Here is a 47,570-nt window from a genome sequence, read left to right as displayed (position 1 = left end):
TTCTATTTACAGGGGAGCTGACAGTAGCTGCACGCTAAGAGGCTCTTTTTATGTATTATGAGGTAATCATTCTACCCAAAATACCAAAAGTCATTACGCCCCATATCTCCATCTAAATTTTCATTGATAAGTTGCTTTAGGAAGCCATTGATAGCCTTTTTTATTCTTTTACCTCAAGCGATAAAAAATTAAACACTTGTAAGAAATAGATAAAAGTTAACCCTACACCAAGGTACCCTCTCAATTAGAAAATAGAACACATATTGCATCTCGAAAGTGGACCAGAAACAATAGTAAAGCTTATGTTTCCATATTAGCAACTGGTGGAGATAGAATAGAGAGCTTCAACTATGAGTTTTCCTAGTACTGTCACTTGGACAACTTTTATAGGGCTACCATAGTTGAAACTCATTCATTTATAGTCAGGCATAATTTTTACAACATGTATCCATAGTTCGATACTATAAAATTCAGTTTCTATTACCTTTCTCACCTACTGCACCTCTGGTTTCATAATAATAAACGTAACAATACCCCACACCTGCATACCCATCGCTTCAGTTACCTCTATAGCAGGATAGGCGGCATTGGCTGGTTCTAAGTATAACTTGCCCTCGCGTTTGCGGATAGTCTTTACAGTGAAGCTGTTGTCGAGGTAGCAGGCAGCGATGCTACCGTCTTCGGGTTCCAACAAGCGATCTATAATCAGTATAGCACCGTCTTTTATATTGGCGTCTTTCATAGACTCTCCGCGCACGCGCAACATAAAAGTTGACGTAGGATTCTTCACGAGAAATTCGTTTAGGTTAATGCGTTCGTCCAGGTAATCATCAGCCAGCGACGGAAAGCCAGCGGAGATACAGGAGGCATAGTAAGGCACCTGCATCTCATTGAAATTCTCAATTTTATAAAGTTCATGACCTTCACTTCTGTTGATACTAATAATTGGTGTTTGTTTCATAGATTAATAATTGCAAAATATTTTAGTACACAATACTAATAAATACTAATTATATTAGCAATATATTTGTCATATGAACCTTATATGATAAACTAATATCATTCAACTTACCTTATGGCTATGTTAGACAAATTTCTAGACAAGATACCAACCGATAAAATTTATGAAGAACTACTGCAACCTAGCTTTAAAAACGTTGGTGAGGCATTGGGAACTTTGTTTAGCTTGGGAAACCTGATTCTGCTCCCTCTAAAGTTCCAGGACCAGAAAGCCAGGTTACGTTTCGATGCCAACCTGAAGCGCTATGCTAAAAAGCTGGAAGAAAGTCAGGCAGAGGATATTTGTGAGGTACCTCCCTATGTTGGTTTGCCGATTATTGAGAAGTTGACGTATCTGGATCAGCAGGAGCTATCAGAGGCCTTTATCAACCTCCTGACAAAAGCCTCTACCAAAAACACGGTAAACCTGGCGCACCCTTCGTTCATCATGACGCTAAACAACCTATGCGCCGACGAAGCAAAAATTCTTTTCCACTATAAAAACACCGAAAGCATACCTCGCCTGGATCTGTATGTCCAAAAGTTAGAAGTAAAGGATACCTCTCCTATAGCTGAGTCCAGCAAAGACAATCTGGTTCCTATGTGGAACACACTTACTCCTGTAGAACAAGTTCAGACCAGAATCGCCTGGAACCTGACAGGTGTAGAGGCCTTTGTGAAATTGGATTTTCCTGAAAATGTGGACGTTTATATTGAGAACCTGGAGAAGCTTGGTATTGTGGCTCTTGAAAAGGAGGTCATTCTAAAAAAAGATTTAGAAACCTTTGAACAGCTGGAGCATAAAATCTATAAACAAAACATAGCAAAAACGGAGAAATGGGTAGATGAGCTAAACGAAAAGCACCCGGACACTAAGCACCGCCTCTTTAATAAAAAGTCATATTACTACTTTACTGAATACGGCAAAATGTTTTTGAAAGCTTGTATAAAGGAGATTGGCGAAACAAACCCTGAAGTATAATCCAGCTAGCCAACAGATGAGAGCTTCTACGGCAACAGTCTGTACTAAGATGGTACTGTTTTGGCAGGCACATCATTAAACTTTTGCGTACTCACTAATTATTGATCCAATTTTAGATTTCAACTACTTGCCTCAGCACCTAATAGTAACACAAAAGCCTGCAAGTATTAACTCACAGGCTTCTGCATATACTACACTCTTCACAAGTAACCAGAGGTTAGTTCTTAACAAACTTGAATGTATAACTACCAAGATGGCTGTTAATTTTCAGGTAATACAAGCCAGACGTTAGGCAAATGTTTCTGACATCTATGGTAAGAATGCCATTTTTGATAGTAAGCATCCGTTTAGAAAGTTCTTTGCCAAACTTGTCGTATATGATAATCTGAGCTTCAAAGTCGCTAAAATATTTTAGATATTCTGACTCCAAGTTCAGATAGTCAATCACCGGATTTGGGTAAACCTGAATAGAAAACAAGATAGGATCTTCGTCAGGAACCGCATTTCCATCACTGGCACAGCTTCCTAAAGTTGCTCCTTTTGACAGATGTGTCTCCACCGCATTTGCTGGCACACAAAGTGCTTTCTCCTTACCTGCCTTACCGGATGGGTTATAACAAAGAAGTACTTTGTTGCTTCCACAACTCACATCCACCACACTCACCTCGACTTCATCTGTAAAGGTTCTGCCTTCCGAATCGGTAACCGTTAGAGTATATACTGTGGTTATATCAGGACACACCTGGATAGATACTCCTGTTTCGCCTGTACTCCAACTGTAGGTATAGCCAGGAGTGCCACCGGAAGCAGTACTGGCCGTAAGTGTAGCACAGGCTGCTGGCTGATACCCATGGTACACCGTCTGGTCAAGTCCGGCACTTACTGTAAGTGGATCTGGTTTTGATTGGGACTCAGAGCTTCCTAATTTGGCAAAGAACCCATCTACAACACCCTCCCACACCGGTCCTGTGGTTAATGTTGTGTCACCAAAGGTTATGTAGCCTTCTTCAGTAGAAGAGCTGTTACTATATATCTGTCCTGTTATATAACTGGAACCAGCGTTATCGACTGCAAACGCTGTTGGAGAAACGGTGGAAGTCCCTCCAGCTTTTTGAATATACTCTAGTTGCCCTTGAGCATCGTATCTGGAAATAGCTAGTTGTCTATAATCATCTACTTCATAATCAAGAAACTCTTCAATATAAGGACCACCTATATAAATGTTTCTATCTTTATCTAAACCAATACCGACTCCAATATGGCTTATTTCTCTGCCCCATATCACCTGACCTGAAGCATTAAACTTAGCGATAAAATTACTTGGTATTATTTCTGTATTCCCTAAAGTGCCCGAAGCAAACGCACGGCCTACCACAAAACTATTCCCTTCACTATCTACAGTAACACTATAGGCATAATCAGCTCTTGCTGAGCCTATAATCTTTTGAGCCCAATCCACCTGACCATTCGCATTCAGTTTAACAATAAAGGCATCGTACCCCCCATTGCTAGTTAGAGTAGTACTACCAAAAGTGGCTGTATCTACAAACATTCCCACAATATAAACGTTGCCAGCCTCATCAACTGCAACATTATCTTTATAATTCGCAAAAGTTATTGAGTTTGCCGAGCCTGTAATGTTGGCCGTCCAAACCTCCTGGCCAGACGCATCATATTTCGTTATACGATTTAAGTTTGCATCACTTGACACATAACTATTCCCTTGGTTATCAACTACAAGCCTATTACTACCAGTATTGATGCTTTTTACCCAGACCCTCTGGCCCATAGGATCGAATTTTGAGAGAGCTGCTCCTGTAAGCATATAGCTATTACCTGCTTCATCTACATCAATAGCAGTCACTCTGCCTATACTGGCATCTTTTCCCCATATCATTTGCCCTGAGGCATTATATTTTACAACAGTATATTGCCCAAGATATCCCGCTAAATAGCTATTACCCTCATTATCTACTGCTATGCTTGTGCCAAGTCCATCATCTAATTTATGTGCCCACTCCCATTCCGGGGAAGGTACTTTATCTGAATCAGGTTGCGACGAAACCACTCCTCCTAACTTGGCAAAAAAAGCATCAGCAGCAGCTGGTGCCGACGACAACACAACATTATCAAAAGCTATTTCACCGGCTGCACCAAAAGTACCCGTAAATTCTCCTGTTGCATAGCTATTTCCAGCCTTGTCAACCGTAAAGGCATAAACATCTTTATCACTTTCTCCCTCTGCTTCTTGTATATAAACTAAGGTACCTGTTGGATCATACTTTACAATCAGGAGGGGGGAACTATCTCCGTAAGTACTGCCACTTGTGTTTCCGGCAAGGTAGAAGTTTCCAGTACTATCTGTCCCGATACCATCCCCTGTACTTAGGCCGTTAACAGACATAAGCAATCCTCCGGAAGCATCATATTTAATAACAAAATTTCCGCTTCCTAAGTTATTATCAACACTTGAAGCACCAAGAGAGCCTGTAATATAGATGTTGTCATTTTTGTGAATAGCAACACCTTTTGCATAATCATAATCAGGACTACCTATTTGTCGTATCCAAACCGGATTACCAGAAGTATCATATTTAGCAACAAACGCATCGGTTTCTCCTTTGCTAGTTAAAACTGAATTAGCAAAAGTAAGGGTCTTTGAGAAGCCTCCAACCAGGTAACTATTACCTGCATCATCAACAACAAGATTATTATAGCCATAAAAAGTGCTTTGAAGTCGTAGACTACGAGCCCATACTGCTTGCCCAGAATTATTATATTTTGCTATAAAATCGCTTTTTGTTGGGAAATAAGTATCGCCAATTGTAGTGCCTGCTCCTACAGAGCCTACAATGTAAATATTTCCGCTTTCATCCACAGCTATACTGTTTCCATCTCCACTGCTTACTCTTTGTGCCCATATCACTTCGCCCGCAGAGTTATACTTAGAAATGAACATACCTCCACCACTTAAAGTATAATTCCCTAATGTAGTTATACCACTAAAGTCTCCTAACAGGTAGCTGTTACCAGCTTCATCTACTACAACACCTCTGCCTATATCTCCGGCTGTATGTCCCCACAGCAACAAGCCCGAAGCATCATACTTGGCAATTGTTTTTCCGTCAAATACACCAGCCATAAAGCTGTTTCCTTCGTTATCTACGGCTACACCAAGGCCTGCGCCTTCGCCAGCATTTCTTGCCCAGGCCCAATTAGGTGCATTTCCTAAGCTTTGAGAAGAAGCATCAGCAGCATAATCTGACACAACAACTGTAGCTTTAAGTGACTTATTATTTCTTCCCCCAGAAGAATCATCACTAGGTTTACCAGAAGATGATTGAGCAAAAACAACTGGTGATGAAAAAAATAGAAGAAACAGGGAATAGATTTTCAGTAGCCTCCTGCAAGGCTGTTGAACTTTCGAGGGGTAAAATTTTCTCATTTTTATATTTGTTGGTTATGTGTTCTTTGTGCAGCAGCTATGTAATAAGAGAGATAACGAAATCTAATCTATCTATCTATGTATTTTAATACTCCTATAAGTACTAAAATAGTCATAGATAAGATTCAAAAAATTAAAATTAATTTGCAATTAAAGCACACAAAACATAAAATATTAAAGCCTAACTAATAAACTCCTCTTTGCTATGTTTAAAAAGATCATGAAGGATTGGCTGATTTTTACTTGCTTTTGAAGAAAAAACATGTTCATGTTACCAAAACAAGGCTTTAATAACTATGTTGGCTTAAAAAATCAATAAGTTACCACATCAGAAACAGGACATTGATGACCTGCCAGACACCAAACTAGTAAACAAGATTGTACCGAAGCGCCTGCACCACTAACAGCATGATTATATTTGTAAGAGTGGTCGTTTTAAAGTTCCACCAAGGCTGCATCGCCAGAAACCTGTTCAAACCATCCTTTGGCTGCTCGTGTACAGTGCAACGCTTAAATAACCTTATATTTGATTGGAAGAAGTATTTGGTTGCTTCCACCGTTCGTATAGTTCGGAAGTTGATTTTGTGGCTTTCCTGGCTACACATTTCTATCATTGTAAATTTTTTCGCCAAAAATGAAAAAAATCATCTTGCCTATTCTGGCAATTGCCATAGGTCTTGCAACTCCTGCTCTCGCACAACAGACATCCTTAACGGAAACTGCACCTGAGAGCAAGCCCATCAATGAGTTGAAGTATAACCTTACTCCAGATGGCTCTAAATATATAAAAGCCACTTTCCTGAACCAGGTGTGGCTCCGCTGGAACCAGAGTAACCGTGGAACAACTGTAAACGGTGACCTACAGGATAACACGATTGACATTGGCCTACGTCGTACCCGCATGCAACTCTTTGGACAACTGACGGATCATATATTCTTTTACACTCAGTTCGGAATGAACAACTTTAACGCTATGTCTCAGAATGCTGGTAACCGTAAGTTTCAGGTCTTCTTCCATGATGCTCTGGGTGAGTATAAAGTATTTAAAGATAATGATAAACTAAAAATAGGCGCTGGCTTAACGATAACCAGCGGATTAAGCCGATTTTCTCAGCCAAGTATAGGCACAATTATGACCACCGATGTTCCTGTGTTTTTACAGGCCACTGTAGATCAGACAGACCAGTTTGGTCGTAAGCTGAGTCTATACGCCAGAGGTCAGCTTGGCAAAGTCGACTACCGTATAGCTATGTCAGATCCGTTCCCTGTTCAGACAAACGGACAAACTGCACCTACTCTTGGAGAAAACGCCACTTTTAATACCTTCGGCCACACCAAGCAATATCAAGTTTTTTTTATATATAACTTACTGGATAAAGAACCGCACACTACTCCGTACATGGCAGGCACATATTTAGGTGAGAAGAACATCCTGAACATGGAAGGTGGATTAATATACCAAAAAGATGCTACTGCACACACTAACAATGGTGTAGACCCTATTTATGATGATATGATGTTATGGTCAGTGGCTGCTTTTGCTGATATGCCACTACAGGACAATAAATATGCCTTGTCAGCCTATACAGGTTATTTCAACACTGATTATGGCAAAAATTATATCCGCAACAACGGTATTATGAACCCTGCCAACGGCAACATTGACCCGACAAACTTTAGTGGCCCAGGAAATGCCTACCCAATGTTTGGAACTGGTGAATCAATCTACATACAAGTTGGACTTCGTTTACCTAACAATATGCTTGGCAACCAGGGTACTTTAATGCCATATGCTTCTTACCGCCGATCCAGCTATGATCGCTTAGATGATGCTGTTAATGTTTATGACGCAGGTATCAACTGGCTAATTAACAAGCATCAGTCAAAAATTTCGTTAAACTACCAGTTAAGACCAGAATTTGTTCAAACAGCTAATGGCGATGTAGTAAGTGACAAAAAGCTTAGTTCAGCCTGGATTCAGTACCAGATATACTTCTAGTAGCTTCTTCTCTTCTTTTAAAAGCCAATTATGTAACCAGAGAAGTAAACGCTTTATTTAACAAAAGGCTGGTAGCAACAAGTACTATTGGCTTTTTCACAACAAAAACAAGCTTTTCTTAAATTCATTCTTTGCGCTACAGTCAATTCACTGAGGAACCTGACACTTATTCTTTGCTATACAACACCGCTATGTAATTCCAAAGCCACTTTATCGGAACAATTTAAGCTTGCGGATACAAAGCTAAAATAAGCTCTTAACCACATAGCACAACAGCCGGTAAAGTTTCTTATATCTTTATTGACAAAGATTTGCTAATTTTGCAGATAATAATTATTTACTATTAAAAGATAGACTGTTATGGCAATGTATCCTGAATATATGGTTGCTCCAATTCGTGAAGATCTTACTTCAGCCGGATTTGAGCAGCTAATGACACCTGAAGAAGTAGAACAGGCAATTGCTTCAGAAGGAACTGTATTAGTAGCTGTAAACTCTGTATGTGGTTGCGCCGCTGCAAAAGCCCGCCCAGCCCTTAAAATGGCTGTCGCTGCCTCTGATAAGAAGCCAGCAAAACTGGTTACTGTTTTCGCAGGCATGGAGCAGGATGCGGTTGCAAAAGCTCGTGAGCACATGCTGCCTTATCCTCCATCGTCGCCTTCTATTGCTTTGTTTAAAAATGGAGAACTGGTACACATGATCGAGCGTTACCATATTGAGGGTAGTGAACTGAATCGTATTGTAGATAACCTGCAAGGCGCTTTTGAAGAATACTGCTAATTAAACAGCTCATACTTACAAACAGTAAAGGCCGGTAATTCACCGGCCTTTACTGTTTGTAAACTTTGTATAAGTAATTAGACTCCTACGTTTTTTAGGTCGAAGCCTATGTCGTGGCGATAGTATCGGTCTTGCCAGGTTATGGCTTCAGCAGCTGCATTTGCCTTAGCCAAGGCCTCATCCATTGTCTCACCAAGGGCTGTTACAGCAATCACACGCCCTCCGTTATTTACTAGCTTACCATTTACTATCTTTGTGCCAGCATGGAACACCAGCGTGTCCGGGTCTACGTTTTCAATACCAGTTATTTCTTTTCCTTTCTCAAAACCTTCCGGGTAACCTCCTGAAACAAGAAATACGGTAGTAGCAGTACGAGGATCAATCTCCAGCTTAAACTCACCCAACTTATGCTCATGTAACGCTCTGAAAAGCTCAAAAAGATCTGATTTAATACGCGGCAGGATAGCTTCTGTCTCAGGATCTCCAAGACGCACATTATACTCGATTACATATGGGTCTCCGTTAACGTTCATCAGGCCAATAAACAGGAATCCTGAATAATCTATTGCCTCTGCCTGCAAGCCTTGTAAGGTGGGTTCAATAACCTGGCTTTTTACCTTCTGCATGAATAAATCATCCACAAAAGGCACTGGCGAAACAGCCCCCATACCACCGGTATTCAGGCCGCTGTCCCCCTCTCCTATGCGCTTGTAGTCTTTAGCCTCTGGCAGCAGTACGTATTCTTTACCATCGGTTAATATAAACACAGAAACCTCTATTCCATCCAGATATTCCTCTATTACAACTTTGCTGCTAGCATTGCCAAAGCGCTTGTTGTGCAGCATATCGTCCAACGTGTCTATAGCTTCCTCAAAAGTTGGCGCAATAATAACTCCTTTCCCTGCTGCCAGGCCATCCGCCTTAATTACGGCCGGATAACTATGGTTTCGCAGGTACTCCACCGCATCCAGGTACGTTTCTTCCGTAAAAGCTTGGTAACGTGCAGTAGGTATGTTATACTTCTGCAGAAAAGCCTTACAGAAACCTTTGCTGCCTTCCAACATAGCACCTGCCTTTTTAGGACCGATAACCAATATATGTTTCAGGTACTCCGATTGCTGAAAATAGTCATGTATGCCTGCAACTAATGAATTCTCCTGCCCCACCACAATCATCATGACATTAAAATCAGCAGCAAACTTGCCGAGTTCTTCAAAGTTATGGATGTCAATGCAGGCGTCTGTTCCAAACATTTCTGTTCCGGCATTACCCGGTGCCACAAAAATCTGTTCACAGTATTCACTTTGGCTTAGCTTTAAGGCAATAGCGTGTTCACGTGCACCAGATCCTATTATGAGTACGTTCATATTCTACAGTTATCAGAGAAAAAATATCGGTTTCCAGACTTATAACAGATGTTAATATTTGTCAGCATTCGTTATGTTGCGAATTTACTATTTTTCGCGGATGCTTTATTTATACTTGCTGATTTTTCGTAATGAACAAGAGAGGCTGGCACTTTAACAGCACCAGCCTCTCTTGTTCATTACGAAATAACTTTACTTTAACCATTGCCCCTGCTAGTTTGCGTACTCAGACAGGAACTTGATGCGCATTAGGCGTATATCCTCCTCGGTATAATCATCTGTCCCCAACTCCTTTAAGGCAACACTAATATTATCGGTGTTAGAATTCATGAAATAATCGTACACCTCTTCCTGACGATCCTGATCCAGAATACTGTTAATATAATAGTTCAGGTTAAGCTTGGTACCTGAGTAGCAGATATGCTCAATTTCTGAAATTAACTCCTGTATTGTAAGGTCTTTAGAAGAGGCTATTTCCTCCAGGTCGACCTTCTTATCAATCTGCTGAATAATATATATCTTAATTTTAGATTTATTGACAGTTGTTTTTACGACAACATCAGCTGCCGTAACAATATCATTCTCATCTACATATTTAGTGATCAGGTCCAGGAATGGCTTTCCGAACTTCTGTACTTTACCCATACCTACACCAGCAATATGCGCGAGGTCTTCTTTGGTAGTAGGGTAAACAGTAGCCATTTCCTTTAAAGAAGGGTCCTGAAACAACACGTATGGAGGCAGGCCTTTTTCTTTTGCCAGCTTTTTACGCAAGTTCTTCAGTAAGTCGAACAATACTTCGTCATGACCTGCTGAGGCTTGATTTTCTTCTTTTTCCTCGTCCTCTTTTACTTCCTGCTCATAGTTATGATCTTTGGTTAGCTGAACGTCATAAGGGTTTTCTATAAAGTCACGTCCTTTCTGGGTTAGCCTTACCACGCCAATATTCTCAATATCTTTCTCTAAGAACTCCGAAAGCATAATTTGCCGAACTACAGAGCTCCAGAACTGTGCATCATGCTCTTTACCGGCTCCAAAAGTATCCAGCTTATCATGATCATAACTTGAGATATATTGGTTCTTTAAACCAGTAAGTAAGGCAGTAATATGATCAATGCCAAAACGCTCATCGGTCTGTTGAACGGCTTTAAGAGCTAACACAACTTCTTCTTTCGCCTCAAAACGCTCTTTAGGGTGCAGGCAGTTATCGCAGAAACCACAGTCTTTCTCGTAAATCTCTCCGAAATAGTGCAGCAACTGCTTACGGCGGCAAACAGCTGAATCGGCATAGGCAGCCATTTCCTGCAGTAACAGCTTAGAATTATCGCGTTCGGTTACAGGCTTGTCTTTGTTAAATTTCTCCAGCTTTAGAATATCATCGTAGCTGTAGAACATAAGGCAATTGCCTTCCATACCATCACGACCGGCACGACCGGTTTCCTGATAGTAACCTTCTATAGACTTAGGTGTATCGTAGTGAATCACGAAGCGCACATCTGGCTTATCGATTCCCATGCCAAAGGCAATAGTGGCCACAATTACATCTGCTTCTTCATTCAGGAAAGCATCCTGATTAGCCATACGTACGCTGGCATCCAGACCTGCATGGTAAGGCAGTGCTTTTACATCGTTTACCCTCAGCAGCTCAGCTATCTCTTCTACCTTCTTGCGGCTCAGGCAATATATAATACCACTCTTACCTTTGTTTTTCTTTACATACTGAATTACCTGCTTCTTGGTGTTGTGCTTAGGGCGCACTTCGTAGTACAGATTCGTACGGTTAAAAGACGACTTAAACACAGAGGCTTCATCCATCTGCAGGTTACGCTGAATATCCAGTTGTACCTTAGGCGTAGCTGTAGCTGTAAGCGCAATAATAGGGAGGTTTCCGATCTGATCTATAATACCCCGGATGCGACGGTACTCAGGGCGGAAATCATGCCCCCACTCTGAAATACAGTGGGCTTCATCTATCGCCACAAAAGAAATGTCTGAGTTTCTCAAAAACTCTACTGTTTCCTCTTTTGTAAGCGACTCAGGTGCCACATAAAGTAGCTTCACTTCCCCGGCCAGTGTTTCTTTCTTTACTTTATTTATTTCAGCTTTAGACAACGTAGAGTTCAGAAAGTGTGCATTTACACCGAAAGCGTTAAGCTGGTCAACCTGGTTCTTCATGAGGGCAATAAGCGGCGAAATAACAATAGCCGTGCCCGGAAGCGAAAGAGCAGGTAATTGGTAACATAAAGACTTGCCCGCACCTGTTGGCATAATCACAAAAGTATTCTTGCCATTGATAATGTTGTTTATTATCAACTCCTGATTACCTCTAAATTGATTATACCCAAAAACTTCCTTTAATTTGTTTTTGAGATTTACCTCTTGTTTAAGTGACATGTAATTCTTGCAAAAATTAGTCTTGTTGCAACGTACGTTTCACAGTACATTAATACAAATTTACTTTGAATCTAGTTAATAATATAATACAAACTGCAAAAAAAGTCTTGAAAGATGAAGCTGATGCTATCGCCAGACTTGCTGATTTTATCGACGAAAGTTTTAAAAGCTGCGTTGAATCTATTTTGCAGATTAAGGGGCGTGTAGTGGTTACAGGCGTTGGAAAGAGTGCGAACATAGCTACAAAAATAGTGGCCACCCTTAACTCTACCGGTACTCCTGCACTGTTCATGCACGCTGCCGATGCTATTCATGGCGACTTAGGCATGATTCAGCCTGAAGATTTTGTGGTTTGTATTTCTAAAAGTGGTAATACTCCGGAAGTAAAAGTGCTGGTTCCACTACTTAAGCGCAAAGGCACAAGGCTAGCTGCTCTTGTATCCAACACAGATTCCTACTTAGCCCAACACGCGGATTTTGTTCTGAACGCTTTTGTAGAGCGCGAAGCTTGCCCCAATAATCTTGCTCCTACTACCAGCACTACTGCTGCACTGGCTCTTGGTGATGCCTTGGCTGTGTGCCTGCTCGAAGCCCGGGGCTTTAGCAGTTCAGACTTTGCCGTTTTACACCCGGGGGGCTCTCTGGGCAAGCGGCTTTATCTGAAAGTTGATGATATTTATGGCCAGAATGAAGCTCCTTGTGTCAATAAAAGCGCTACTTTGAAAGAAATTATAATTGAAATTTCTTCTAAAAGACTGGGAGCCACAGCTGTAGTAAGTGACGACTCAAAGGATTTGATAGGTATTATAACTGATGGTGATTTACGCCGTATGCTGAACAAATATGACTCAACAGAAGGCATACAAGCGTTAAATATTATGACTCCTTCTCCTTTGACTATTGAAACGGACGAATATGCCGTAGAAGCGCTGGCACTTATGCAGGAAAGAAGCATTACACAGCTCATAGTCACAAAGTCTGGCAGGTACAAAGGTTTTGTACACCTGCATGATTTACTTAAAGAAGGACTTGTATAAGCATTTGATTAACGCTATATTGCTCTAGATTAAATACTACTTATATAAGCTTTGAACAAGCACTATGGATCAAAACACCTATGTGGTGATAATGGCCGGTGGAATTGGTAGCCGATTCTGGCCATTTAGCCGAACAAATTACCCTAAACAGTTCCACGATGTATTGGGAATAGGCGAAAGCATGCTGCAAATGACGGCAAACCGCTTTAAGAACATTTGCCCTCCCGAAAACATCTTTGTGGTTACAAATAAGGACTATGAAAGTCTGGTAAAAGAGCAGCTCCCACAGCTTAAAGACAATCAAATTTTACTAGAGCCTATCGGGCGTAATACTGCTCCTTGTATTGCTTACGCCTCTTATAAAATATCACAGCTTAACCCGGATGCTAATTTAGTGGTTACACCTTCTGACCATGTGGTTCTGAAAGAAGATGTTTTTACTAATGTTATAACAGAAGCCGTTGAAGCTGCTGCAAAAGACGATGTCCTGATTACGTTAGGTATTACGCCTAGCCGTCCTGATACTGGTTATGGATATATTCAATATATTGATGACCCGTCACAAAACTTAAAGAAAGTTAAGACTTTTACAGAAAAGCCTAACCTTGAACTGGCACAAATGTTCCTGGATAGCGGGGAATTTGTCTGGAACTCAGGTATTTTTATATGGAACGCACAAAGTATTATCAGAGCTTTCAGACAGTACTTACCTGAAATATCTGAAGTATTTGAAGAAGGGAGTACCAGCTTTAACACACTCTCCGAAAAAGACTTCATCTCTAATGCCTACTCTCATTGTGGTAACATTTCCATCGACTATGGCATTATGGAAAAAGTTGATAACGTGTATGTACTCCTGAGCGATATAGGATGGTCTGACCTTGGCACCTGGAAGTCTCTTTACACAATAAGCCAGAAAGATGAGAACCAAAATGTGGTGGATGGACAGGCCATTTTGTACGATACTAAAGACTGTATTATTAAAACCCCGAAAAACAGGCTTGTTGTTGCCCAAGGCTTAGAAGACTATATCATAGCTGAATATGATAATGTGTTGATGATCTGTAAGAAAGACGAAGAGCAGAAAGTAAAGGAATTTATGGCTGATGCTAAAGCATCAAAAGGAGCAAATTACATTTAAGCGACTAAATTATAACTACTAAAAGGACAAGAGAAGAAAATTCTATAAGTAAAGTTTCTTCTCTTGTCCTTTATTTTTTTCTACCTAGTAACAACAGCTTTATTGACTAAGCTATATAGAGACGAGTGCTAACTAGCAGCATTTTCTTCACGTAAACGTTGGCTCATGGCCTCATAAAGAATAATACCTGTAGCAACAGATACATTCAAAGAACCGATCTGCCCCATAAGCGGAATGCGTAAACGTGCATCTGCACGCTTCAGGTATTCCGGTGAAATACCATCTTCTTCACTGCCCATAACTATAGCCGTAGGACCTACCATATCCACTTTGTTATCTATCAGGTTCTGATCTGTTTTCTCCGTACAGGCAACAATTTGTATACCGGAGTTTTTCAGATAATCTACAGTATCCTTTAAATTAGGTTCACGACACACAGGCACCAGGTGTAAGGCTCCGGCCGATGTTTTAATGGCATCGGCATTGATTTGTGCTCCGCCACGGCTTGGTATAACGATAGCATCAACACCCAAACATTCCGCGTTACGGGCTATAGAACCAAAGTTCCGGACATCGGTTACTCTGTCTAGTATAAGTAACAACGGGTTTTTACCTTTTTCAAAAATAGACGTTACAATTTCTTCTAAAGGAGAATAGGTTATAGCAGAAATGAAAGCAACTGCACCCTGGTGGTTCTTACGTGTCAGCTTATTCAGCTTTTCTACAGGAACGGTTGCCACAGGCACATCAGCTTTCTTTGCTAGGTCCAACAGCTCGTCTACTGTGGGGTTCCGAGCCGTCTTCTGCAGAAAAACTTTCTCCAGCACTTTTCCGGCTAACATGGCCTCTATAATAGGCCTTAAGCCGAAAATCATTTCCAGGTTATCTTCCTTGGGTTTTCTTGGTCCGCTATAGCGGTTACCTACATGTCTGTTATTCCTGCTCTCCATTTTGCAACTGTGCTGTACCAATTCTCCTCATATTCTCGGCGACGGACCAGCTCATAGTGATTTTCAGTAAAGTTATTCTCTTTTTTTGTAAAAACGAACTTGACATACGGCGATGTCTCCGACTCACGATAAATCCAAGCTTCATTGGGCCCTACCCGGCTGATATCATTTGGCCTGCCATAGATGATGTAGATCATACCTTTATCGGTAGCCCAGCCTGCTTTATGAGAAGTAAACTGCCTGTTTGCTGTTTCCACACGGCTGTAAAAAGTCCGGATAATGCCTCTTGCTATACTCTCATTATCAGCAATTTTAAGCCAGAAATTATCTATGGCCTCCTTTGTATCTTTAGCATTATATAATGCTTCACGCTCCGCTGAAGTTGTCAGGTAAATAAGCGGTTGTAGCATTTCGTCCGACATGGTAACTAAAGGGTAAGACCATTTCTTAACTAATATGCTTTTTGAGTAACTGGCGTTAGGGTCAATCAGGTACACACCCTCTCTGTCAAAGGTTATTGTATCGTTAGACGGGAAGCTAAGGATGTCGGAAACAGCAAGCGTTCGTGGTCCAGGTTCCTGACGCATAGACATAGGAGGCAGCGCCGGAGCAAAATCAGTATCAAAGAAATGAACTGTCAGGCTTTCCTGTACAGAATCTGATTGCGCACCATAGTGCCGCACCAACAGTTTATCGTTTACTGTGACATAGTTATTAATAAGAGGCTGTTCGCTATCAGCCATCACTACTAAATAATCTTTCTCAAGCATGGCAGATGTAAGCAGCAGGTTAAATTTTGTGCCCATTCGCTCCTGCCCTGCAAAGCGCTGCCATATGCGCATAGAGATCATGTTGGGCTCCTGAACTACCTGTTTTGGTAAAGCCAAGTTCACAAACAACCCGCCATCTGCCCCTCTTGCAGCCCAATTTGTTACTCCTAACGAATCACTCCATACAGGTGTAGCACTGGCTGCACTACCAGGCTTAACATCGTATTCCAAAGCAAAGGCTGTTTGCTGTACGTCTACGACCTTTTGCACGTCTTCAAACTTTAAAATCAGGTATAGACTATCTCCTGATGCGTAGAAACTATACTGCATCGTTATTTCAGGAGTAACTGGCCGCACTACCACCGGCCTCCGATTAGCTCTTCTTGAGTATGATGGCACATTACTTCCGCCTCCACCACAGGAAGTCAATAGCAAAAGCAGGGCAAAGCCCAGAATGATGTAACGACTCATTAGCAACAGGAATACATTTACAACAAGTTAACAAGAGCAATAGAAAAACAAAAGAGCTGAACTGCTTTCCAAAGCGATTCAGCTCTTTTACTAAGTATTTCCAGAATAGGTTTAGCGGCGCATGCGTTGCAGGTACTGCATAAACTGCTGTTGCAGCTGCATTGCCCTTTCCTGCTTCCCTATTGCTTCCGCCTCACTTATTAACTGCTGCAGCATTACCATGTTTGTCTGTATCTCCATATCAAACAAGGAGCCTTTTGTAAAGTAATAGTCTAAGGCTTGCTGCGATTCTTTTGCTATGTCTTCCAGTAATTCATTTGCACGCTGCTGTTCTCCTACTGCAGCAAAAAGTGAAACATACTGTGGAGAGTAATAATCGTAAGGCACTGTACTTGCCGGAAAAACATTAAAGCTACGCTCAATTATCTCTTTTGCTCTGGCAATGTCTCCTTCCTTTAAATATGCTGACGCCAGCTGAGCAAACTTATCACGTGCATTAGCTGAGAAACGATAATAGTTCTCGTCATAGAAAATATCAGGATTATCGAAGTTTCGGAAGCTGAACTTATTCATCATGTTCTCATACATCAGCTCCTTATTTACATAACCCTGCGCATTTTCATCAGCGGTTTTAACAGGCACAACTCGGTAAGCCAGTCCTTCTAACTGAAAGTAATTAGAAAGACCTATAAAATCTGCACTGTTTACGGTAGAAGAGAAGTATATCGGACGGTTCCAATTATTGGTGCTTAACAAGTCTAGCATAATCAGGTGCTTCTTCTCCAGTATAGACTTGTTTATCGTCCACTGCATGCGGTTAGTTATGTCGCCTTGCTTTTCTGCAGGCACAAACCCTAACTGCTGCACTTTATTTTTATCGACATTGAGGAAGAAGTTTTTAGTAGGGAAAGTAATAAGAGTTGTACCAGCGCCATACTGCACCTGAAGGGCAGGATGATTCTGTTCTACAAGGCTTATGAACTGCTTCAGGTCTATACCTGCTGCTACCTGTGCTCTCTCTACATATGGCAGGTAATCATTCTTACCTTGACGGTAATCTTCATTCTCTAATATTAATGGCCAAGGCTCAGACTTATAGGACTGGCGCTTCATCTGATCAATATACCAATCGGTGTTCAGATAGCTGAGTACAGCCACCCGTACATCTGTTCTGTAGCCTTCCACTTCCTGAGCATACCATAAAGGGAAAGTATCGTTATCTCCGTTTGTAAACAAAATAGCATTAGGTGCGCAGGAGTCCAGCAGGTTCTTAGCTGAGTCTACAGATTGATAACGATCAGACCGGTCATGGTCGTCCCAGCCTTCTGCAGCCATAATAGTCGGAGCAGCTAAGCATATAACTGTAGCCAAAGCCGCACGGGCAGTACCATTCTTCAGTGCTTTTCCTAACAAATCTGCCAAGCCTAATACACCAAGACCAATCCAGATACTGAAGGCATAGAATGAACCGGCAAAGGTATAGTCCCGTTCCCGTGGCTCAACCGGAGGTTGGTTCAGGTATAGAGCAATGGCTATTCCTGTAAAGAAGAACAACAGCCCGATTACGAAAGCATCGCGCTCATTTTTCCTGACCTGATAAATCAGACCCAGAATACCTATCACAAGAGGCAATAAGTAAAAACAGTTGCGGGCCTGGCTTTCCGCCACACGATCCGGAAGACTTGTTTCTCCTTTACCGAACCACAACACACCAGCATTTTGCACGTCACTTTCACGACCTGCAAAATTCCACAGAAAGTAGCGCCAGTACATGTGCCCTAGCTGATAACGTAACAAGAAGCTGAGATTTTGCCCGAAGGTAGGCATTTGCCCTTCCTGCAGATCTACCCATTTCTTATATTCCTGTATGTGCTGTGGCTGATCGCTATAAATACGAGGCAGCAATGTTTTGTCTTTGCTATCATAAATTGGCTCTACTTTAGGAGAGGTAGCAATGTATTTATCCTTGCCTTTTATATAACGGGGAGATCCTTCTTCCTGGTCAACTGGCTGCGCATTATACTGCGGCCCGTACAGCAAAGGTCGATCACCATACTGTTCCCGCTTCAGATACGCCACAAAGCTTAGAATATCATCCGGGTCATTCTCATCTATTGTCGGGTCGTAGGAAGACCGAATCGGTATCATCATGTAAGATGAGTATCCAATCAGAACAAATATAAAGCAAAGTAAGGCTGTATTCAGTATCTGGTTATTATGCTTGATAGAATATTGAATACCAACCACTATTGCTGCTACCAACAGCACAACAAACACAATAATACCTGAGCCGAAGGGCAGGCCAAGAGAGTTCACAAAAAACACCTCTACATTACCGGCCAAAGATGGCAAGCCTGGTATAACACCCCAAAGTATAGCCATTACAATAATGGCACTAATTATAAATGCTATCACCCCACCCCAGAAAGTAGGTTTATACAGGCGGAAAAAATAAATAAAAGCAATGGCAGGTATAGCAACAAGGTTCAGCAAGTGAACACCTATAGATAAACCAATTAAATATGCAATCAGGATAAGCCACTTATCAGAGTAAGCATGCCCAACTTTAGATTCCCATCTTAATATTGCCCAGAAAACAATGGCCGTAAAAAAAGAAGACATAGCATATACTTCAGCCTCTACTGCAGAAAACCATGCGGAATCGGAGAAAGTATAAGCCAATGCTCCAACCACACCGCTACCCATAATCAACAGGGTTCTGCCTTCTGTAGGCTCCTCTCCTGCCTTTACCAGCAGCCTACGGGCCAGTATGGTTATAGTCCAGAAAAGGAACAGCACTGTTAATGCGCTGCAAAGGGCAGATAATACGTTTACCCACCAGGCAACCTGGGTTACATCACCCGAAAAAAGAGAAAATATGCGCCCAATAATAAGATAAAGAGGGGCTCCGGGCGGGTGCGGCACTAAAAGCTTGTATGAACAGGCTATAAACTCTCCTGCATCCCAAAAACTGGCAGTTGGTTCCAACGTGAGCACATACACTGCAGTCGCAATTATGAACACGACCCAACCCACGATATTATTTATCTTCCGATAATCCGTCATAACTATTATTGATTCAGCCCCGAAAATAATAAATAATGTAAAGCGGCTGTCTAATTTTATGAGATAATAATAAAAAAGCCGACCATTAGGCCGGCTTTTCACTTTAAATTAAATAAAAAGTTTACTTCTGAAGTACAAGTCGTTTGGTCTCAACTGTTTTATCATTCACCAAAAGGCTATAGAAATATATTCCTGACGGTAAGCTTCGCATATCCAAATCGACAGCAGTAGACTCATAGTTAGATACCTCTTGCGTATAAACTACTCTACCTATCGTATTAGACACACGAATCTTATAATTATCATTGCCCGGAAGCTTTAACGACAACTTGGTTATACCACGCGATGGATTAGGATAAGCATTTATAGAAGGTGACTTTATCTCGTTACCAGGGGCAAAAGCCGCCATAGAAACTGTCGTATACATACTTTTGCCAGTACTGCTGCTCTCCTTTACATGGAAAACCTGGCTTACAGCAGACGCATAAATTTTAGAACAGGTATGTTCTGCGTCGTTCGCAACAAAAGCAGGACGTGAATTTTGAGCAGATAAAGACAGTGGTGAATTATTATCCAACATTAATTTCCATAATGTTGATCCACCTTTATATACAGGAGCGACACCCTTTTTATCTTCACGGTTAATTTTGTTGCTATGAACATCAGCAGCAAAACCAAGAAATTGCGAACATAAGAGCGTAGCAACTAAAAACAGCTTTGTAAAATTTTTCATATTTAGTGCCTCTTTTCTAAGCTAAACTACACTTTTTTCATCTATCAAAGATAGACAAAAAGCAGTAATTGTAAATATTATTTATATAAAATTAATATTTTTTGCGTTATAGCTGTTCGGTAACTACTCACTTACCTACTAAGTAAAGTTATTCAAGGCTTTCAATAGCAATTTCTGTGCCGTATACACCCGCTTATAAAAGATATTTTATAAACTTTATATTTAGAGAATTTCAAGCATGATGCACTTCACGGCTACTTTGTTCAATTAAACCCTTTTTAAACTTCCTTTTAAGCAAAAGCACTTTAAAAACACCTCCAGATATTAAGCTTAGACCCTATATAGCATACAAACAGTTGTGTTTGCACTGAAAAAGATTAAAAAATGATTTATTATTGATCATCCGGTTACAAGAGGAATTATACTTTATTAAGAATTATCAGTGTAAAAGTAAATATAGAAGATAATGTGTTTAAAGTACAACCCCATACAAGTAAACATTTTCAACACACTTTCACTAAAGAATAAACGACAGGCTTACTTACAGACTATCCAAATTTCTTAAACAAAATACAGCTTATAGTTTCATGAATGGGGAAACAGCCACAAGCAGAGCTAAATAATATAAGCTATTTCCTTAAAAGAAAAATACCGTAGTCCCTTATTTATCTCTAAGGCTAAGCGCCCGTCTTCGGCAACACCCAAAATTTGCCCTTGCACTTTATGACCATCAACCATAAAAAAATGCTGTTCCTGGTAACGGAAAAGCACCTGTAGGTACTCATACTTCAACTTCGCAACTTTACCGCTTCGTAACTCCAGGTAACGTTTTTCCAGCAACTCAAGCAGCCTTTTTATAAGTACATCCACATCAAGGTTATGCCCCAGGGCAAGAGCCAAAGAAGTAGCTGTATTATTTTTAAACACTAACTGGTTCACATTTAAACCAATACCAACAATACTGTGTTGTAAAGAATAGCTATTTATGGTATTTTCTATCAGAATTCCTCCAAGTTTCTTATCTTCAAAGTACAAATCGTTTGGCCACTTTACTTGTGCCTGTTTTAAGCCCTGCTCATGTAGTAAGTCTAGAACACCCAGGGAAACAGCCATATTGAGATGAAACTGGTATCTGACAGGCAGGAATGATGGTGACAGAATAACAGATAGCGTAATATTTTTTCCCGGTTCAGCCTCCCAGGAGTTGCCTCGCTGGCCTCTCCCGCGGGTTTGTTTAGCCGTTACTATGGTACAACCCTCTGTGGCCTCATTTTTGTTAAGTAGCTGTTGAGCCTCAGAGTTAGTGGATTCACAAACTGGCAGAAAAATTTGCTGCTGGCCCATAAACAGCGTATCAGGCATCATATAATTTAAACAGAATTAGTACTTTTGTACATCAAAATTAAGTAACACAAATGAAAGAAACTAAGGTTGAAGCTAACTCAGACATATTGGCAGATTACGTTATAAAAGGTATGCAGGAGAGGAAAGCCACTGATATTGTCGTTATTAACCTTAAATCGCTTAAAAACGCCGTATCTGATTACTTCGTAATAGCGTCTGCAAACTCCGACACACAACTTGACGCCATCGCAACTTCCATTGAGGAAGAAGTGTTCAAGGCAACACAGCAAAATCCGTGGCAAAGTGAAGGCCGCACCAATAAGGAGTGGGTTTTGTTAGATTATGTAGACGTAGTAGCGCATATCTTTTTGAAAGACAAACGTGAGTTTTATGCATTGGAAGAACTTTGGGGCGATGCCAGCATAAAACACATAGAATCTGTCTAACTTAATTTCGGTTTCCCGTAAACTTAGGGGCACCGCTATTTCATATATCTTGTAATTAAACATTCATGGCAGAAAAGAATAATAAAGGGAATAAGAAGAGAAAGCCTATGATCCCGAACACGCCTCCACGCCCAACGATGCAGCTGTGGATGCTGGCCGTCTTGATCTTACTTATCTTCGGACTAACCTATTTAAACAAAAGCAACTCCTCTGTAGAAACTACACAGCAGGATTTTGAGGAGATGCTGATCAGCGGAGATGTAAGAAAGCTGACAATTGTAAATGACAAACTGGTTGAAGTGTATCTAAAAGAAGAGGCGCTTCAAAACGAAAAGTACAAAGCAGAACTATCTGATCGTGGTGCTTTTTCTATGGATCAAGGTCCGCATTACCACTTCCAGATTATTTCACCGGAAATATTCAAAGAAGACTTAGATCAGCTTCAGGCTGACGTACCACGCGACCAACGTGTACCTTATGATGTAACTACCCGTACAGGTCTGGCTGATTTCTTCCTGCAATGGGGATTCCTGATACTGTTACTGTTCGGTTTCTGGTTCCTGATGCGCCGTATGACATCCGGAGGAACAGGTGGTCAGATTTTCAATATCGGAAAGTCTAAAGCAGCTCTCTTTGACGCAGAAAACAAGGTTAAAATTACATTTAAAGATGTAGCAGGCCTTGAAGAAGCAAAAGAAGAAGTTCAGGAGGTAGTAGAATTCCTGAAAAACCCAGGTAAGTTCACCATTCTAGGAGGTAAAATACCTAAAGGTGCGCTACTGGTAGGCCCTCCTGGAACAGGTAAAACTTTGTTGGCAAAAGCCGTAGCCGGAGAAGCAGATGTTCCTTTCTTCTCGCTTTCTGGCTCAGACTTCGTAGAGATGTTCGTTGGTGTTGGTGCTGCCCGTGTGCGTGACCTGTTTAAACAGGCAAAAGCCAAAGCACCGTGTATCATCTTTATAGATGAGATTGATGCCATTGGCCGTCACCGTAGTCGTGGTCAGACACCTGGAGGTAACGATGAGCGTGAGAATACATTGAACTCACTTTTAGTAGAAATGGATGGTTTCGGGACTGATTCAGGTGTAATTATACTGGCAGCTACTAACCGCCCTGACACGCTGGACTCTGCGTTACTACGCCCGGGACGTTTCGACCGTCAGATTAGCATTGATAAGCCAGACATTAATGGCCGTACAGAAATATTTAAAGTACACTTAGGCCCTATTACACTGGCTCCAGACGTAGATGCTAAAAAGTTAGCAGCTCAGACTCCTGGTTTTGCCGGTGCAGAGATAGCCAACGTTTGTAACGAAGCAGCTCTTATAGCAGCCCGACGTAACAAAAAGGCAGTGGATCAGCAGGACTTTAACGACGCTGTTGACCGTGTGATAGGAGGCTTGGAGAAAAAGAACAAGATCATATCTCCTGATGAGAAGAAGATTGTTGCTTATCATGAGGCTGGCCATGCCATTGCAGGCTGGTTCCTGGAGCACGCTGACCCGTTGGTGAAGGTAAGTATAGTTCCACGTGGTGTTGCTGCGCTGGGTTATGCACAGTATCTACCAAAAGAGCAGTTCCTATATACCACAGAGCAGTTGATTGACGAAATGTGTATGGCACTTGGTGGCCGTGCTGCTGAAGAGATTGTTTTCGGAAAAATTTCCACCGGTGCTCTGAGTGACCTGGAGCGAATTACCAAAATGGCTTACAGCATTGTAACCATGTATGGTATGAACGCAAAAATAGGGAATGTATCGTTCTACGACTCGAAGCAGAACTCGGAATACTCGTTCAATAAGCCATACTCTGAAGCAACTGCTGAAACAATAGACATTGAAGTAAGAAGTATTATTGACGCTGCTTACAACAGAACAAAACAACTGTTATTAGATAAAAACAGAGAATTGGAGGTTGTAGCTCAGGAGCTGCTTGAAAAAGAAATCTTGTTCCAGAGCGACTTAGAGAGGTTGGTTGGTAAGCGTCCGTTTGATAAGCAAACAACATACCAGGCCCACACCTCTGGCACCGATCGCAGCCAGACAAAAAGCGAGGTTGGGCAGCAACATCCACAAGAACGTGGGTTAACAAACCATCCGGAGCAGAACGAAGGTAGTGTACCTGGTACGCCATTAGATAACGGAACTCCGTCTCAACAAAATGATTCGCCCAATTCTAGAATAGCTTGATAAAAAACAGGCATGTACGAAGCTAAATCAAAAGAAATAGTTTTAAGAAGAGTTAGAGAGGCGCTGGCTAAGTCAGCGCCTTTTCTGCCTCCTACCCCTGATTTTACCTCACCACTTCACCCACCGATAGATATAGAAGACTTATCTGTTATTTTTGCAGAAGCTTTTGTTCGCAACAGTGGTACTTTTCTTTATTGTGAGAACGAGGAAGACTTTTTTGACCAACTTTACGCTTTCAAAAAAGAACAAAACATCCAGCACTTTTTTGTATGGGAGCCTAACTTGCAGACTATTCTGTATCATGCAGGTATAGACTTTGCTGGAGGCGAAGAAAACTTCGTTCAAAATGCAGAGGCAGCTTTAACCACCTGTGAAGCACTTATTACCCGTACAGGCAGTATTTTAGTTAGTTCCGCCAATGCCGGAGGGCGCAGGCTTAGTGTTTATCCTGCTGTACATTTAGTGGTAGCAAAAGCCAGCCAGTTAGTGCCAGACATCAAAGATGGGCTCCAGAAAGTCCGTAACAGGTATAAAGAAAATTTCCCTTCTATGGTTTCGCTCGTTAGTGGGCCAAGTCGCACCGCCGACATAGAAAAAACATTAGTAATGGGTGCCCATGGGCCAAAACAGTTAGTACTTTTTCTGATTGATGACCTTCCACATTAACGAATTAAAGCCGGGTAAGAAAGTATATTTTGCCTCCGATTTCCATTTAGGTGCACCAAATCCTGCAAGCAGTAAAAACCGTGAACTGAAAATTGTGCGGTGGCTTGACCAAGTAAAACAAGATGCTGCGGCAATTCTGATAGTAGGTGATATATTTGATTTCTGGTTTGAGTATAAACATGCCATCCCGAAAGGTTATATTAGACTTTTAGGCAAGCTGGCAGAAATAACAGATGCAGGTATCTCTGTGCTTTTTTTCACGGGAAACCATGACATGTGGATGTTCGATTACTTCCCTAAAGAACTCAATATTCCTATTCAACGTCATCCTATCTCCACAAAAATTGGCGACAAGACTCTCTATATTGGGCATGGGGATGGCCTTGGCCCCGGGGACCATACTTATAAGGTATTAAAACGTGTGTTCAACAATAAGCTATGTCAGTGGCTCTTTGCACGGGTGCATCCTAACTTAGGAATCGGTATTGCCAATAGATGGTCACAAAAAAGCCGCATTAGTAACATTAAAAAGGATGAGCAGTTTTTAGGTGATGATGAATGGCTGTATCAGTACTGTAAAGAAGTTGAGGCAAGCCAACACCACGACTATTATGTATTTGGCCACCGACACCTTCCACTAGACCTTCCGGTTGGAGATAAAAGCCGTTATATAAACTTAGGAGAATGGGTCACTTATTGTACTTATGGCGTGTACGATGGTAACACCCTAAAACTGGAAACCTTTGAAGGCTAAGCTGTACTTTTTACTACTCTTTTTACAAGGACCTTTGCTGCTGATTAATCAGGCTTTTGCCCAGAATCAGGTGCAGTTAACCTATAGCCATGCTGTTGCCATTGGTTCACCTGTCAGTGTTTCGCAGGATCGTAATGGAAATGTCTATACAATAGACACCAAACACAACTTGCTTCGTTTAGATCCACAAGGCCGCCCATTAGACACTTTCTCCCCTCCTACCCGTGGTCGTATTAATGCCATTGAGGCTTGGAACCCAATGAAAGTATTACTCTTTTATCAGGATCGACAGGAGCTTCTGCTGCTGGACAGGTTCTTACGGCCTATCAATGCGATCAAGTTGTCTGCTTTAGAGTATACAGGAATAGCCAAAGCAGCTACTTTAGCTTCTGACGATGGCTTCTGGCTTTTTGACGAAAGCAGTTTTGCTCTTCAAAAGTTTAGTAATCAAACTCGGGCACTTACAGTAGAAACGTCTTTAAACCTGATTCTGGATAAAGAGCAGTTTGATGTGCGAATGATCCGGGAGTACCAGAATATGGTTTACTTACTCGATTTTAATGGTGGTGTATATGTGTTCGATAACCTCGGAAACTATAAGAAAAAACTTCCGTTTGCAGGGCTCAAATATATCAGTTTTAAAGATGATGAGTTGTATTTTGTAAAAGACGGAAAGCTACAGTTTTATAATCTTTATACTTTAGCAGTACGACAAATACCTTTGCCAACCAAAAAAGCTTACGTTTCCGCGCTAGTAAACGATATGCAGGTGTTTCTCTTCACTCCTAAATTAATAGAAGTTTTCTCCTGGTAATAAGCTCTAATTAGTTTCTGAAAAGAACTTAAGCCCCACTACGCCCGCTATTATCATCAGCAGGCAGAGAATGCGCATGAGGTCTTTTGGCTCATTCAGAAAGAACATTCCCAATATAGCCGTTCCGGCAGCACCAATTCCTGTCCAGATGGCGTAAGCCGTGCCTAAAGGTAACTGTTTCATAGCCTGTGAAAGCAGCACGAAGCTTAGAATCATTACCACAATTGTTACTATACTCACACCTATTTTACTGAATCCTTCACTGTACTTAAGCCCAAAAGCCCAGCCAATTTCGCAAAGGCCTGCCAATACCAGGTAAAACCATGCTGTATTCATATGCTTAAATTATAGTTATTACACCAGGCAAAGGTAAACAATAAGCTCCCCTTGATGGGAACTATCAGCCAAAATTCCAATTCACTTTTCAGAGTTAAAAAGCACCTACACCAACGGCAGCAGCATTTCATGTTGGACAAGAACACGGGAGAAGTTACACCGTTCCAGGTAGAAGATAAAATCTTTAGCTGCAGTATCAACATTAATGAACATTAAAGCTGCACCCTCCGTTAGTTCTGCAGCCTCACGTAGCAATGCTGTACCAACACCTTTACCTCTTTTCTTTTTATCTACAGCAAAATGAACTACTGAACCATTCTTAGGCAGGAAGGCAATATAACCTACCAGCTCCTGCTCTGCATTGTGTGCCTCCAATACCACTTTTGCGTCGGGGTTACGCTTAAATGCAGCTAACGAATTCTGCCACGAAGGCTTTATATCCCAAAAAGAATGGTAAGTCTGCCAATCAGGTTGAAGCGCTACGGTTATAGTAATGGCTTCAGGAGGTCCTACTTGTAATAGCAAGTCCTGCTTCTTGGCCCTAAAGCTATCCAGTGAACGGGTAATACGGAAACCTGTATGTTCATAAATTTTAAATGCTGTCTTATTTTGCTGAAGCACCTCCAACAGGCATTGTTCTACACCAGCTTTCTGCAGCTTAGGCAGCAAAAACTTGTACAAGCGGCCTGTTAAGGCATTTCCTCTAAAGGCAGGTTTTACGCCTGTGCCGGCATTATAAGCCGTCTGATCCCCATTCCATTCACCCAGTCCGGTAAGTATGAAACCTGCCATTTCTCCATTATGAAACGCAGCGGCACAAAAAGCAGGCGCTATGTTTTCTCGCTTAATTTTAATTTTAAACTGTTCTTTGTCTAACTGTAAGGGCAAAAAGTAATCAGAAAAGGCATTTAAGAAAGTCTCATGAAGCTCCGGGATGTCTTTTTCGGAAAGAAAAGCAAAACGAAAATCAGGCATAGAATCAGTCAAACTAACGATAAACAAATAAACAGTTATATAATTACAAGTAATAGCAGTGAACCTTACAGCTCATATATTGCTGTTGTCACAGATTAAGCCACTTTCTGAATAAAACAGCTGCCACTGTACTGACCAAAGCAAAGAAAGCTGTTATATAAACTTTGATTATCACACTTAAGGCTGCCAGCTCATAAACTACCAACAGTGCAATTATTATCAGGAACAGCCATAAAAGAGGATAATAATTAACCAAAGCTAACTGCCTGTACTCTTTCAGAAAAAAACCAGCATAACCTAAATACATCATGGCTATAAAAGTTGTAGCAGCCGCTACCTCAAAGCCATATATTGGCACCAGTATAAAATTCAGCACCACATTGCCTAGCCCTGCTACAGAAGAAATCCTCCATAACTTTTTAGTATGTTCCCGGTAAATCAGCAGGCTAGTAACAGCCAGGTACATTGGCCTGAAATTATAGCCCATCAGAATGATGATAGCCAACGGGAAAGCCTGCTGCAAAGCCTGATTCTGAATAAGCACCTGAAATATCTCTCTCATCCAAAGGCTGCCAAGGGATGTAGCAAGCAAAAAGGTTATCTGTAGAATGTACGTTAACCGCCTTGCCTCTGATGCCGATACAAGATCATTTTTCTGTGCATAATAGCGCATGTAAAACGGAGAAGCAGCCTGTACAATGGCCCCAGTAGCCATCATGAAATAGCCACCAAAGCTAGAGGCCACATTATAAAGGCCAATAGGGGTAAAGGCACCTGCAGCGTGTTCAGAACAAGCCTGTCTGATGCATCAAGTAAATAATAGGAAAGATTATGTGGCACCATTGGCAACGACACCCGTAACGAACTTTTTATCCTGGCCCACTTAAAGCGCATAATTGGCCACAGCTGCTGTCGTACATAAATACTGTACCCATTCGCCAGGAAACCTACGAAGGCAGAAAAGAAGTAAGAGTAAAACCAACCCATGTAACCTAGCTTAAGGTAAGCAATCAGGTAAATGTTGAGCCCTACACCTGTTACCCCGGCTAAAAAAGAACGCACAGCTACAGGTAACGGCCGCTGCGACAACTGATAATACAGGTTTGCCTGCGTTTCGGTGCCCATAAAAACCATAGTTGGCAAACAGTAAAGCAAGGAAATCTGGATACGATGTTCCTCTGCCTCAGGCGGTATCACCAGGTATAATACCACTCCTACCATTACCCCATACACCAGCGACCACAGTGTAAGAAACCCATTTAGCTGACGCCAGACCCACTTATACCTTATTGGATAATGCGCAAAGCTGTTCACCATTACTACAGTCAAGCCCAGAGACTGCAACATATTTAAGGCCACAATATAAGCAGTTACCACCCCAGCTACACCATAATCGGTGGTAATAAGATAGCGTGTAACAATTGGTAATGTGAATACACCTGCCAATCGGGGGATTTGAGCCGCCAGACCATAAATAGCCGCATGTGACAGTAATTTCCGGAACATTGCCTAAAATTAGCTTAAATTTCAGCAATCCCCTCTATACTATTTGCTTATTCATTTAATAGGGATAATGAATCCTTTTTACCAACTCACTGCACTAAAAACAGGTTATTGATGTTCTTCAGCTTAGTACATTTAGCATCAGCTAAAGCAAAAGGACAAAAAATTAGTATATTTGTTGAATATCAAAATTGAAAACAAGAATTAGCATAGCTATATAAGGAGATAAAATTGTGGGATGTAATTCATGTTCTAGTGGCGGTTGCGGCACTACCCCATCTGGGTGCAAGAGCAACGGCGGGTGCAGCACAGGAGGCTGTAACCGATTAAATGTATTCGATTGGCTCAGCGATATGGAAATACCTGTGTCGTTTGAGGAGTTCGATATTGTAGAAGTTCGGTTTAAAGGAGGTCGCAAAGACTTTTTCCGCAATATAAACAGACTCGACCTGACAACTGGTGATGCCGTGGTAGTAGATGTACCGAACGGCCATCATATTGGTCATGTATCGCTGAAAGGTGAATTGGTAAGGCTGCAAATGCTGAAGAAAAAGGTGGATAACAATGAAGAGATCCGCAGCATTTACCGCATAGCCAATGAACGCGACATGGACAAGTTCCTGGAAGTGCAGGACCTGGAGTCGGGTACTATGTACCGTGGCCGGGAAATTGTGCAGCAGCTTGGCTTGAAAATGAAGCTTTCGGATGTAGAGTACCAGGCTGACAGGTCTAAGGCTACTTTCTATTACTCAGCTGATGACCGTGTAGATTTCCGGGAGCTGATAAAAAAGCTGGCAGAAGAATTTAAGGTGCGCATAGAGATGCGCCAGATTAGCCTGCGCCATGAAGCCGGTCGCCTGGGAGGGATTGGTTCCTGTGGCCGCGAGCTTTGCTGCTCTACCTGGTTAACTGATTTTAAAAGTGTTTCTACCACTGCTGCGCGATACCAGAACCTTTCGCTTAACCCAAGTAAGCTCTCAGGCCAGTGCGGGCGTCTGAAATGTTGCCTCAACTACGAACTGGAAACGTATATGGAGGCACTTAAAGATATACCAACTGTTAACCGGCCACTGCAGACACAGCAGGGTGATGCCTTGCTTCAGAAAACAGATATCTTTAAAAAGATGATGTGGTTTGGCTATAAAGGTGACAACAACTGGTATCCGGTACCAGTAGACCGTGTACAGGAAGTTCTGGAGCTTAATAACAAAGGTATAGTAGTAGACACCTTGGTGATAGAGCCACAGGAAGAGCCTAAGCAAAATGAGTTTGTAGCACAGGTAGAAGGTAGCTTGGAGCGCTTGGACGATAAGTTCAAGAACAAAAAGAAGAAAAAGAAAAAGAAAAAAGGTGGACTGGATAAAGCAGCTATACAACAAGCTGCTGAGCCAGAAGCAGCAACAATAGTGCAGCCTCAGCAAAAAAGCCAGAAACCAGAAAACCGCCAAAAACAAGAAGAGCAGTCTAAAGACCAGATACAGAAGCATCGTAAGCCGAAGCCTTTCAAGAAAAAGAATAAGGAAGGCCAATTTCGTGAAGGAGGAGAACGTGAGCCTGCTGGTAAACCTGCTAATGCCGAAGCAAAAACAAGCTTACCGGATGGGCAAGGGCAGCACCCTAAAAAGCATAAATCGCGGAAGCCATTCCGAAACAGAAAGCCTGATCAGCCAAAACCACCGCGCAACGATGCATAGAAGTGTAGTTATATGGGCCGCGGCCTTGCTCCTGCTACTAAGTAGTTGTGACCCGGCGCGTGTCTATGAACAGAATGTAGATTTTGAAGAAAGCAACTGGTCCATTGAAGATGCTCCGGTTTTTGAATTTGAGATAACAGACACTACGCAGACGTACAATGTTTACTTTAACGTCCGCTATAATCTGCAGTATGACTTTTACAACCTGTACATCCGGAACCAACTTGTTGGTCCGGACAATACAGTACTTTCTTCGCAACTACATGAGCTTCTGCTAATGGATCCTAAAACCGGGAAACCTCTTGGTAATGGCTCAAGTGATGTGTATGATCTGCAAGCCAGGGCGCTGAAAAGTATTAAACTCCCAAAGGTTGGCAAGTATAAATTAAAGTTAACCCAATACATGCGCCGCGACCCACTGCCTAATATTTTAGCAGTAGGTGTTCGCGTAGAGCAAAACACAGCAAAATAAAGAGGCTCCTGAGCGCTTTTATTGAGCGGTTTATAAACAGACTCCCAAAGCTGTTATATAAAAAGTCCCTTTTGTTGCTAAAGAAAGAGCAGCAAGAGGGACTTTCTTTTACGCCACCCTGTATTCACTGCTTGTGGTATTTATTCTGTTCTGCAAATTGAACCTGCACTGTGCCACCGACAGCAACAAAACTTGTGTAGCAAAAGTATGCACTTTACAACCCTTTGACTTTATTAACCTTTGAAGCCTTATGAAGCTAGCACTCATTATAGTTGGATTCCTCTTTACAATTTTTTCGTTTCTCCCGATACTCCGGACGCCCCTGTGGTGGGTACGAGTACTTGACTTTCCAAAACTTCATATAGCCATTCTCTTAACTATTACGGAGGCAATCTATATCTTCTTGTTTGGAGTAAATAGTGCTACTGACATAGCTATGGTAACTATCTGGACACTGGCTATTCTAAACGAAGTACGATATATATTTAACTTCACTCCTCTTGTAAAAACAGAAGCTTTACGAGCCGAAAGAAAAGAACCAGACAACACCTTTACTATGATGATTGCCAATGTGCGCATGGCAAACAAGAAGCATCAGAAATTCCTGAAGCTTGTGCTACAGGAAAACCCGGATATGCTTATCATGAACGAGCCCGATGAGGCATGGCATGAGAGTGTTCGGCAAGAGCTTGACCAACGCTTTCCCTATTCTATAAAAAAACCAATCAACAATACCTACGGCATGCTTTTTTGGAGCAAGTTTAAACTCCATAACAGCGAAATCAGGTTCTTAGTTGAAGAAGGGATTCCATCTTTCTATACTATAGTAGAGTTGCCTAGTGGCAAAAAGTTTGATTTGTTTACGGTACACCCACAACCTCCACGCCTGCTTAAAAATACGGAAACAAGAGAGGCAGAACTTTTACTTGTAGCTGAAATGGCAAGGGCCACGCCTTATGCATCTGTAGTAGCCGGCGATCTGAACGATGTGGCCTGGTCTAACACTACAAAGTTGTTTAAGAACATAAGTGGCATGCTTGACCCTCGGGTTGGCAGAGGCTTCTTTAATACATATAGCGCCTATGTGCCTCTCTTCCGTTACCCTCTAGACCATGTGTTTTATGAACCCGCTTTCAGGCTAGTAGGATTGAAGCGCCTGCCAAAGTTTGGCTCCGACCATTTCCCGATATCTATTACCCTTAGCTATGAGCCTCAGTTAGAGAACCAGCAGGAACCTCCTAAACCTGACACAGAAGATAAACAAGAGGCTGAAGAATTGATAGAAGAAGGGATAGAAAAAGGTAAGGAAAAGAATGAGGAGAAAGCAACATAAAAGAAAAAACCCACTCATTATATGAGTGGGTTAAAATAGATGAATGTTGCCTTGCGGCGGTATATGTTTCTAACTTAGATTTTCTCTACGTTAATAGCATTCAATCCTTTTTTGCCATCCTTAACTTCAAACGACACATGGTCATTCTCACGGATTTCATGAATCAAACCTGTTTGATGCACGAAGATGTCTTGGTTAGTGTCATCAGCTACAATGAAACCGAAACCTTTTGATACGTTGTAAAATTTTACTTTACCTGTTTTCATGATAATGAATATTAAATAATGTAACAAAGGTAAGAATTACTTTTGAATTACTACTACACTTTAAAAAATATTAACTAAAAGGCTACCAAGCGTTTACGCCACCATTAGCAGGTTACAACACCTTCTTCATCATTATGTACAACAACCGATAGTGTGCTCTTCATCATTTTAGTGCCTGCTTATTCTTTACTGAACCCGTTTTTAATAGTGATCTAACTAACCAGATATTACAATTTAATAACAGTTGCTCTACATACATAATAATAACCATGTACCATGGGCACCGTATAAATTAAATGCTCTGTTACACTAAAAACACAACAAAAAATAAAGTTTTTAGAATATAATAGCAGCCACATAATCAGCTATGAATCTGTTGCGAAGTAGATAAAAAACAGCGACAAAACGGACTTAATTTTAAACATAACTTAAGGAGATTACAACTATGAAAGACAACGAAAAGAATCAAGATTCTTCAAATAACCCAACATCAGAAAACACATCAAATCCGACATCAACAGCGAGCGGTAATACCAGCTCTTCTGATAACGATAACAGCACTACTAATAAAAGCAGCACAACCTCTCCTTCTTCGACAGCAAGCAGTGCTGTAGGATCCACTTCATCATCAGCATCATCTAAAAAAAGTGGGTCAGATAGCAGCAAGACTTCAAGCTCAGGTAGTAAATCAACAGACACCAAAGCAAAGTCTGGAAGCAGTTCCAAAAAAGAAGGTAAAGCAACTGACACTAAGAGTGCTAAAACATCAGATAAAACGACTGGTTCTACCGCTTCACAAAGCATCAGTGGCTCGTCTAGCACAGATAACAACTCTGACAGTGGAAACAGCCTGAATGCAGATAAAAGCACCAGCAGCTATGGTGGTTCCGGCACTTTGAGTACATCAGAAAGTACTGATGATTCGAAATCTCAGAATGACCAGAACAACTATGGCAGCCAAAGCGGTTACAGTAACCGAGGCTATGGCAACCAGGGTGGCTATGGTTCTATAAATGAAACAGGCAATAGCGGTAACCAGGGATATGGCTCACAGGGAGGCTACGGTTATGGTTCACAAAACAGTAACTATGGCGGTCAAAGCGGCTATGGCTATCAGGGTGACTATGGCTCTTCTTCAAGAGGCAGCAACAACTATGGTGGCCAGGGCAACCACGGCTATGGAACTAAAGGTGGTGGCTATGGCAGCAGTCAGAATAACTACGGGCTAGATGAGAGTAGTTCATCTCAGGGAGGATATGGTCGCGGTGCAAATGGCAACTATGGTAGCTACAATTCCAGCCAGGGCAACTATGGTACTGGTTCCGGATCTTTAGGAGGTTATAACTATGGCCCGCAAGGCGGCATGGAGGGTAACAGAGTACGATACCAGGATCAGGATTATGGTACTACAAGAGGCGGATTGCAAGGTGGTTATGAAGATAGAGAAGGAGACAGACAAGGCGGCATGATTTCCGGTGGAGCATCAGGCGCCTTTGGAACACAAGGCAACTCCTCTCAAGGAAACTATGGCAGTTATGACAGCGGCCTTAGCGGTAACTACGGTAACTATGGAGGTGGCTACAGAAGCAGCACCCGTGGCTCCGGAAACTATCGTAACCAAGGTGGCTATGGCGACAGAAACTATGGACCATCACAGGGCGATGACTATCGCACAATGAGAGGCCAGGGAGGTAATGGAAATTCAAGCCGTGGATCTTTCCAGGACAATCAAGGTAATGGTAACTTTGGAAGCTACGGAGACTATGGAACAGATTACGGCTCAGATCGCCGACAAGGCGGTTCCAGCATGACTGGCTCAGGCTCTTCACGCTCTAACAACCAGGGCCAGTATGGCGGTATGTCTGACCGTTATGGCTCCATGGGCTATGGCTCATCCAGAGGCATGAGTGAATACGACCGCGATGATTATGGATCATCTAGAGGATATGATTCACAAAACTATATGCAAGGTGGTTATGGTAGCCAGGGAGGTTACGGTGGCTCAAGAGGCGGTTCTTATAATGATGAATACCGTTCAGCCAGGTACGGTTCCCAGGGCAGCGACTATGGCCAGGGTAACAGCTACGGCCAGTCAGGTTACGGTAACCGTGGCAGCTATGGCGAAGATGACTATAGCCGTGGCATGAGCGGCGGTGGTTATGGCTCTAACCAAGGAAACTACGACCGTGGTAATTATGGCGAGAACAACTACCGTGAAGGTGGCTATAACCAAGGTGGCCGTGGCGGAGACCAAAGCCGATATGGTTCTATGGATGCCAATACTTCTTACTATAGCGACAACCGTGGTTCCAGCTCACGCGAAAATTACCGTGGTAACTATGGTAGCGGCCAGGGCAGCAACTATGACTCTTCATCAAATGACAATGATCATTTTGAAACCCGCCGTAGCAGCCGTTACAGAGACATGGACAGAGACTAGAACTACTTATTACAAGTAGTTTGTTTAGATATATAATAAAAGCACCTTCTAAATAGAAGGTGCTTTTTCTTTGCTCTTGCTAAATGCTGCTATGCTATATAAAGCTTTGAACATGGTCTTTTACAAACTGATAAAAGGTATGCGGTTTATGTCCCACTAGTTCTTCGACGGTATTTGTTGTTTTGCTTGCCTGCCCTTTCCTGCAAAGGCTATGTAGCTCTAACATAGCATCGGCCATCCATTCCGGTGTTTGGTGCTCCAGCATAGCCTGCTTTGCCTGCTCTTCGGATATATCTACAAAGGAAATTTCTTTACCAGTAACTTCACTTAAAATAGCTGCTGCTTCGTAGTTAGAGATAGCCTCAGGGCCAGTAAGTTCGTATATCTTACCATCGTGTCCGAGGTTTGTCAGCACCTCTACAGCCACAGCAGCCACATCACGCACATCAATATAACTTATTTTCCCCTCACCGGTAGCTTCATAAAACTTACCTTCTCCTTTGATAAATGCCACATTATAGTTTTCAAAATTTTGCATAAAAGACGATGGCCGCAGAAAAGTGTACGCAATACCGCTTTGCTCAATGTACTGCTCAACCTCCCGGTGCCAACGCCCTAACAATGTGCCTGACTCTGCTTCAGCTCCTAAAGCTGATAACTTTACAATATGCCTGACACCTTTGTCTTTTGCTTCGTCTATCAATGTCTTTGCCATTTCTACCTGATCTTTTGTAAAAGGTGTTACCAGAAAAACACGATCTACATGCGTAAATGCAGGGTGCAAAGAAGTTTGATTTGTGTTATGTATTTCAACAATTTCCACATCAGGCAGTCGCTTTAGGTTCTCACCCTTTATAGTAGAATGTACGCCGGCCCGTACACGTATGTCATCCAGAATGGAGAGTTGTTTTACTACCTCCCGCCCAACGGTTCCCATTGCGCCCGTTACCAATATTGTTTCGTGCATAGTTGAATGCTTTTGTTAGCTTTTAATGATTCTCTAATTACGGCGCAAACAAGTATCAGTTCTCACAGACTTTGTGGTCTTACCCTATATACAGCCATGACCATTACACAACCACTGATAACTAAAAGCAAAACCTCATAAAGCTAATAGCTAAAGATCTTCTGAACCATTCTTTGCACTCACCATAAATAGCTTACCGTTCTCATTTGTGAGGAGTAAGTAGTCTTTGTCCAGGTACAACACTCCTTCTGCCTGTCCGGTACGCCCTACTGTTATGCAGCGTCTTCTGCCTTGCAGGTTAATCCTGCCTTCTTTTATATCAAACAGATAAAGTTTACCATATCCCAGTACGGCAAACTCATCGTTAGTCGGCGATATGTCGGCAGCAGTAACCATAGTATGAAGCGGAAGCTGCTCCTGTAGTTGAGCTTTAAATTCTCCTGGTACTGCAGGCAGCTTATACAGCTTAACATGCTTATGTCTGCCCCTGCTCTTGGTGAAGAGGTAAAGTGAATCGGCATGATAAAAAAAAGCCTCCAGATCATAGGTGAGATTGTGCTTACCTGGCGGAAAAGCTGTTTGATCCTCAAAAGAAAAGCTAACAATACCCGCCAGGCTATAGTCTTTCCGGTTTAGTTTGTAGATGTGAAGGTCTTTCCGCTTATTTAGGTTATTACCAAAATCACCGATATATAAATACCCCTTATCATCCTCTGCCATATCTTCCCAGTCTACATTATTTAGCTCCAAAGGGAGTTTCTGCAAAAGCTCCCCCTCCAGATTAATTTTATACAACTCACCCGCATTGCCTGCATCAGGATGCGTCAAGAAAGTACTACTGTCGGCACGGGCTAAGCCTGAACTTTCAGAAACCGTAGCTTCTGCTCTTCCTATTCTTCTCACTTTATAGTCACTGCTTGCTTTTTCAAAGCCACCCTGCCGTTTATCGGGTCCACAACCGCAGATAAGCGTTTGAGCATAAACATAAAGAGTAAAAAGTTTTAATAGCACACTCAAGGTCAGTAATAAATAAAGGTGTTATAAATTTATAAAGAAACAACTTAAGGAGTTGGTGTATTGGAAAACGGCAAAGGGTTTTGCTTCTCCTCCCATTTGTGTAACCGCTCCAACACTTGTTCTGGTGCTGCCCAAAACTCACGGCTATACACTTTAAGATTGTTCCAGTGCCGGCTTTGTAACAACAAGGGTACATCAGCATGCGAGTGGCGGGCAGATACGTGGCTGTAATATAAATTATCGTCAGTAAGCACCACTCCTCTATACTTCTGGCCTTTCTTGAAAGTTAAATCAGCAAAAGGCAGTTCCTGCCCTAACTCCTCTACCAGCTCTTGAAGCTTGTCTTTTAAAAGTGATGTAACAGCGGGAAGAGCATTAGCTTTGGGAGAATAGGTAAAACAACTTTTACTTACCTCACAAGCATATTGCAGATAAGCTTTTAGTAATTTAGGGCCCTGATGTAATGCATGCTCCACTTGAAGTTGTTCAGGTAACACACTGCTTACTACTATCACCTTCTGTCTTGCCCGTGTAATAGCCACGTTTAGCCTGTTTTCTCCTCCTGACTGGTTCAGGCTGCCAAACTGCATAGCCATTTTTCCCTGCTCGTCTGGTGCATATCCTACTGAAAGTATAATCAGCTCCTTTTCATCTCCCTGAATATTCTCTATGTTTTTAACCAGAACAGATGCTGGTATGCTTACGCCATTCTGTCGCGCCATGTCTTCCAGCAGGTCCTGCACCAGCGCTTGCTGGTTATAGTTGAAAGTAATAACGCCTGTTTCCTTCTGCCCTACCTCCAGCATGTTTAACACTAGCTTTACCACTGCCTCGGCCTCTGGAATGTTCGTATTGTGCTGCCACACGCCCTGCACTTTCACAAATTCAATAGCAGGCACACCGGCATTCACCTCTAATCTGTCGGGTATCAGTTCCAACCTGTTACGGTAAAAATGTTTGTTAGAGAAGTCTATCAGCTCAGGGTAACGGCTACGGTAATGCTGCGTCAGCATGGTCTGTGGCAGATATATACTGCATAACTGCAACAATGACTCGGCAGACAATTCCTCTACCTCTCCTTCGTCTTCTGAAGTCCAGCGGGCACGATATAAATCAGATGGTTTCAGCTGTTGTTCGTCTCCAGCCACTAATACCTGTCGCCCCCGAAGCATGGCTGGTATACCTGTTTCCGCAAAGCATTGAGAGGCTTCATCAAAAATAATCAAATCGAAGACAGGCTGCAATGGCATAACAGCCGACACAGTTTCAGGAGAAGCCAGCCAGCACGGCACCAAGTCCAGTATCTCTCCAGCAAAAGTTGAAAACAGCTTACGCACAGGATATAAATTACGCTTTTTGGCTACCTGTGCCCCCAGCCTCCGGTAAGTAACGGCATTCCCCAGACGGTTGTACTCCATGTGGTGATATGTCTGTTCACGTAACTTTGAAAGTACAATTTCCTGGCTCAGCTTATTCTTCTCATCCAGCAGCCTTTGCAGTTCTCCCTCCAACTGCTTTAGCTCTCCGTTAGATGGCATTCGCAGTTCCGGGCATTGCTGCTCCAGATCGTGTAACCAGGCTAAGTATAAACTGTTCAGAAAAAGCTGTATGCCTGCATCTACTGTATTAAGATCCCGAGACATTAATAATGTTGCTACTTCACGCTCTGCGCCTGAAAAGCCAGCAGTAAGTCTGTCATAAGCCACCAACACCTCAAAATGTTCTTGCAGTACTTGTGCCAGTTCTTTTCCATAGCCAGGCTGGGCAATTAACTGTTTCACCTGAGCCTCTGGCAACCACTGTAACCACTCCTGATAACCATGATCTAAAGACTTAATGCTCAGGTTTAGTTGCTCCAGGTACGCTGGTAAAGACACAGATAATTTATATAGCAACTTAAGATTCAGGAATTTTGCTTTGTGTAACTGCCGTAACAGCTTATAAGCAACAATGCTCTGCTCTATCACCTGCACCTGCCTAAGCACTTCTTCAGGCTCAAGCATGATGTTGAGGTGGTAGTTCATGCCTTCGTTTATAACCTGCATAAGCTCCTCGGCATGTTGCCGGAACTGCAAGCGTTGCTGTAATTGAGCAACTGTCTCTTTACTTAGTTCCCAATTATATAAGCTTAATGCCTGTTTTAAAATTTTCTTCTGCGGGAGCAGCAACCACCAGATGGCACGCCTAAAAGCTTTCCCTTTTCTATCACAATAGTCAGCAATAGTATCTCTTACTTCATCTACATCCCTTGCTGCTATTTTTTTGTCTGGTAATGTAGCAGACAGGTATAATTGCTTCAGTTCTTTTACCTGCTGTGTCAGTATACTTACCTTTACCTGCTTTCGCAGCAAAGGCTGAATCGTTTTTGAAACCTCCTGCGAAGACAGAACTTCCTGTGTCTTTGATACAGTCTGAAGCCTCTCTACATACTGCGGTAATTGCTCTAGAGAGAAGCTATAACCACTTAACTTTTCTATAGCCTGTTGCTGTCCCCCGTACAGTTTGGGTAATTCTGCAAGCATATTCTCGAGCTGCTGCCGTTCAGGCCAGCCCCAGTCTTTCATGCTGTACCGTTGTTTCCACACAAAATCATCACGTTCAAAAACTAATGCTTGCTGAAGATATTGTTTGAGCCGGGGAAGAAAGTCTGGAACAGTAGCTGCTGTAAAACTTTTATAATAAGTAAGTCCAAATGAGATATGTGGCTGCGAAAGGTTACTTTGCAGGTACAGCTCTTTAGCGGACCAGCCACAACGGCTTGTATCGAAAAGAGCCTGCTTAAAGGAATTCAATTTTTGTATACATCGATTTATACCTCTGCTTATCTCCAGAAAAACACGGTCAGTATAAATGCTGTTCAATGCCATCTTTTGCGATCTGTATTCCTCTACCTGCTCTATTTGCTGCGCCAGCTGGTTATATATACTTCTTCGGTCAGTATTGATATCATGCACTAAGGCGGCAAAGCTGGCCAAGCCTTTAGAAGCCAGACGCTGATGCACCACATCCAGCGCTGCACGTTTCTGGCTAACCACCAGCACCTTTTTACCCCGCGCCGTAAAGTCTGACACCAGGTTACAGATCAGCTGCGATTTGCCTGTGCCTGGCGGCCCCTGCACCACCAACGACTTCCCCGTCTTTACCTCTTGCAAAGCTGCTTCCTGCGAAGCATCTATGTCAAAAACAGTAAAAGTATGTTGTGCCTGCATAGCCGCATTAGATTTATTTTCGCCTGATGGCATAAATAAATCTTCCATGTGCTGTAAACTGTTCTGCTCCAGCAAAGCATCATAATCGGCTAACAGATACGACGCTGCCTGCGGGTACACTCCCAACACTGCTTCCTGCCTCAGATGCAGTTGACCGGGTTGTACACGCTCTTCAAAATCTGCTTTTTTATAGTCCCTGAAAATATTAAGCTTATCTGCAAAAATTTCACGCCCTGCCTGTATAGTTAACTGGTGCTCTTTCAGTAGCTCGTAAACAGCCGTACGAAAGGACAGTGCATCGGCAGGAAGCATTACCAGATCCAGCTCTGTAAGCTGCTCCGCTAGTGGCACTCCCATATAATGCGCATAAGCCAGCAAAAAGCTTTGGTTAAACTGTGCCTGCTGGGTTTCATCGGGTAACAGCTCCCAGTCCTGTGCTGGATTTACCTGTAACTTAACAGGGAAAAAAAGTAAAGGGCTACGCACCACAGTTCCATCAGGAAAGGCCCCATGCACAAAAGGCCAGCCAACAAAGAGTTCTTTACTACCGCGTTCTTCAAAAATCATTTCAGCTTTACGCCTGATAGTGCGCAGTCTCCGGCTTATGGGCGTAACAGGTGCATAGCGGCTATCGGCGTAAGGGCAAAGTGTTACTTTCTTTTTGCTGATAATTTTTTGGATGATGTTGAAAGCAGGTTGGTTATCCAGAAAATCAAGTTCCTGTACATCTAGGTGTAACTCTTTCGACAAACGCAACAGCACCAATGCCCTGTTACTGGAGCTAAGGTTAAGCAGCCGGCGTCGGTAGTTCTTCAGGATGTCTTTCATTTTTACAATGTTCTGTTAACACTATAACAGTTAACACGAAACAGGTTTATATAAAGAATCAATTTAGCAAGATTTAGGGAGACTTAGAAGCTGAGGTGTGAAAGGTTATGTGTAACTTGTAGATTATAACCACTTTTAGTTCCTAATGACTTAGTACCAGTGCTATACAATATCTTTAGTCTTTATTTAAGCGTAGTGTAAACTTAGGATAAAATTCTGCATTATTTAAATTCCATTTACAATTATGCAGCTTATACAGAGTTGTGAATCCTACTTGGGCGCTCCTGTTTCACAACTTAGAAAGCCTTAACTCAACATGAAGAGAACAAAAAGTTTCCTGAGCAGTAATATCCGCTTGCTCTTTTTCATAAACATATTGATAACCGCATCTCTCTGCTCCTGCGACAGTTACCAGAAGAACCGTGAAAAAAACCGCCCTATCCCCCCGATTGAGCGAATGCAGGAATACACTACTTCTAAACAATATCCCGCTACATTTGCAGCAGAAAGTATTGAAGAGTGGAGAAAGCAGCTTCCGGAAGTTCAGAATATAGCTATTAAATCGACTGCCGACGGGCAGTTGGACTCAGCTTTGTATTATGTTTCTGAATCTGACCGAAAAAAACCATTACTGGTGGTACTACATAGCTGGAGCAGCGAATATTTGCAGGAAGTAAGTCTGCCGTTTGCGCTATGGGCAGAGAAATATGACTGGGCTTTTATTCAGCCAAATTATAGAGGTGTTTTCGAACGCCCAGAAGCCATGGCTTCTGATGTGGCAATTCAGGATATTGTAGACGCTGTGCATTATGCCATGGAGCATGATAATATTGATTCTTCGCGGGTGTACCTGGTTGGCTCTTCGGGCGGAGCCATGGCAGCCCTGGTAGCAGCCAGCCGTCATCCTGAACTATGGGCTGGCGTAATGGCTTGGGTACCTGTATTCGACCTGGTAGACTGGTATCAATTTAACCTTTACTACCCCCACCGGCATTACAACGACCAGATTTGTGCAGCACTTGGCGGCGAGCCTTTTCCTGGTACTGAGATAGCAGAAGAAGCCAAAAAGCGTAGCCCCAGCACCCAAATTCATCAGGCTAAAAATGTACCTATATTTCTGGCTCATGGTATCAATGATTTACTAGTACCACCCAGCCACTCCATCAGGGCTTTTAATATTTTAGCTGCTCCTGCCGACACTATCTCCCAAGAACAGATGGAATACATTGTTTCTGAACAGGTACTGCCTCCAGAACTGGAGGGCACCGATAACGACAAATATTTTTCTAACGCTGACCCTCCTGTTATGTTCGAGAGAGAATCTAACAATGTAAAGCTGATTTTGTACAAAGGTGTGCACGACATGGCTTATAACCCTAGCCTGTTGTGGCTCAACGATCAGAAGCGTTAATAACGTAGTTACTTTCTATTTCCTGAGAAGTCTGCTACCTCAGTTTCTAAAGCTATAGCAATGCCGCATCAACAGTTAAATCTTCTTTCTGAGCAACCCAAACCTCCTGTACTAGAGCAGGTATCGGCCGGTGGCGTTGCTTATCGTGTTGGCGTTTCCGGTATAGAAGTGGCTCTTATATCTGTTGGACCACAGGCAAGATGGCAGCTTCCGAAAGGCCTTGTAGATTCCGGGGAAACACCAGAGGTAACAGCAGTGCGAGAAGTACGGGAAGAAGCAGGCATTGAAACTGATATAATTAAAAAGCTGGAGACCATCGAGTACTGGTATATTGGCAATAGAGGCAAACAGCGGGTGCGGTTTCATAAGTTGGTTCACTTTTTCCTGTTACGCTATATGTCAGGCCACACAGACCAACATGACCATGAGGTAAATGAAGCCCGCTGGGTTACTACTAAGGAGGCTAAAAAGATGCTCGCTTTCAAAGGAGAGCGCCAAGTCCTGGAGAAAGCAGAGAAACTAATTAACTTATCAGGAGAGCAACAATAAGCCTATATCCTACTTCTATTTAAATTTATAGTGTCTGCACACTCTACAGACACAGCTCCTCTTACGTTTCTGGCAATGTTTTAATTCATACCATGCTCTCTCTTAAAGCAGGATTCTTTTTATCGCTTACCTTTGTTTGCTACTTCTTATCCCAAACTACCTCACTTTCAAACAGTACAGTATTACGTTTCTTGATCTTTGTCTACTCCGATTAGCTTATAGCAGAATCTAAAAAACCCTTTTTATTTTTTTTATAAGATTATTCATATTTAAAAGAACATTATATGTTTGTCGCACTTTTTTACAGACCCAATCTACTAATTAAAACTATGATGAAAAGACATTGCAATTGTTCGTGGGAACACTGTGCCTATCCACGATGTTAACCTCCTGCTACACCTACTCAATGACTGTAGGTAACAGCCCACTGCAGAATGTACAGGTACCACTATTTAATTTATGAACTTGCTCCGGTAAGCGTTACCAGCCCTACCGAGTTGGCTGGTGGAGCATCAGACTATAGTGTTACTGTTCAGCACACCTTTGTGGATAGCTTGATTAACGCTATAACATTTGGAATTTATTATCCAACTACAACCATAGTAACTAAATAAGACAATCAGCTAAAGGGAGAAGAATTCTTCTCCCTTTACATACCTTATACAGCTATGAATAAAATCTTATTCAGCTTCTTCCTGGTCTTAGTCCTTATAACTGGCAGTACCTCGCTTGCCCTTGAAGTTTCTAAACTTTCTGATTATGGTTTTGGGTATTTAACAGGTAACGCTATTATATTATTAAGTTGCTTGTCAGGACTACACTCAACAGGCCGAAAAGTACTGGGAAGTTTCTTTTCGGCCTGTTGAATCTGAATAAATCCTGCTGAAGATCATCCTTACTTAAACATCTACTACAAGCAAACCTCATCTTAGGTTGGTGTATTACTTTTAATGCGTTTCCTATTTTACCACTTCTCTAACTTTGCTTCCTCCATTATTAAAGCTACCCCTCGCTTTAACAGCTTCTTCAATAAAAGCAAAAACAATGTTGCTACATTTTTCGCATAAGAGAATAGCTATCTTTATAGCAGAAAAAGTTTAGCATTCCATTAACACTAAGAAAGAATTATGAAAGTTGGATTTATAGGATTAGGCATTATGGGCAGTCGTATGGCAGCTCACTTATTAAAAGCAGGGCACGAGATGGTAGTTTATAACCGCACGCAGTCTAAAGCTGATGAGTTGGTAGAGCAAGGAGCCACGCGAGCTGAATCACCTGAAGATGTAGCCAAACAATGTCGCTTGGTATTTACCATGTTGTCCACTCCAGAGGCAGTGGAAGAAGTTGCTTTAGGAACAAATGGCTTTTTAAAAGCTTTGCCTGGCAATTCGCTTTGGGTAAACTGCAGCACTGTTAATCCATCTTTTACCATAAAAATGGCAAAGCATGCCAGCAAAATGGGACAGCGCTATCTAGATGCACCCGTATCAGGTTCATTGGTTCCTGCTGAGAAAGGCGAACTAATCTTCTTGATTGGTGGTAATGCCGCTGACATTGAGCAGGTGCAGGAGCTATTGTACCTAATGGGCAAAGAGACAGTACATGTAGGAGAACATGGGCAGGGAGCCAGCATGAAAATGGTAAACAACATGATGCTAGCCCAGGCAATGGCATCTTTTGCGGAAGCTCTAAAACTCGGAACCGCCTTAGGAATTTCTGAAGAAAAGCTTTGCGAGACACTATTAGGCGGACCTGCCGCTGCTCCTTTCTTAAACTTGAAACAGGTAAAAATTTTGAACCGAGACTTTTCACCTCAGTTTCCGCTAGAATGGGCACACAAAGATTTGCACCTGGCAAGTGTTACTGCTTACGAACAAAATGTAGCACTACCTTCATTACAAGCTACTAAGGAACTTTACGGACAAGCAAAAGAGAAAGGCTTTGGAGAAGAAGATCTTTCAGCTGTGTATCGTATTTTTCTTTCTGATAGAAAATAAATTTAGCATGTAGCTTACAAAATACTATTTTTTCTGGCGTAAGAATTTCTTACGCCAGTTCTGTTTTCTATTGAAGGATATTGTTTAGGCTGTACTTACGGCACAGACACTAGCAATGCTGTAAGACAAACCTGTTAAGCAAGAGCTAAAGCGCCAGGTAAGGCCTTAGCTTATCGAAAAGTTCAGCTGTTACTAACTTCACCTGCTGTACATCTTCTACTCTTTTGTATTCCCCGTGTTGCTCCCGGTAAGCAACTATAGCACGTGCTACATTAGAAGAAATATAAGGATGCATCTTCAGTTGATCGGAGGTGGCAGCATTTATATTTAACTGCGGTGGCGCATAAGCTTTGGCAACAAAAGTATATTTCTGCAGACTGTCAACCACTTCCGGCTGTAGCCCATATACCTCCTGCAGTTGAGCCATGCTATGGAAACCACCTAAGCCGTTTCTATACTTTACAATGCGTGCTGATAATTTACTGCCAATACCTCTGATTTGCTTCAGCTTTGTTGTATCGGCTGTGTTGATGTTGAAAGGGGCAAGCACAAACTTCTCTTTCGGACGATTGTTGCTCCAGTTAGAGTTAGCACTTGGATTAGGTATTGAGCTTTCATCCTGAGCCACACGCTGGCTACCACTATACTTTTTGGGTCGATCTTCAGGTAGTTGAATGTACGGGTACAGCTTCTGGAACACAGAGTCAGGCAAACCATATATTTTACCTAGTTCTGCCTTATAGCTGAAGTCACCAACTTTATTTCGATAGTTCAGAATGCGTTGCGCCAGGTACTTTGGCAGCCCGAATGCCTGCCACTCTTCTACTGTAAGCTGGTTAGGATTGAATAGATGCAGTGTAACAGATGGCTCATTATACCCAGGCTGTTCTCTTACAGGCAGTTTTGACTCTAACTGTGCCACCAGGCTATCCAGTAGCTGTTTGTCAGAAACAGTACTGTTAGTAATGCCTGGGCTAAAAAGTCTATTAAATAGAAATGGTGCTACCGTTAGCAGCACCATTATTACTACCAGTACCAAAAAAGCATCTACCTCACGCTGAGAAAAGCTAAAGTTGCGCCTGATCCAGTACTTTAATTTTTTCATGCAATTTATTGTGGTTTCGGAACCTGACGATCTACCTCATCATCATTATCGAGATAAGAGTCCGGCTCTGGCTTCGGAGGTATTGTTATCACCTTAACGAAGAAATATATCATTAATGCCGTTACCAACAACATGGTGGTGAGCATGACAACAAGCGCAGATGTATTCATAGTTTCCTAAATTCTTCCTTCTCTAAGTCTTTTTTTATACGCAACATATACCAGCAGTGCCAGGATAATCCAAACAGAAAGTAACAGTATACGCGCAGCATTCACAAAAAATATCTGGTCCTGTAAAAACTCAATCTGTGATGGATCAGTTGCAGCAGCTAACTGTTTTTTAAGGCTTGTATTTGCCAGCCTGTTTATAATAGAACTGTTATCTAATATCCAGTTACCACTTAATGCCGCACTCCAATCGTTACCTTTTGGTGTAAATAAAGAACCAAGGAACACCCACAGCAACAGTATAGGTGTTATAAACTTGATAATGAACTTGTAAATATTTGGCACTTGTATATCAGCTCCAGAAATAATTTCCTGCCAGCCTTTTCGTATGCCAAACACCCAGGAGAACAAGATAGTCTCTAGTAAAGCAAAAACTACCAGCGATACGGTTCCTGCCCAATGGTCATACTCATCAAACACTCCATATTTAAAGAATAGTACAGTGGGCATACCCAATACAAACACAACAACACCAAAAGACCAGGCTGCAGGTTTACGTCTCCAGTTAAACTCGTCCATCAGGAAACCGATCCATGGTGTACCCATCGCAAGCGAAGAGGTTATACCCGCAAAGAACAACAAGCCAAACCACATAACACCGGAGAACGCTCCCAGGAAGTCGCCCCACTGATAGAATAAATACGGAAGAGCTCTGAAACCAAGCCCTAGTCCGCCACTCTGTACTAACTCAGTCACACGATCAATGCCCAGGTACCCGATGGAGATAGGAATAAGAATACTACTACCCAATACTACTTCTACAAATTCATTCATCCAACCGGCAGACATAGCGTTAAGAGCGACATCATCTTTAGCACGAACATATGAGGCATAACATTGCACCGTACCCATACCCACTGAAAGAGTAAAGAAGATCTGACCTGCAGCAGCTAA

General features: G+C 42.2%; 38 protein-coding genes (1 of these 38 only partly in view). 18 read left to right on the top strand and 20 right to left on the bottom strand.

Annotated elements, in window-relative coordinates; all coding sequences use genetic code 11:
- Nucleotides 1-493: 493 nt before the first annotated feature.
- The gene (locus LN995_RS12830) at nt 494-961 is read right to left on the bottom strand and encodes a LexA family protein (RefSeq protein WP_229961475.1); all 468 of its coding nucleotides are present in this window, start codon (nt 959-961) and stop codon (nt 494-496) included.
- A 120-nt stretch (nt 962-1,081) separates the two neighbouring features.
- Here LN995_RS12830 and LN995_RS12825 point away from each other — a divergent pair, with 120 nt between their 5' ends.
- Entirely contained in the window at nt 1,082-1,981 is a 900-nt protein-coding gene (locus LN995_RS12825) for a DUF4393 domain-containing protein (RefSeq protein WP_229961474.1), read from the top strand.
- A 217-nt stretch (nt 1,982-2,198) separates the two neighbouring features.
- Here LN995_RS12825 and LN995_RS12820 read toward each other — a convergent pair whose 3' ends face one another.
- Both LN995_RS12820 and LN995_RS12815 read right to left on the bottom strand, forming a co-directional pair.
- Nucleotides 2,199-5,249 (bottom strand): SBBP repeat-containing protein, encoded by a 3,051-nt coding sequence (locus LN995_RS12820; protein ID WP_229961473.1) that lies wholly within the window; start codon nt 5,247-5,249, stop codon nt 2,199-2,201.
- Between the two features lie 542 nt (nt 5,250-5,791).
- A complete protein-coding gene (locus LN995_RS12815; RefSeq protein WP_229961472.1) occupies nt 5,792-6,040 on the bottom strand; it encodes a hypothetical protein in 249 nt (82 codons plus the stop codon).
- 20 nt (nt 6,041-6,060) lie between these two features.
- On the opposite strand from LN995_RS12815, the gene LN995_RS12810 reads away from it, so the two are divergent.
- Nucleotides 6,061-7,425: a hypothetical protein gene (locus tag LN995_RS12810; RefSeq protein ID WP_229961471.1), complete on the top strand. Its 1,365-nt coding sequence runs from the start codon at nt 6,061-6,063 to the stop codon at nt 7,423-7,425.
- A 366-nt stretch (nt 7,426-7,791) separates the two neighbouring features.
- Entirely contained in the window at nt 7,792-8,205 is a 414-nt protein-coding gene (locus LN995_RS12805) for a BrxA/BrxB family bacilliredoxin (RefSeq protein WP_317206952.1), read from the top strand.
- 77 nt (nt 8,206-8,282) lie between these two features.
- Here the strand turns inward: LN995_RS12805 and purD are convergent, their stop codons facing one another.
- Both purD and recQ read right to left on the bottom strand, forming a co-directional pair.
- The gene (gene purD, locus LN995_RS12800) at nt 8,283-9,572 is read right to left on the bottom strand and encodes a phosphoribosylamine--glycine ligase (protein ID WP_229961469.1); all 1,290 of its coding nucleotides are present in this window, start codon (nt 9,570-9,572) and stop codon (nt 8,283-8,285) included.
- Nucleotides 9,573-9,785: 213 nt separating this feature from the next.
- Nucleotides 9,786-11,966 carry a DNA helicase RecQ gene (gene recQ / locus LN995_RS12795; protein WP_229961468.1) on the bottom strand — a complete coding sequence of 727 codons (2,181 nt, stop codon included), beginning with the start codon at nt 11,964-11,966 and terminating at the stop codon, nt 9,786-9,788.
- A gap of 65 nt (nt 11,967-12,031) precedes the next feature.
- Between recQ and LN995_RS12790 the strand changes: the two genes are divergently transcribed.
- Both LN995_RS12790 and LN995_RS12785 read left to right on the top strand, forming a co-directional pair.
- Nucleotides 12,032-13,003, top strand: coding sequence for a KpsF/GutQ family sugar-phosphate isomerase (locus LN995_RS12790; protein ID WP_229961467.1), 972 nt, complete (start codon nt 12,032-12,034; stop codon nt 13,001-13,003).
- Nucleotides 13,004-13,067: 64 nt separating this feature from the next.
- Entirely contained in the window at nt 13,068-14,144 is a 1,077-nt protein-coding gene (locus LN995_RS12785; RefSeq protein ID WP_229961466.1) for a mannose-1-phosphate guanylyltransferase, read from the top strand.
- A 128-nt stretch (nt 14,145-14,272) separates the two neighbouring features.
- Here LN995_RS12785 and rlmB read toward each other — a convergent pair whose 3' ends face one another.
- The 5 genes from rlmB to LN995_RS12760 form a co-directional block, all read right to left on the bottom strand.
- Nucleotides 14,273-15,094 carry a 23S rRNA (guanosine(2251)-2'-O)-methyltransferase RlmB gene (rlmB, locus tag LN995_RS12780; protein ID WP_229961465.1) on the bottom strand — a complete coding sequence of 274 codons (822 nt, stop codon included), beginning with the start codon at nt 15,092-15,094 and terminating at the stop codon, nt 14,273-14,275.
- Entirely contained in the window at nt 15,067-16,335 is a 1,269-nt protein-coding gene (locus LN995_RS12775) for a GWxTD domain-containing protein (RefSeq protein ID WP_229961464.1), read from the bottom strand. Before LN995_RS12775 ends, rlmB begins: the two co-directional genes overlap by 28 nt.
- 111 nt (nt 16,336-16,446) lie before the next feature.
- A complete protein-coding gene (locus LN995_RS12770; RefSeq protein WP_229961463.1) occupies nt 16,447-19,401 on the bottom strand; it encodes a glycosyltransferase family 117 protein in 2,955 nt (984 codons plus the stop codon).
- A 121-nt stretch (nt 19,402-19,522) separates the two neighbouring features.
- Complete coding sequence (locus tag LN995_RS12765; protein ID WP_229961462.1) at nt 19,523-19,981, bottom strand: T9SS type A sorting domain-containing protein; 459 nt, start codon at nt 19,979-19,981, stop codon at nt 19,523-19,525.
- Between the two features lie 768 nt (nt 19,982-20,749).
- The gene (locus LN995_RS12760) at nt 20,750-21,499 is read right to left on the bottom strand and encodes a biotin--[acetyl-CoA-carboxylase] ligase (RefSeq protein ID WP_229961461.1); all 750 of its coding nucleotides are present in this window, start codon (nt 21,497-21,499) and stop codon (nt 20,750-20,752) included.
- Nucleotides 21,500-21,549: 50 nt separating this feature from the next.
- On the opposite strand from LN995_RS12760, the gene rsfS reads away from it, so the two are divergent.
- The 5 genes from rsfS (at nt 21,550) to LN995_RS12735 (ending at nt 26,347) form a co-directional block, all read left to right on the top strand.
- Entirely contained in the window at nt 21,550-21,924 is a 375-nt protein-coding gene (gene rsfS, locus LN995_RS12755; protein WP_229961460.1) for a ribosome silencing factor, read from the top strand.
- A gap of 65 nt (nt 21,925-21,989) precedes the next feature.
- A complete protein-coding gene (gene ftsH / locus LN995_RS12750) occupies nt 21,990-24,113 on the top strand; it encodes an ATP-dependent zinc metalloprotease FtsH (RefSeq protein WP_229961459.1) in 2,124 nt (707 codons plus the stop codon).
- 12 nt (nt 24,114-24,125) lie between these two features.
- Nucleotides 24,126-24,779 carry a LutC/YkgG family protein gene (locus LN995_RS12745; RefSeq protein ID WP_229961458.1) on the top strand — a complete coding sequence of 218 codons (654 nt, stop codon included), beginning with the start codon at nt 24,126-24,128 and terminating at the stop codon, nt 24,777-24,779.
- Nucleotides 24,763-25,533 carry a UDP-2,3-diacylglucosamine diphosphatase gene (locus tag LN995_RS12740; RefSeq protein WP_229961457.1) on the top strand — a complete coding sequence of 257 codons (771 nt, stop codon included), beginning with the start codon at nt 24,763-24,765 and terminating at the stop codon, nt 25,531-25,533. Before LN995_RS12745 ends, LN995_RS12740 begins: the two co-directional genes overlap by 17 nt.
- Nucleotides 25,523-26,347 carry a hypothetical protein gene (locus tag LN995_RS12735; RefSeq protein WP_229961456.1) on the top strand — a complete coding sequence of 275 codons (825 nt, stop codon included), beginning with the start codon at nt 25,523-25,525 and terminating at the stop codon, nt 26,345-26,347. The genes LN995_RS12740 and LN995_RS12735 overlap by 11 nt, the downstream gene beginning before the upstream one ends.
- A 6-nt stretch (nt 26,348-26,353) precedes the next feature.
- Here LN995_RS12735 and LN995_RS12730 read toward each other — a convergent pair whose 3' ends face one another.
- From LN995_RS12730 to LN995_RS12715, 4 genes are all read right to left on the bottom strand, one after another.
- Nucleotides 26,354-26,683 carry a DMT family transporter gene (locus tag LN995_RS12730; protein WP_229961455.1) on the bottom strand — a complete coding sequence of 110 codons (330 nt, stop codon included), beginning with the start codon at nt 26,681-26,683 and terminating at the stop codon, nt 26,354-26,356.
- Between the two features lie 105 nt (nt 26,684-26,788).
- Complete coding sequence (locus LN995_RS12725) at nt 26,789-27,658, bottom strand: GNAT family N-acetyltransferase (protein ID WP_229961454.1); 870 nt, start codon at nt 27,656-27,658, stop codon at nt 26,789-26,791.
- An 88-nt stretch (nt 27,659-27,746) separates the two neighbouring features.
- Nucleotides 27,747-28,376, bottom strand: coding sequence for a polysaccharide biosynthesis protein (locus LN995_RS12720; protein WP_229961453.1), 630 nt, complete (start codon nt 28,374-28,376; stop codon nt 27,747-27,749).
- Nucleotides 28,373-29,164 carry a lipopolysaccharide biosynthesis protein gene (locus tag LN995_RS12715; RefSeq protein ID WP_229961452.1) on the bottom strand — a complete coding sequence of 264 codons (792 nt, stop codon included), beginning with the start codon at nt 29,162-29,164 and terminating at the stop codon, nt 28,373-28,375. The genes LN995_RS12720 and LN995_RS12715 overlap by 4 nt, the downstream gene beginning before the upstream one ends.
- A 350-nt stretch (nt 29,165-29,514) precedes the next feature.
- On the opposite strand from LN995_RS12715, the gene LN995_RS12710 reads away from it, so the two are divergent.
- The 3 genes from LN995_RS12710 to LN995_RS12700 all read left to right on the top strand — a co-directional run bounded on the left by LN995_RS12710 (nt 29,515) and on the right by LN995_RS12700 (nt 32,660).
- Nucleotides 29,515-30,855: a PSP1 domain-containing protein gene (locus tag LN995_RS12710; RefSeq protein WP_229961481.1), complete on the top strand. Its 1,341-nt coding sequence runs from the start codon at nt 29,515-29,517 to the stop codon at nt 30,853-30,855.
- The gene (locus LN995_RS12705) at nt 30,848-31,327 is read left to right on the top strand and encodes a gliding motility lipoprotein GldH (RefSeq protein ID WP_229961451.1); all 480 of its coding nucleotides are present in this window, start codon (nt 30,848-30,850) and stop codon (nt 31,325-31,327) included. The genes LN995_RS12710 and LN995_RS12705 overlap by 8 nt, the downstream gene beginning before the upstream one ends.
- Nucleotides 31,328-31,577: 250 nt before the next feature.
- On the top strand, nt 31,578-32,660 hold the full coding sequence (locus LN995_RS12700; RefSeq protein ID WP_229961450.1) for an endonuclease/exonuclease/phosphatase family protein: 1,083 nt from the start codon (nt 31,578-31,580) through the stop codon (nt 32,658-32,660).
- A gap of 74 nt (nt 32,661-32,734) precedes the next feature.
- Here the strand turns inward: LN995_RS12700 and LN995_RS12695 are convergent, their stop codons facing one another.
- The gene (locus LN995_RS12695; RefSeq protein WP_229961480.1) at nt 32,735-32,926 is read right to left on the bottom strand and encodes a cold-shock protein; all 192 of its coding nucleotides are present in this window, start codon (nt 32,924-32,926) and stop codon (nt 32,735-32,737) included.
- A 445-nt stretch (nt 32,927-33,371) separates the two neighbouring features.
- On the opposite strand from LN995_RS12695, the gene LN995_RS12690 reads away from it, so the two are divergent.
- A complete protein-coding gene (locus LN995_RS12690) occupies nt 33,372-35,366 on the top strand; it encodes a DEAD/DEAH box helicase family protein (protein WP_229961449.1) in 1,995 nt (664 codons plus the stop codon).
- Nucleotides 35,367-35,460: 94 nt separating this feature from the next.
- Here LN995_RS12690 and LN995_RS12685 read toward each other — a convergent pair whose 3' ends face one another.
- The 3 genes from LN995_RS12685 to LN995_RS12675 form a co-directional block, all read right to left on the bottom strand.
- Entirely contained in the window at nt 35,461-36,333 is an 873-nt protein-coding gene (locus tag LN995_RS12685; protein ID WP_229961448.1) for an SDR family oxidoreductase, read from the bottom strand.
- Between the two features lie 150 nt (nt 36,334-36,483).
- A complete protein-coding gene (locus tag LN995_RS12680; RefSeq protein ID WP_229961447.1) occupies nt 36,484-37,344 on the bottom strand; it encodes a hypothetical protein in 861 nt (286 codons plus the stop codon).
- A 50-nt stretch (nt 37,345-37,394) separates the two neighbouring features.
- A complete protein-coding gene (locus LN995_RS12675; RefSeq protein WP_229961446.1) occupies nt 37,395-41,387 on the bottom strand; it encodes an AAA domain-containing protein in 3,993 nt (1,330 codons plus the stop codon).
- A gap of 316 nt (nt 41,388-41,703) precedes the next feature.
- On the opposite strand from LN995_RS12675, the gene LN995_RS12670 reads away from it, so the two are divergent.
- The 4 genes from LN995_RS12670 (at nt 41,704) to LN995_RS12655 (ending at nt 45,344) form a co-directional block, all read left to right on the top strand.
- Nucleotides 41,704-42,798, top strand: a complete 1,095-nt coding sequence (locus tag LN995_RS12670) for an alpha/beta hydrolase family protein (protein WP_229961445.1) — start codon at nt 41,704-41,706, stop codon at nt 42,796-42,798.
- A gap of 60 nt (nt 42,799-42,858) precedes the next feature.
- Nucleotides 42,859-43,347 carry an NUDIX hydrolase gene (locus LN995_RS12665; RefSeq protein ID WP_229961444.1) on the top strand — a complete coding sequence of 163 codons (489 nt, stop codon included), beginning with the start codon at nt 42,859-42,861 and terminating at the stop codon, nt 43,345-43,347.
- A 434-nt stretch (nt 43,348-43,781) separates the two neighbouring features.
- Nucleotides 43,782-43,961: a Bor family protein gene (locus tag LN995_RS12660; protein ID WP_229961443.1), complete on the top strand. Its 180-nt coding sequence runs from the start codon at nt 43,782-43,784 to the stop codon at nt 43,959-43,961.
- Between the two features lie 513 nt (nt 43,962-44,474).
- Nucleotides 44,475-45,344 carry an NAD(P)-dependent oxidoreductase gene (locus LN995_RS12655; protein WP_229961442.1) on the top strand — a complete coding sequence of 290 codons (870 nt, stop codon included), beginning with the start codon at nt 44,475-44,477 and terminating at the stop codon, nt 45,342-45,344.
- A 145-nt stretch (nt 45,345-45,489) separates the two neighbouring features.
- Here the strand turns inward: LN995_RS12655 and LN995_RS12650 are convergent, their stop codons facing one another.
- Nucleotides 45,490-46,449, bottom strand: coding sequence for a ComEA family DNA-binding protein (locus LN995_RS12650; protein WP_229961441.1), 960 nt, complete (start codon nt 46,447-46,449; stop codon nt 45,490-45,492).
- Between the two features lie 176 nt (nt 46,450-46,625).
- Nucleotides 46,626-47,570 carry the 3' portion of a sodium-dependent transporter gene (locus LN995_RS12645; RefSeq protein ID WP_229961440.1) on the bottom strand. Its footprint extends 708 nt past the window's final position, so the window shows 945 of its 1,653 coding nt (coding positions 709-1,653); its start codon lies off the right edge, out of view; it ends in the stop codon at nt 46,626-46,628.

Origin of the sequence: Pontibacter silvestris (assembly GCF_020907275.1) — a bacterium.
GTDB classification, from domain to species: Bacteria; Bacteroidota; Bacteroidia; order Cytophagales; family Hymenobacteraceae; genus Pontibacter; species Pontibacter silvestris.
The sequence above is the reverse complement of the archived record's forward strand: the minus strand, read 5'-3'. Positions and strand labels throughout refer to the sequence as shown.

Coding starts and splice junctions, on each gene's coding strand:
- LN995_RS12830 (WP_229961475.1), bottom strand. CDS start 961: ATGAAACAAACACCAATTATTAGTATCAACAGAAGTGAAGGTCATGAA.
- LN995_RS12825 (WP_229961474.1), top strand. CDS start 1,082: ATGTTAGACAAATTTCTAGACAAGATACCAACCGATAAAATTTATGAA.
- LN995_RS12815 (WP_229961472.1), bottom strand. CDS start 6,040: ATGATAGAAATGTGTAGCCAGGAAAGCCACAAAATCAACTTCCGAACT.
- LN995_RS12810 (WP_229961471.1), top strand. CDS start 6,061: ATGAAAAAAATCATCTTGCCTATTCTGGCAATTGCCATAGGTCTTGCA.
- LN995_RS12805 (WP_317206952.1), top strand. CDS start 7,792: ATGTATCCTGAATATATGGTTGCTCCAATTCGTGAAGATCTTACTTCA.
- purD (WP_229961469.1), bottom strand. CDS start 9,572: ATGAACGTACTCATAATAGGATCTGGTGCACGTGAACACGCTATTGCC.
- recQ (WP_229961468.1), bottom strand. CDS start 11,966: ATGTCACTTAAACAAGAGGTAAATCTCAAAAACAAATTAAAGGAAGTT.
- LN995_RS12785 (WP_229961466.1), top strand. CDS start 13,068: ATGGATCAAAACACCTATGTGGTGATAATGGCCGGTGGAATTGGTAGC.
- rlmB (WP_229961465.1), bottom strand. CDS start 15,094: ATGGAGAGCAGGAATAACAGACATGTAGGTAACCGCTATAGCGGACCA.
- LN995_RS12775 (WP_229961464.1), bottom strand. CDS start 16,335: ATGAGTCGTTACATCATTCTGGGCTTTGCCCTGCTTTTGCTATTGACT.
- LN995_RS12770 (WP_229961463.1), bottom strand. CDS start 19,401: ATGACGGATTATCGGAAGATAAATAATATCGTGGGTTGGGTCGTGTTC.
- LN995_RS12765 (WP_229961462.1), bottom strand. CDS start 19,981: ATGTTGGATAATAATTCACCACTGTCTTTATCTGCTCAAAATTCACGT.
- LN995_RS12760 (WP_229961461.1), bottom strand. CDS start 21,499: ATGATGCCTGATACGCTGTTTATGGGCCAGCAGCAAATTTTTCTGCCA.
- rsfS (WP_229961460.1), top strand. CDS start 21,550: ATGAAAGAAACTAAGGTTGAAGCTAACTCAGACATATTGGCAGATTAC.
- ftsH (WP_229961459.1), top strand. CDS start 21,990: ATGGCAGAAAAGAATAATAAAGGGAATAAGAAGAGAAAGCCTATGATC.
- LN995_RS12745 (WP_229961458.1), top strand. CDS start 24,126: ATGTACGAAGCTAAATCAAAAGAAATAGTTTTAAGAAGAGTTAGAGAG.
- LN995_RS12740 (WP_229961457.1), top strand. CDS start 24,763: ATGACCTTCCACATTAACGAATTAAAGCCGGGTAAGAAAGTATATTTT.
- LN995_RS12730 (WP_229961455.1), bottom strand. CDS start 26,683: ATGAATACAGCATGGTTTTACCTGGTATTGGCAGGCCTTTGCGAAATT.
- LN995_RS12725 (WP_229961454.1), bottom strand. CDS start 27,658: ATGCCTGATTTTCGTTTTGCTTTTCTTTCCGAAAAAGACATCCCGGAG.
- LN995_RS12720 (WP_229961453.1), bottom strand. CDS start 28,376: ATGATGGCTACTGGGGCCATTGTACAGGCTGCTTCTCCGTTTTACATG.
- LN995_RS12715 (WP_229961452.1), bottom strand. CDS start 29,164: ATGTTCCGGAAATTACTGTCACATGCGGCTATTTATGGTCTGGCGGCT.
- LN995_RS12710 (WP_229961481.1), top strand. CDS start 29,515: ATGGAAATACCTGTGTCGTTTGAGGAGTTCGATATTGTAGAAGTTCGG.
- LN995_RS12705 (WP_229961451.1), top strand. CDS start 30,848: ATGCATAGAAGTGTAGTTATATGGGCCGCGGCCTTGCTCCTGCTACTA.
- LN995_RS12700 (WP_229961450.1), top strand. CDS start 31,578: ATGAAGCTAGCACTCATTATAGTTGGATTCCTCTTTACAATTTTTTCG.
- LN995_RS12695 (WP_229961480.1), bottom strand. CDS start 32,926: ATGAAAACAGGTAAAGTAAAATTTTACAACGTATCAAAAGGTTTCGGT.
- LN995_RS12690 (WP_229961449.1), top strand. CDS start 33,372: ATGAAAGACAACGAAAAGAATCAAGATTCTTCAAATAACCCAACATCA.
- LN995_RS12685 (WP_229961448.1), bottom strand. CDS start 36,333: ATGCACGAAACAATATTGGTAACGGGCGCAATGGGAACCGTTGGGCGG.
- LN995_RS12675 (WP_229961446.1), bottom strand. CDS start 41,387: ATGAAAGACATCCTGAAGAACTACCGACGCCGGCTGCTTAACCTTAGC.
- LN995_RS12670 (WP_229961445.1), top strand. CDS start 41,704: ATGAAGAGAACAAAAAGTTTCCTGAGCAGTAATATCCGCTTGCTCTTT.
- LN995_RS12665 (WP_229961444.1), top strand. CDS start 42,859: ATGCCGCATCAACAGTTAAATCTTCTTTCTGAGCAACCCAAACCTCCT.
- LN995_RS12660 (WP_229961443.1), top strand. CDS start 43,782: ATGTACAGGTACCACTATTTAATTTATGAACTTGCTCCGGTAAGCGTT.
- LN995_RS12655 (WP_229961442.1), top strand. CDS start 44,475: ATGAAAGTTGGATTTATAGGATTAGGCATTATGGGCAGTCGTATGGCA.
- LN995_RS12650 (WP_229961441.1), bottom strand. CDS start 46,449: ATGAAAAAATTAAAGTACTGGATCAGGCGCAACTTTAGCTTTTCTCAG.